Origin of the sequence: Streptomyces sp. NRRL F-6492 (genome assembly GCF_001280125.1) — a bacterium.
Lineage (GTDB): Bacteria > Actinomycetota > Actinomycetes > Streptomycetales > Streptomycetaceae > Streptomyces.
Map to the genome: position 1 here is coordinate 108,172 of NZ_LGEG01000211.1, position 54,019 is coordinate 162,190.

At 73.1% G+C, this 54,019-nt stretch carries 57 protein-coding genes and 1 riboswitch (1 of these 58 cut by a window edge); of the genes, 29 read left to right on the top strand and 28 right to left on the bottom strand.

The genetic code is table 11. From position 1 onward, the window contains the following. Window positions 1-99: 99 nt before the first annotated feature. Entirely contained in the window at window positions 100-342 is a 243-nt protein-coding gene (locus ADL08_RS16560) for a DUF6193 family natural product biosynthesis protein (protein WP_267889573.1), read from the top strand. Window positions 343-391: 49 nt separating this feature from the next. On the opposite strand, the gene ADL08_RS37205 is transcribed toward ADL08_RS16560, so the two are convergent. Beyond that, a complete protein-coding gene (locus ADL08_RS37205) occupies window positions 392-511 on the bottom strand; it encodes an LPXTG cell wall anchor domain-containing protein (protein ID WP_159043004.1) in 120 nt (39 codons plus the stop codon). 193 nt (window positions 512-704) lie between these two features. Here ADL08_RS37205 and ADL08_RS16565 point away from each other — a divergent pair, with 193 nt between their 5' ends. Next, on the top strand, window positions 705-2,753 hold the full coding sequence (locus tag ADL08_RS16565) for a restriction endonuclease (protein WP_199837024.1): 2,049 nt from the start codon (window positions 705-707) through the stop codon (window positions 2,751-2,753). Between the two features lie 23 nt (window positions 2,754-2,776). Here the strand turns inward: ADL08_RS16565 and ADL08_RS16570 are convergent, their stop codons facing one another. Next, window positions 2,777-4,165, bottom strand: a complete 1,389-nt coding sequence (locus ADL08_RS16570) for an NAD(P)/FAD-dependent oxidoreductase (RefSeq protein WP_053643570.1) — start codon at window positions 4,163-4,165, stop codon at window positions 2,777-2,779. A gap of 143 nt (window positions 4,166-4,308) precedes the next feature. On the opposite strand from ADL08_RS16570, the gene ADL08_RS16575 reads away from it, so the two are divergent. From ADL08_RS16575 to ADL08_RS16585, 3 genes are all read left to right on the top strand, one after another. Beyond that, window positions 4,309-5,202, top strand: a complete 894-nt coding sequence (locus ADL08_RS16575; protein WP_053643572.1) for an aminoglycoside phosphotransferase family protein — start codon at window positions 4,309-4,311, stop codon at window positions 5,200-5,202. A gap of 99 nt (window positions 5,203-5,301) precedes the next feature. Beyond that, the gene (locus tag ADL08_RS16580; protein WP_053643574.1) at window positions 5,302-5,784 is read left to right on the top strand and encodes a GNAT family N-acetyltransferase; all 483 of its coding nucleotides are present in this window, start codon (window positions 5,302-5,304) and stop codon (window positions 5,782-5,784) included. Between the two features lie 9 nt (window positions 5,785-5,793). Then, complete coding sequence (locus ADL08_RS16585) at window positions 5,794-6,141, top strand: hypothetical protein (protein ID WP_053643576.1); 348 nt, start codon at window positions 5,794-5,796, stop codon at window positions 6,139-6,141. An 8-nt stretch (window positions 6,142-6,149) separates the two neighbouring features. Here ADL08_RS16585 and ADL08_RS16590 read toward each other — a convergent pair whose 3' ends face one another. Next, window positions 6,150-7,160: a zinc-binding dehydrogenase gene (locus ADL08_RS16590; RefSeq protein ID WP_053643578.1), complete on the bottom strand. Its 1,011-nt coding sequence runs from the start codon at window positions 7,158-7,160 to the stop codon at window positions 6,150-6,152. Window positions 7,161-7,336: 176 nt separating this feature from the next. Next, on the bottom strand, window positions 7,337-8,500 hold the full coding sequence (locus ADL08_RS16595; RefSeq protein ID WP_053643580.1) for an FAD-dependent oxidoreductase: 1,164 nt from the start codon (window positions 8,498-8,500) through the stop codon (window positions 7,337-7,339). A gap of 99 nt (window positions 8,501-8,599) precedes the next feature. Between ADL08_RS16595 and ADL08_RS16600 the strand changes: the two genes are divergently transcribed. Next, window positions 8,600-9,289 (top strand): pentapeptide repeat-containing protein, encoded by a 690-nt coding sequence (locus ADL08_RS16600; RefSeq protein WP_053643582.1) that lies wholly within the window; start codon window positions 8,600-8,602, stop codon window positions 9,287-9,289. Here the strand turns inward: ADL08_RS16600 and ADL08_RS16605 are convergent. The 4 genes from ADL08_RS16605 to ADL08_RS16620 form a co-directional block, all read right to left on the bottom strand. Further along, entirely contained in the window at window positions 9,286-9,786 is a 501-nt protein-coding gene (locus ADL08_RS16605) for a hypothetical protein (RefSeq protein WP_053643584.1), read from the bottom strand. The two genes, ADL08_RS16600 and ADL08_RS16605, sit on opposite strands and share 4 nt — an antisense overlap. 104 nt (window positions 9,787-9,890) lie before the next feature. Next, complete coding sequence (locus ADL08_RS16610) at window positions 9,891-11,102, bottom strand: FAD-dependent monooxygenase (RefSeq protein ID WP_053643585.1); 1,212 nt, start codon at window positions 11,100-11,102, stop codon at window positions 9,891-9,893. 114 nt (window positions 11,103-11,216) lie between these two features. Continuing rightward, window positions 11,217-11,840 (bottom strand): response regulator, encoded by a 624-nt coding sequence (locus tag ADL08_RS16615; RefSeq protein WP_053643588.1) that lies wholly within the window; start codon window positions 11,838-11,840, stop codon window positions 11,217-11,219. Between the two features lie 61 nt (window positions 11,841-11,901). After that, window positions 11,902-13,065 carry a sensor histidine kinase gene (locus ADL08_RS16620; RefSeq protein WP_053643702.1) on the bottom strand — a complete coding sequence of 388 codons (1,164 nt, stop codon included), beginning with the start codon at window positions 13,063-13,065 and terminating at the stop codon, window positions 11,902-11,904. Between the two features lie 263 nt (window positions 13,066-13,328). On the opposite strand from ADL08_RS16620, the gene ADL08_RS16625 reads away from it, so the two are divergent. Both ADL08_RS16625 and ADL08_RS16630 read left to right on the top strand, forming a co-directional pair. Then, entirely contained in the window at window positions 13,329-13,868 is a 540-nt protein-coding gene (locus tag ADL08_RS16625) for a GlcG/HbpS family heme-binding protein (RefSeq protein ID WP_053643590.1), read from the top strand. A 135-nt stretch (window positions 13,869-14,003) separates the two neighbouring features. Next, complete coding sequence (locus ADL08_RS16630) at window positions 14,004-15,407, top strand: M1 family metallopeptidase (protein ID WP_053643592.1); 1,404 nt, start codon at window positions 14,004-14,006, stop codon at window positions 15,405-15,407. Between the two features lie 110 nt (window positions 15,408-15,517). Here the strand turns inward: ADL08_RS16630 and ADL08_RS16635 are convergent, their stop codons facing one another. Further along, window positions 15,518-16,093, bottom strand: coding sequence for a TerD family protein (locus ADL08_RS16635; RefSeq protein WP_030221799.1), 576 nt, complete (start codon window positions 16,091-16,093; stop codon window positions 15,518-15,520). Between the two features lie 116 nt (window positions 16,094-16,209). Here ADL08_RS16635 and arfB point away from each other — a divergent pair, with 116 nt between their 5' ends. Then, window positions 16,210-16,647 (top strand): alternative ribosome rescue aminoacyl-tRNA hydrolase ArfB, encoded by a 438-nt coding sequence (arfB, locus tag ADL08_RS16640; RefSeq protein ID WP_053643594.1) that lies wholly within the window; start codon window positions 16,210-16,212, stop codon window positions 16,645-16,647. 25 nt (window positions 16,648-16,672) lie between these two features. Here arfB and ADL08_RS16645 read toward each other — a convergent pair whose 3' ends face one another. Then, a complete protein-coding gene (locus ADL08_RS16645) occupies window positions 16,673-17,239 on the bottom strand; it encodes a flavin reductase family protein (RefSeq protein WP_053643596.1) in 567 nt (188 codons plus the stop codon). 288 nt (window positions 17,240-17,527) lie between these two features. On the opposite strand from ADL08_RS16645, the gene cdgB reads away from it, so the two are divergent. Both cdgB and ADL08_RS16655 read left to right on the top strand, forming a co-directional pair. Continuing rightward, complete coding sequence (cdgB, locus tag ADL08_RS16650) at window positions 17,528-19,195, top strand: diguanylate cyclase CdgB (protein WP_053643598.1); 1,668 nt, start codon at window positions 17,528-17,530, stop codon at window positions 19,193-19,195. A gap of 108 nt (window positions 19,196-19,303) precedes the next feature. Next, window positions 19,304-20,281 (top strand): CBM35 domain-containing protein, encoded by a 978-nt coding sequence (locus ADL08_RS16655; protein WP_053643600.1) that lies wholly within the window; start codon window positions 19,304-19,306, stop codon window positions 20,279-20,281. A 7-nt stretch (window positions 20,282-20,288) separates the two neighbouring features. Here the strand turns inward: ADL08_RS16655 and ADL08_RS16660 are convergent, their stop codons facing one another. From ADL08_RS16660 to ADL08_RS16670, 3 genes are all read right to left on the bottom strand, one after another. Beyond that, window positions 20,289-21,209, bottom strand: coding sequence for a 1-phosphofructokinase family hexose kinase (locus ADL08_RS16660; RefSeq protein WP_053643602.1), 921 nt, complete (start codon window positions 21,207-21,209; stop codon window positions 20,289-20,291). Between the two features lie 122 nt (window positions 21,210-21,331). Further along, complete coding sequence (gene nagA, locus ADL08_RS16665) at window positions 21,332-22,486, bottom strand: N-acetylglucosamine-6-phosphate deacetylase (RefSeq protein ID WP_053643603.1); 1,155 nt, start codon at window positions 22,484-22,486, stop codon at window positions 21,332-21,334. Beyond that, window positions 22,486-23,436 carry an ROK family protein gene (locus ADL08_RS16670; RefSeq protein WP_078968037.1) on the bottom strand — a complete coding sequence of 317 codons (951 nt, stop codon included), beginning with the start codon at window positions 23,434-23,436 and terminating at the stop codon, window positions 22,486-22,488. Before ADL08_RS16670 ends, nagA begins: the two co-directional genes overlap by 1 nt. A 304-nt stretch (window positions 23,437-23,740) precedes the next feature. Here ADL08_RS16670 and ADL08_RS16675 point away from each other — a divergent pair, with 304 nt between their 5' ends. Genes ADL08_RS16675 through otsB form a run of 3 tightly spaced genes read left to right on the top strand, consistent with a single transcriptional unit; the run spans window position 23,741 to window position 26,195 of the window. Next, a complete protein-coding gene (locus ADL08_RS16675) occupies window positions 23,741-25,021 on the top strand; it encodes an extracellular solute-binding protein (protein WP_053643607.1) in 1,281 nt (426 codons plus the stop codon). A gap of 12 nt (window positions 25,022-25,033) precedes the next feature. Further along, window positions 25,034-25,306, top strand: a complete 273-nt coding sequence (locus ADL08_RS16680) for a DUF3263 domain-containing protein (protein ID WP_053643609.1) — start codon at window positions 25,034-25,036, stop codon at window positions 25,304-25,306. A gap of 46 nt (window positions 25,307-25,352) precedes the next feature. Next, window positions 25,353-26,195 carry a trehalose-phosphatase gene (gene otsB, locus ADL08_RS16685; RefSeq protein WP_053643612.1) on the top strand — a complete coding sequence of 281 codons (843 nt, stop codon included), beginning with the start codon at window positions 25,353-25,355 and terminating at the stop codon, window positions 26,193-26,195. A gap of 62 nt (window positions 26,196-26,257) precedes the next feature. On the opposite strand, the gene ADL08_RS16690 is transcribed toward otsB, so the two are convergent. After that, complete coding sequence (locus ADL08_RS16690) at window positions 26,258-27,148, bottom strand: NAD(P)-dependent oxidoreductase (RefSeq protein ID WP_053643614.1); 891 nt, start codon at window positions 27,146-27,148, stop codon at window positions 26,258-26,260. Between the two features lie 99 nt (window positions 27,149-27,247). On the opposite strand from ADL08_RS16690, the gene ADL08_RS16695 reads away from it, so the two are divergent. Beyond that, complete coding sequence (locus ADL08_RS16695; RefSeq protein WP_053643616.1) at window positions 27,248-27,610, top strand: winged helix-turn-helix transcriptional regulator; 363 nt, start codon at window positions 27,248-27,250, stop codon at window positions 27,608-27,610. Between the two features lie 87 nt (window positions 27,611-27,697). On the opposite strand, the gene ADL08_RS16700 is transcribed toward ADL08_RS16695, so the two are convergent. Together ADL08_RS16700 and ADL08_RS16705 are read right to left on the bottom strand one after the other, a co-directional pair. Continuing rightward, window positions 27,698-28,246: a hypothetical protein gene (locus ADL08_RS16700; RefSeq protein WP_053643618.1), complete on the bottom strand. Its 549-nt coding sequence runs from the start codon at window positions 28,244-28,246 to the stop codon at window positions 27,698-27,700. Beyond that, window positions 28,243-29,502 (bottom strand): helix-turn-helix domain-containing protein, encoded by a 1,260-nt coding sequence (locus tag ADL08_RS16705; RefSeq protein WP_234352157.1) that lies wholly within the window; start codon window positions 29,500-29,502, stop codon window positions 28,243-28,245. The genes ADL08_RS16700 and ADL08_RS16705 overlap by 4 nt, the downstream gene beginning before the upstream one ends. Window positions 29,503-29,908: 406 nt before the next feature. On the opposite strand from ADL08_RS16705, the gene ADL08_RS16710 reads away from it, so the two are divergent. The 5 genes from ADL08_RS16710 (at window position 29,909) to ADL08_RS16725 (ending at window position 33,461) form a co-directional block, all read left to right on the top strand. After that, complete coding sequence (locus ADL08_RS16710) at window positions 29,909-30,115, top strand: hypothetical protein (protein ID WP_053643620.1); 207 nt, start codon at window positions 29,909-29,911, stop codon at window positions 30,113-30,115. Window positions 30,116-30,289: 174 nt separating this feature from the next. Continuing rightward, window positions 30,290-30,424, top strand: coding sequence for an albusnodin family lasso peptide (locus ADL08_RS36665; RefSeq protein WP_107091980.1), 135 nt, complete (start codon window positions 30,290-30,292; stop codon window positions 30,422-30,424). 19 nt (window positions 30,425-30,443) lie between these two features. Beyond that, window positions 30,444-32,330, top strand: coding sequence for an albusnodin/ikarugamycin family macrolactam cyclase (locus ADL08_RS16715; RefSeq protein ID WP_078968038.1), 1,887 nt, complete (start codon window positions 30,444-30,446; stop codon window positions 32,328-32,330). Then, on the top strand, window positions 32,330-32,893 hold the full coding sequence (locus ADL08_RS16720) for a lasso peptide biosynthesis B2 protein (protein WP_053643625.1): 564 nt from the start codon (window positions 32,330-32,332) through the stop codon (window positions 32,891-32,893). The genes ADL08_RS16715 and ADL08_RS16720 overlap by 1 nt, the downstream gene beginning before the upstream one ends. 25 nt (window positions 32,894-32,918) lie before the next feature. Then, window positions 32,919-33,461, top strand: coding sequence for a GNAT family N-acetyltransferase (locus ADL08_RS16725; protein ID WP_267889574.1), 543 nt, complete (start codon window positions 32,919-32,921; stop codon window positions 33,459-33,461). Window positions 33,462-33,926: 465 nt separating this feature from the next. On the opposite strand, the gene ADL08_RS16730 is transcribed toward ADL08_RS16725, so the two are convergent. The 3 genes from ADL08_RS16730 to ADL08_RS16740 form a co-directional block, all read right to left on the bottom strand. Then, complete coding sequence (locus ADL08_RS16730) at window positions 33,927-35,288, bottom strand: alpha,alpha-trehalose-phosphate synthase (UDP-forming) (RefSeq protein WP_053643627.1); 1,362 nt, start codon at window positions 35,286-35,288, stop codon at window positions 33,927-33,929. Window positions 35,289-35,382: 94 nt separating this feature from the next. Further along, window positions 35,383-35,649: a hypothetical protein gene (locus tag ADL08_RS16735; protein ID WP_159043005.1), complete on the bottom strand. Its 267-nt coding sequence runs from the start codon at window positions 35,647-35,649 to the stop codon at window positions 35,383-35,385. 38 nt (window positions 35,650-35,687) lie between these two features. Continuing rightward, window positions 35,688-36,629 carry a glucosyl-3-phosphoglycerate synthase gene (locus tag ADL08_RS16740; RefSeq protein ID WP_053643632.1) on the bottom strand — a complete coding sequence of 314 codons (942 nt, stop codon included), beginning with the start codon at window positions 36,627-36,629 and terminating at the stop codon, window positions 35,688-35,690. Between the two features lie 150 nt (window positions 36,630-36,779). Beyond that, window positions 36,780-36,924, top strand: a riboswitch (SAM riboswitch). On the opposite strand from ADL08_RS16740, the gene thrC reads away from it, so the two are divergent. The 5 genes from thrC to ADL08_RS16765 all read left to right on the top strand — a co-directional run bounded on the left by thrC (window position 36,918) and on the right by ADL08_RS16765 (window position 44,798). Then, window positions 36,918-38,228, top strand: coding sequence for a threonine synthase (gene thrC, locus ADL08_RS16745; protein WP_078968040.1), 1,311 nt, complete (start codon window positions 36,918-36,920; stop codon window positions 38,226-38,228). (Overlaps the previous riboswitch by 7 nt.) Window positions 38,229-38,269: 41 nt before the next feature. After that, entirely contained in the window at window positions 38,270-38,548 is a 279-nt protein-coding gene (locus tag ADL08_RS16750) for a MoaD/ThiS family protein (RefSeq protein WP_053643634.1), read from the top strand. A gap of 411 nt (window positions 38,549-38,959) precedes the next feature. Continuing rightward, on the top strand, window positions 38,960-39,163 hold the full coding sequence (locus ADL08_RS16755; RefSeq protein WP_015035246.1) for a cold-shock protein: 204 nt from the start codon (window positions 38,960-38,962) through the stop codon (window positions 39,161-39,163). 384 nt (window positions 39,164-39,547) lie between these two features. Then, on the top strand, window positions 39,548-41,176 hold the full coding sequence (gene groL / locus ADL08_RS16760; protein ID WP_015035247.1) for a chaperonin GroEL: 1,629 nt from the start codon (window positions 39,548-39,550) through the stop codon (window positions 41,174-41,176). A 418-nt stretch (window positions 41,177-41,594) separates the two neighbouring features. After that, window positions 41,595-44,798: an FG-GAP-like repeat-containing protein gene (locus ADL08_RS16765; RefSeq protein WP_234352158.1), complete on the top strand. Its 3,204-nt coding sequence runs from the start codon at window positions 41,595-41,597 to the stop codon at window positions 44,796-44,798. Window positions 44,799-44,852: 54 nt separating this feature from the next. On the opposite strand, the gene ADL08_RS16770 is transcribed toward ADL08_RS16765, so the two are convergent. The 4 genes from ADL08_RS16770 to ADL08_RS16785 are packed head-to-tail and all read right to left on the bottom strand — an operon-like array spanning window position 44,853 to window position 49,125. Then, window positions 44,853-45,572, bottom strand: coding sequence for a transporter substrate-binding domain-containing protein (locus tag ADL08_RS16770; protein WP_053643636.1), 720 nt, complete (start codon window positions 45,570-45,572; stop codon window positions 44,853-44,855). A gap of 45 nt (window positions 45,573-45,617) precedes the next feature. Then, window positions 45,618-47,153 (bottom strand): PTS transporter subunit EIIC, encoded by a 1,536-nt coding sequence (locus ADL08_RS16775; RefSeq protein ID WP_053643638.1) that lies wholly within the window; start codon window positions 47,151-47,153, stop codon window positions 45,618-45,620. Window positions 47,154-47,194: 41 nt separating this feature from the next. Then, window positions 47,195-48,139 (bottom strand): N-acetylmuramic acid 6-phosphate etherase, encoded by a 945-nt coding sequence (murQ, locus tag ADL08_RS16780; protein ID WP_053643640.1) that lies wholly within the window; start codon window positions 48,137-48,139, stop codon window positions 47,195-47,197. A 59-nt stretch (window positions 48,140-48,198) separates the two neighbouring features. Next, complete coding sequence (locus ADL08_RS16785; protein ID WP_053643642.1) at window positions 48,199-49,125, bottom strand: MurR/RpiR family transcriptional regulator; 927 nt, start codon at window positions 49,123-49,125, stop codon at window positions 48,199-48,201. A 110-nt stretch (window positions 49,126-49,235) separates the two neighbouring features. Between ADL08_RS16785 and ADL08_RS16790 the strand changes: the two genes are divergently transcribed. Both ADL08_RS16790 and ADL08_RS16795 read left to right on the top strand, forming a co-directional pair. Continuing rightward, complete coding sequence (locus ADL08_RS16790; RefSeq protein WP_053643644.1) at window positions 49,236-49,592, top strand: hypothetical protein; 357 nt, start codon at window positions 49,236-49,238, stop codon at window positions 49,590-49,592. Further along, window positions 49,589-49,858, top strand: a complete 270-nt coding sequence (locus ADL08_RS16795; RefSeq protein ID WP_053643646.1) for a DUF4031 domain-containing protein — start codon at window positions 49,589-49,591, stop codon at window positions 49,856-49,858. The genes ADL08_RS16790 and ADL08_RS16795 overlap by 4 nt, the downstream gene beginning before the upstream one ends. A gap of 109 nt (window positions 49,859-49,967) precedes the next feature. On the opposite strand, the gene ADL08_RS16800 is transcribed toward ADL08_RS16795, so the two are convergent. Further along, window positions 49,968-51,194, bottom strand: a complete 1,227-nt coding sequence (locus ADL08_RS16800) for a Cmx/CmrA family chloramphenicol efflux MFS transporter (protein WP_053643648.1) — start codon at window positions 51,192-51,194, stop codon at window positions 49,968-49,970. A gap of 280 nt (window positions 51,195-51,474) precedes the next feature. Here ADL08_RS16800 and ADL08_RS16810 point away from each other — a divergent pair, with 280 nt between their 5' ends. Beyond that, window positions 51,475-51,741: a hypothetical protein gene (locus tag ADL08_RS16810; RefSeq protein WP_159043006.1), complete on the top strand. Its 267-nt coding sequence runs from the start codon at window positions 51,475-51,477 to the stop codon at window positions 51,739-51,741. A 33-nt stretch (window positions 51,742-51,774) separates the two neighbouring features. Here ADL08_RS16810 and ADL08_RS38225 read toward each other — a convergent pair whose 3' ends face one another. Beyond that, entirely contained in the window at window positions 51,775-51,912 is a 138-nt protein-coding gene (locus ADL08_RS38225) for a hypothetical protein (protein WP_234352159.1), read from the bottom strand. Here ADL08_RS38225 and ADL08_RS38765 point away from each other — a divergent pair. Then, the gene (locus ADL08_RS38765) at window positions 51,904-52,038 is read left to right on the top strand and encodes a hypothetical protein (RefSeq protein WP_267889572.1); all 135 of its coding nucleotides are present in this window, start codon (window positions 51,904-51,906) and stop codon (window positions 52,036-52,038) included. The two genes, ADL08_RS38225 and ADL08_RS38765, sit on opposite strands and share 9 nt — an antisense overlap. 38 nt (window positions 52,039-52,076) lie before the next feature. On the opposite strand, the gene ADL08_RS16815 is transcribed toward ADL08_RS38765, so the two are convergent. The 3 genes in view from ADL08_RS16815 to ADL08_RS16825 are tightly spaced (at most 37 nt apart) and all read right to left on the bottom strand, a layout consistent with a single transcriptional unit that may run on beyond the window. Further along, entirely contained in the window at window positions 52,077-52,742 is a 666-nt protein-coding gene (locus ADL08_RS16815) for a hypothetical protein (protein ID WP_053643655.1), read from the bottom strand. A gap of 37 nt (window positions 52,743-52,779) precedes the next feature. Then, window positions 52,780-53,331: a cytochrome b gene (locus ADL08_RS16820; protein ID WP_053643657.1), complete on the bottom strand. Its 552-nt coding sequence runs from the start codon at window positions 53,329-53,331 to the stop codon at window positions 52,780-52,782. Continuing rightward, a protein-coding gene (locus ADL08_RS16825; protein WP_053643659.1) for a hypothetical protein crosses the window boundary here: on the bottom strand, window positions 53,328-54,019 show its 3' portion. The gene runs 283 nt beyond the window's last position; 692 of the gene's 975 nt are visible here — the last part of the coding sequence; its start codon lies beyond the right edge, outside the window; it ends in the stop codon at window positions 53,328-53,330. Before ADL08_RS16825 ends, ADL08_RS16820 begins: the two co-directional genes overlap by 4 nt.

Consider the following 54,019-nt stretch of genomic DNA (forward strand, 5'->3'; position numbering starts at 1 on the left):
CCGTGGAGCCGGCCGGGGCCCACGAACGCGGCGAGGCCGTGCCGGTGCGGTGGCGCCGACTGCGCGAAACCGCCGTACGCAGCGGGGGGGGGCACCGCCCTGGGGGAGCTCGTCGAGCCGCGCCTCCGGGCCTTGTCGCCGGGGCAGGCCATGCACCGGCTCACCTTCAGCCGCCGGGCCGCACCACCGATCTGCCGCGACCTGCCGGCGGTCGGGCCGCTCCGGGACGGCCGCTACCGGGTGCGGTTCCCCGACCGCACGTCGCGGGAGGCGGACGGGGCCGCGGAGGCCGTCGCGATGCTCCTGGACGGCCTTCCCGACGACGCCGTCCCTCTGCTCTGAAGGCCGTGGGCCGCGTTCGCCCACCGGCCTCCACCGGGCGGCGGCAGGGTCAGCGTCTCCGCCGGTAGGCCAGGACGATTCCGATCGTGGCCAGCACCGCGACCAGGACGACGAACCACGGCGGCATCGAGTCGAGCCCCTTGTAGGAGAGGGGGACGTGCACGGGCATCGGGCCTCCTTGGACGAGAGTCCTCCTCGCGTGCCCGTCGCCGGGGGGAAGATGCGCGGCCCGCGTCCGGAGGGCGGCCGGTCCTCCCGAACGAGTGTGGAGTTTCTGTGTGCAAGCGCTCCGCCGTCCGGGACAATCTGACGTTGCGGGGGTGTTCACGTCACACGGGGTGTTTTCGGGGAGGGGTGCGCGCATGGGGCGGCGTTCCGGGGGGCTGATCGGGATCTGGGCCGAACAGCAGAGGATGGCGCAGCGGCAGCGGGAGGGTCAGCAGCAGGCCCTGTTGCGGCAGCAGCGGGAGACCGAGCGGCAGCAGCGGGCGTACGAGCGGGACGTGTCCCGGATGCAGCGGGAGCAGCGGGCCGCCTATCGGCGGCACCGGGACGCCGACGCGCTGCGGAAGACCCGCGAGATCGACGAGCGCGTCGCCGCGCTCGAAGGGCTGCTCGCCGCCGGGTGCCGCGCGCCCGCCTTCCGGGTGGAGTCGCTGCGGCGGGCCGAGGACGTCGAGCCGTTCGCGCCCGGCGCCCTCGCGCAGCCCGTGCCCATGCCCGACCAGCGGCACTACTCCGGGCGCGACGGACGGGCGCGGTTCGAGCGGGACTGGTACGCGGCGCAGGCCGCCGAGGCGCGGCGCCTGGAGTCGCTCGCCGCGTACCGGAGGGAGTACGACGCCTGGGCCGCCGCCCGGATCACCGAGATCCGCGAGTACAACAGGGGGGTCGCCGGGACCGGCGAGGCCCTGGCCGGCGGTGACGCCGAGACCGTCGTCGACTACTTCTCCGCCGTGCTCTTCTCCTCCACCGGCTGGCCCGACGGGTTTCCGCGCGAGGTGTCCGCCGCGTACGACCGGGGCGGGCGCGGGTTCGTCCTCGACTGGGACCTGCCCGGGTACGAGGTCGTTCCCGAGACCAAGGGCGTCAAGTACCTGCCCAGTACCGACCAGGAGAAGGAGGTCGCGCGGCCCGTCACGCAGCGGCGGGCCCTCTACCGGAGCGTGCTCGCCCAGAGCGTGCTGCTCGCCGTGCGGGAGCTGTTCGCCGCCGACCGGTTCGGGGCCCTGGAGTCCGTCGCCCTCAACGGGTACGTGGGCGGGGTCGACCCGGCCACCGGGCTCGCCTCCCGGGTGTGCGTGGCCTCCGTCGTCGTCGGTCGGCAGGACTTCGACCGGCTCAACCTGGAGCTCGTCGCCGCCGTGGACTGCCTGACCGGCGCGCTCGCCGGGCGGCTCTCCGGGAAGCCGGAGGAGCGGGTCGCCGTCGCGCCCCTGAGGACGCCCGACCAGGTCGGGGGCGACGTCGTCGTGCAGGGGGACGGGGAGGAGCCCGACCTCCTCTCCATGGACCCCGTCGCCTTCGAGGGGCTCGTCGCCGAGCTCTTCCGGGCCCGTGGCCTCCAGGCCGTCACCACCCGCCGCTCCAACGACGGCGGCGTCGACGTCGACGCCCTCGATCCCGACCCCATCAGCGGCGGCTCGATCGTCGTCCAGGTCAAGCGCTACCGGAACACCGTGCCGCCGTCCGCCGTGCGCGACCTCTTCGGGACCGTGCAGGGCGCCGGCGCCAACAAGGGCGTCCTCGTCACCACGTCGAAGTTCGGGCCCGGCTCCTACACCTTCGCCAACGGCAAGTCGCTGACGCTGATCTCCGGGACCGAGCTCGTCGACCTGCTGCGGCAGCACGGGCTGCGGGGGAGGCTGGGCGGCGCCCCTGAGACGGAGGTCCGGCCCGCCCCGGAGGGCCCGGCCGTCCCCTCCGACGACCACAACCTGCTCGGGATGGTGTGGCGGGGCTCCGTCGCCCTCGACGTCTGCGCGCTCGTCTGCGAAGGCGGCCGGGTCCTCGGGGACGAGTGGTTCGTCTTCTACAACAACCCCTCCACGCCCGACGGTTCCGTCGCCATGGTGCCCGCCGCCCCCGGCGACCGCGCCGCCGTGCGCGTCGGGTTCGACGCCCTTCCCGCCCGGGCCGACCGGCTCGTCCTCGTCGCCGCCGTCGACCCCGAGGTCAATCCGGACGCCGACCTCCGCGGCTTCACGGAGGCCGGGATACGGCTCAGGGACGGATCCGGTGGTGAACTCGACCGGCTCGACGTGTCCGACGGGCGGGGCGGCGAGACCGCCCTCGTCCTCGGGTCGTTCCGCCGGCGCGCCGGGGGCGACTGGGACTTCGTGATCGGGGGGAAGGGGTACGCCGGCGGGCTCGGGGAGCTGGTCGGGGACTTCGGCATCGAGGCGAGCTGAGACCCGTCCCGCCCGTCGCCCGCCTACCTCCCGCTCAGCCTGTTCGCAAGGACCGCCACCCGGTCCGTCCGGGCCGACAGCCCCAGGGACTCGCGCCGGTCCGCGCCGCGGAACGCCGCGTACATGGTCTGGACGCCGAGCCAGCGCAGCGGCTCCGGTTCCCACTTGCGGACCTTGTGGTCGACCCAGGGGAGGGTCGTGAGGTCGGTCGGGCCCGACTGGCCGGAGTCCTGCTGGATCAGGTCGCGCAGGGTGCGGGCGGCGAGGTTGGCGGTGGCGACGCCCGAGCCGACGTAGCCGCCCGCCCAGCCCAGGCCCGTGGAGCGGTCGAGGGTGACCGTCGCGCACCAGTCGCGCGGGACGCCGAGCACGCCGGACCAGGCGTGTTCCACCCGTACCCCCGCCAGCTGCGGGAAGAGGCGGACCAGGATCTCGCGCAGGGCCTCGATCGTCCGCGGCTGGGTGCGGCCGTCGTTGTCGGTCTTCGAGCCGAAGCGGTACGGGACGCCCCGGCCGCCGAGCGCGATGCGGCCGTCGGCGGTGCGCTGGGCGTACATGTACGCGTGCGCCATGTCGCCGAGGGTCTCGCGGCCCTCCCAGCCGACGGTCTCCCACTGCGCGTCGGTGAGCGGCTCGGTGGCGATCATCGAGGAGTTCATGGGGAGCCAGGCGCGGCGCTGGCCGGCGAGGGAGGCGGTGAAGCCCTCGGTGCAGCGCAGCACGTACGGGGCGCGGACCGTGCCGTACGGGGTGACCGCGTGCTTCGGCCTGATCTCCGTGACCGGCGTCGACTCGTGGATCGTGACCCCGAGCGCCTCGACCGCCGCCGCGAGCCCCTTCACCAGCTTCACCGGGTGGAGGCGGGCGCCGTGCGGGGTCCAGGAGGAGCCGACGGCGCCGGTCACGCGGACGCGCGCGGCGGTCTCGCGGGCCCCGTGCAGCACGCGGTCGGTCTCGCCGAAGGCGGTCTCCACCGCGTGGAAGTCCCGGAGGCGGGTGAGCTGGGCGGGGGAGAGGGCGACTTCGAGGACGCCGCCGCGGTGCACGTCGGCGTCGATCCTCTCCCGCTCGCAGACGTCGACGACCTCGGCGACGGTCGCGTTCATGGCCTGCTGGAGGCGGACGGCCGCCTCGTGGCCGTGGAGCTTCGCGTAGCGGTCGCGGCCGGCGATGCCGTTGTAGAGCCAGCCGCCGTTGCGCCCGGAGGCGCCGTACCCGCAGAACTTCGCCTCCAGGACGGTGATGTTGAGGAAGGGCACGGCCTTCTTCAGGTAGTAGGCGGTCCACAGGCCGGTGTAGCCGCCGCCCACGATGCAGACGTCGGCGGCGGTGTCGCCGGGGAGCGGCTCGCGGGGGGCGGGGGCGCCCTCCTGGGCGTACCAGAACGAGATGCCGCCGTTGACCGTGCTCATGTCCACCCCTGCAACTGTGTACCCCTGGACGCGGAATGCGTGGGCGGGACGTTACCCCGGCCCTCCGGCCCGTGGATACGGCTGACGTGGCGAGGGATTCCGCGCCGGGCCCGGCACCGTGTACGCCGTCTAGGCTCGGCGGCATGATCCACGTACCGGAGGAACTCGCGCGGTCGCAGGCGAAGTACAACGGTGCGGCGGGGCGGGCGTTCGTCGCCGGACTGCCGCGTACGGCCGGGGAGTTCCTCGACCGGTGGGGGCTGCGGGTCACCGGGCCCTCGATGTACGGGACGGCCTCGCTGGTCCTTCCGGTGGAGCGGCGCGCGGACGGCGTGCCCGCCGCCCTCAAGATGCAGATCCTCGACGAGGAGACCGGGGGCGAGCCGGTCGGGCTGCGCGCCTGGGACGGGGCGGGTGCCGTACGGCTCCTCGACCACGACCCCGCGACCGGCACCATGCTCCTGGAGCGCCTCGACGGGGCCCGGCCGCTGTCGTCCCTCGCGGACACCCGGGAGGCGATGCGGACCGTCGCGGGCCTCCTCGCCCGGCTCACGGCCGTCCCCGCGCCGCCCGGCCTGCGGACGCTCGGCGACGTCGCGGCCGGGATGCTCGCGGAGGTGCCCGGGGCCGCCGCCCGGCTCGGCCCGGAGGACGCGGCGGTCCTGCGGGACTGCGCGGCGGCGGTACGGGAGGTGGCGGGCGAACCGGGCGACCGGCTGCTCCACTGGGACCTGCACCTCGGGAACGTCCTGGCCGCCCGGCGGGAGCCCTGGCTGTCGATCGACCCCAAGCCGCTCGCGGGCGATCCCGGCTTCGACCTCCTCCCGGCGCTCGTGGACCGCTTCGACCCGGACCCGGACGAGGTGCTGTGGCGGTTCGACCTGCTCGCCGAGGTCGTCGGGGACCGGCGGCGCGCGGTGGCGTGGACGCTGGGACGGGTGCTCCAGAACGGGCTGTGGGACGTGGAGGACGGCGAACCGTCCCTGGACGCCGAGCAGGTCGCGGTCGCGCGGATCCTGCGGGAGCGGCGGGCCTGACACCGGTGGGCCCGACGTCAGCGCGCCCGACCCCCGCCGACCGTTCCAGGACGTGGAACCCGCTGGTCACGGACGCCCCTCGCGGGGCACCCTGGCCCCATGATCCGTCACGCCACCCCCGCCGACGTCCCCGTCGTCCACGCCATGGTCCGCGACCTCGCGGAGTACGAGAAGGCCCTCGACGAGGTCCGTACGACCCCCGGGCAGCTTCACGAGGCCCTCTTCGGCGAGCGGCCCGCCGCCTTCGCGCTCGTCGCGGAGGACGCGGCCGGCGAGCCGGTGGGCTTCGCGCTCTGGTTCCTCAACTTCTCGACCTGGCGCGGCGTCCACGGCATCTACCTGGAGGACCTGTACGTCCGCCCGGAGGCACGCGGCGGCGGCCACGGCAAGGCCCTGCTGCGCGAGCTGGCCCGGATCTGCGTCGAGCGCGGCTACGAGCGCCTGGAGTGGTCCGTCCTGAACTGGAACAAGCCCTCGATCGACTTCTACGAGTCCCTGGGCGCCCGCCCGCAGGACGAGTGGACGGTCTACCGGCTGACGGACGGGGCCCTGGCGGAGCTCGGCGGTGCGGCGGGAGTGTAGGAAAGGGGCATGGACAACGACGACAACGACATCGAGCAGCGGTTCCGGCGGATCACCGGTTTCATCGAGGACCGGCTGACCCCGCTCTTCGACCCCGTGAACGGCAGCGACCACGGCTTCGGCATGGACGACACCTCCCGGGCGCTGCGGGCCGCCCGCTACACCGTGCAGGCCGCGTCGGCCGTCTCCGGCCTCGTGGAGAAGCGGGCGACGGCGCCGGAGCTGCGGCAGGTCGTGGACCAGGCCCTCGAACACAACTGGGACGTGCTGCGGTCCGTCGCCCGGATGTGGGAGGACCACCCCGACTTCCTGAAGGAGTTCAAGGCGCACTCCTGGGACGTCGTCGGGGCCGTCTGACACACGGCCTAGGGCACCAGGACCACCTTGCCCGTCGTGCCCCGGTTCTCCAGGGCGCGGTGGGCCTGCGCCGCCTCCGCGAGCGGGAAGCGGTGGACCGCCGGGCGGAGGGTGCCGGCGGCCGCCTCCGCGAGGGCGGCGAGTTCGAGGTTGCGGACGTCGCCGCCCGCCTTCCGGATCATCACCGGGCCGAGGACGGACTCCGAGGTGATGCCGCGCTCCGCCAGCTCCTCCGGCGTGAAGGTGAGCGGTTCGCCGTCGTGGAGGCCGGCCCCGGACCAGCCGAAGACGACGTGCTGCCCGCCCTTGCCGAGGAGGTCCACGGCGGCCCGGCCGGTGTCGCCGCCGACCGAGTCGAAGACGACCGTGGCCGTACGTCCGCCGAGGGGCCCGTCCAGGTACGCGCGGACCCGCTCCGGCCAGTCGTGCTCCAGGTAGTCGACGGCCAGGTCGGCGCCGTTCTCCCGGACCAGGGCGGTCTTCGCGGGCCCGCCCGCGAGGCCGACGACGGTGGCGCCGGCGTTCTTGGCGTACTGGACGAGCAGGGTGCCGATGCCGCCCGCCGCCGCCGGGACGATCGCGATCGACTCGGGTCCGAGTTCCGTGAACCGGAGGATGCCCAGGGTCGTGCGGCCGGTGCCGATCATGGCGACGGCCTCCGCCTCGCCGAGGTGGTCGGGCAGGGCGTGCAGCCGGGAGGCGTCGGTGACGGCGAGTTCCGCGTACCCCCCGGGGACCATGCCGAGGTGGGCGACGACCCGCTCGCCGAGCCAGGACGGGTCGGTGCCCTCCCCGAGGGCGTCGACCGTGCCGGCGACCTCGCGGCCGGGGACCGTGGGCAGCTCGGCGGGGGCCGGGAAGGGGCCCGTAGCGCCCTGCCGGAGCGCCGTGTCGAGGAGGTGGACCCCGGCCGCCGCGACCCGGACGCGGACCTGGCCGGGGCCCGGGACGGGGTCGGGGACCTCCTCGTACGTGAGGTTCTCGGCGGGCCCGAAGGCGTGGAGGTGGACGGCGTGCATGGCGGTTCCCCTGTCGTCGTACGGATCACGAATGTCGTCGTGCGGATCACGAATGTCGTCGTGCGGATCACGAAGGTGTCGTGCGGATCACGAATGTCGTCGTACGGATCACGAAGGTGTCGTGACGGGGAAAGCCTCCGACCTCGAGCGCGCTTGAGGTCAAGGCCCGCGAGGGATCAGCGCGTCCCGTACGCGAGCCGTTCCGCGCGCAGCGCCAGCGACACCGCCTCGACCGCGCTCGTGAACGACACCTCCGAGAGGACGCCCGGCGCCGCGACCTGGTCGCCCACCAGGTACACCCCGTCGCCCCGGTCGACGGCCGGCCGGTCGCGCCAGGTGGCGCCGGGGCGGTCCACCGCCCCCGTACGCCCCCGGGACAGCGACTCGCGCCGCCACACCGTCCGCTCGCGCCAGCCGGGGAAGCCGAGGTCGAGGAGCCGTTCCGCGTGGGCGATCCCGTCCGCCTTCGACGCGTCCGGGCCGACGGGCAGCTGGGCCTGGAGGAGCTGCTGCCCGGCCGGGGCCAGCGAGGGGTCCGGCCCGGTGAACCGCTCGATCCAGCCGGGCGCGTCCAGGTCGGAGACGACGAACGGGTCCCCCTTCCGGGCCCGCAGCGCCAGGTCGACCAGGACCGTGCGGCCGCTCTCCCAGGTCAGCGACGGGTCGTCGAGGAGCCGGGCGGCGGCGGGCAGGGCGGTGGCGACGATCACCGGGCCCCCGCCGGCCGGCAGCGCGTCGACCCGGGACGAGGTCTCGATCCGTACGCCGAGCTCCCGCGCCCGGTCCGCCATCCGTCCGATCAGCTCGCCCCAGCCGCCCCGGACGTAGTGCGCCTCGGGCGGCAGGGCGGTGGCCCGGCGCAGCCGTTCCTGCACGAAGCGGGCGGAGAGCGCGCCGGGGTCGTGGTGGAAGAGCGCGACCCCGCTGTACGCGGCGGCGGCGCGGGCGGTCCGCGCGCCCGCGAGCCCGGTGGCCCAGGTGCGGAAGTCGACGTCGACGGGGGCCTGCCGGGCGGCGCGGAGGGACAGGCGGAGCAGGCCGGGCGGCGGGACGCGGCGGAGGGCGCCGTCGCGGTGGAAGCGCAGCCGGAGGACCTCGGCGGGCGGCAGCGGCGCGAGCGGGCCGAGGAGCGCGCGCTGCTTCAGCCAGGTCCAGTGCGGGCCGCCGCTGTAGAGGGCGTGCGGGCCGTCGTTCGTGCGGTACGGGCCCCCGGCGGTGCGCGCCCGGCCGCCGAGGTCCTCGTGGGCCTCGTACAGGGTCACGGCGGTGCCGGCCTCGGCGGCGGTGAGGGCCGCTGTCAGTCCGGCGAAGCCGCCGCCGACGATCGTGAGCTTCCGCATGTCGGTCTCCCTCGTTCTCGGGTTCCGTACCGGGACGGGGCGCGGGCCCGTGTGCGTGACACGGGGGGCGTTGTCAGTGTCGTACATCACCATGGGGGGATGGCGAACCACGGTGCGGGGACGACGGCGCGGAAGAGGAAGGTGCCGGGGGCGCGGCGGCCGGAGGTGCGGCTGCCTCCCCTGGAGCCGTACGGGGGCGGTCTGGAGGCGGACGGGGACTACGACGGCCTGGAGCTGTCCGGGCTCGACCTGTCCGGGCAGCCGGGGGAGGGGGCCCGGTTCCTGGACTGCGCGCTGCGGGAGTGCGGCCTCGACGGGGCGCGGCTGACGAACGCGCGGTTCCTGGACTCGGTGCTGAGCGGGGTGCGGGGCGTGGGGACGGACCTGGCGGGGGCGCAGCTGCGGGACGTGGAGGTCGTGGAGGCGCGGCTCGGCGGGACGCAGCTGCACGGGGCCGTCCTGGAGCGGGTCGTGGTGCGGGGCGGGAAGATCGACTACCTGAACCTGCGGTCCGCGAAGCTGAGGGACGTCGTCTTCGAGGGGTGCGTGCTCGGCGAGCCGGACTTCGGGGGCGCGGTCCTCGAACGGGTCGAGTTCGTGGACTGCGTCCTGACCGGGGCCGACTTCTCGGGCGCGCGGCTGCGGGACGCGGACCTGAGGGGGGCCCGCCGCCTGGAGATCGCGCGCGGCGTGGAGTCCCTGGCGGGGGCCGTGATCTCGACGGCCCAGCTCTTCGACCTGGCGCCGGTGCTCGCGGCGCAGCTGGGGGTGCGGGTGGAAGAGGGCTAGGGCAGCCGGGGGAAGCGGGCCTGGAGCGACCAGACGGCCGGGTTGTCGGCGAGGCCCTCGTGCATGTCGGTGAGGTCCGCGATCAGGTCGTGCAGGAAGTCGCGGGCCTCGCGGCGCAGTTCGGCGTGGTTGAAGGTCACCGGCGGCTCGTCGCCCGGCATCCAGTCGGCCTCGACGTCCACCCAGCCGAAGCGGCGCTCGAACAGCATCCGGTCCGTGGACTCGGTGAAGTCGAGCTCCGCGTACTGCGGCTGCGCGGCCCGGCTCCCGCGCGGGTCCCGGTCGAGCCGCTCCACGATGTCGCAGAGCGCCCACGCGAAGTCGAGCACCGGCACCCATCCCCAGGCCGTGGACACCTCCCGGTCCGCCTCGGTGTCCGCGAGGTACACGTCCCCGCAGAACAGGTCGTGCCGCAGCGCGTGGACGTCCGCGCGGCGGTAGTCGGTCTGCGGGGGGTCGGGGAAGCGACGCGAGAGGGAGTAGCCGATGTCGAGCACGGGGTCGATGGTGTCACGGCCCAGGCCCGTACGGCTCCGGGCCCAGGCCCGTACGGCTCCGGGCCCAGGCCCGTACGGCTCCGGCTCCGGCCAGTACGCGGGGATCAGCCGCTCCGGCCGTGCACCGCCCTCGCCACCCGGGGTCCCAGCCAGCGCTTGAGGCGGCGGAGGGGTTCCAGGCTGCCGGCGGCGCGGTCGAGGCGGTAGTAGAGCTGGGGCGGGACGTGCGGGAGGAGGGGGGAGTGGCGCTGGCCGAGGAGGGCGAACATGCGGGCCGGCTCCAGGTGCATGTAACGGGGCAGGTTCTCGTACCAGCGGGCGCTGTAGCGGGCGGCGCTCCGGGCCGAGACGAGTTCGGCGCGGCGCCGCTTCCCGTACAGCGTCAGGGCCGTGTCCAGGTCCCGGCCGGGGGCGCCCAGGGCGTCCGCGAGGGCGAGCGCGTCCTCCAGGGCCAGGGTGGTGCCCGCGCCGATCGAGTAGTGCGTGGTGTGGGCGGCGTCCCCGAGGAGGACCAGGTTGCCCCGGTGCCAGACGCGGTTGGTGAGGGTGCGGAAGGTGAGCCACCGGGCCGGCTCCTCGGCCCGGTCCCGGCCGATCAGCTCGTGCCCGTCGAGCAGGTCGTGGAAGAGCTTCTCCAGGAGGCGCAGGCCGTCGGCCTCGCCGAGCGCGTCCAGGCCCAGGCCGGTCCAGGTCTCCGGGGAGCACTCGACGACGCAGGTGGAGCGCTCGCCGCTGAAGCCGTACGCGTAGCACCAGATCCAGCCGTGCTCCGTCTCCTTGAAGGCGAAGCTGAACGAGTCGAAGACCTTGGTCGTGCCGAGCCAGACGTACCGGTTGCGGCCGCTCGCCACCTCGCTGCCGAAGTGGTCCGCGTACGCCTCGCGGAGCGCGCTGTTCACCCCGTCGGCGGCGACGACCAGGTCCGCGTCCGCCAGTTCGGGCGCGTCCGGGCCGCTCACGCCGTGCTCGAACTCGATCCGCACGCCCAGCTCGCGGGCGCGGTCCGCGAGCAGCGCCAGCATCCGCCGGCGCCCGATGCCGAAGCCCGCGTCGCCCCGGTGGACGGTCCGCTCGTCGCGGACGATCGCGACCCCGTCGGTCCAGGTCACGGAGGCGTCCGCGACGGCCCGCGCGGACTCCGGGTCGCCCGCGCGCAGCTTGTCGAGGAGCCCGGCCCAGTACGTGACGCCCCAGCCGTACGTGGAACCCTCCGGGTTCCGCTCGTACACCGTGACGTCGTGCGACGGGTCCCGCCGCTTCAGCAGGACCGAGAGGTAGAGGCCGGCGGGACCGCCGCCGACGATCGCGAGCTTCACGTGCGCTCCACTGGGACTGAGGCGTGACGCCTTGGGTTGGGGAGGTGACGCACGGTAGCAGTGGAAGGGGGTGTGGAGGCTCAAACGGTGCGAAGGCGCACGGAAGGGAAGTCGTCACGGCAGCAGCCGCCGCTCCTTCGCCACCGCCACCGCGCCCGCCCGCGTGTCCACGCCGAGCTTGGCGTAGATCCGGCCCAGGTGGGTCTTCACCGTCGCCTCGCTGATGAACAGGGCCCGCGCGATCTCCCGGTTGCCGAGGCCGCGCCCCAGCTGCCCGAGGATGTCCCGCTCCCGGTCGGTGAGGCTCGGGCCCGCCGCGCCCCGCATCCGGTCCATGACCCGGGTGGCGACCGGCGGCGAGAGGGCCGTGCGGCCCTGCGCGGCCGCGTGGATGGCCGCGAACAGCTCCTCCGGCCGCTCGGCCTTCAGGAGGTAGCCGGTGGCGCCCGCCCCGATCGCCCGGGTGATGTCGGCGTCCGTGTCGTACGTGGTGAGGACGAGGACGTGGACGCCGGTCGGCGCGATCCGGCGGGTCGCCTCCACGCCGTCGATCCCGGCCCCCAGCTGGAGGTCCATGAGGACGACGTCCGGCTTCAGCTTCGCCGCCAGGGCGACCGCCTCCTCGCCGCTGCCCGCCTCGCCCACGACGTCGATGTCGGGGGTGCTGCCGAGGAGGGCGAGCAGCCCGGCGCGGACCACCACGTGGTCGTCGCAGAGCAGGATCCGTACGGAGGACATCACGACTCCAGGGAGGGCGGCGGGGCGAACGGGAGCGGGGACGTCACGGGTTCCCGGGACGTCACGCGTCCGGGGAGAGCGGGAGCACGGCGGAGAGCACCGTGCCCTCGCCCGGGGCGGACTCGACGGTCAGGGTGCCACCGAGCTGCTCCGCCCGCACCCGCATCGCGGGCAGCCCGTGGCCGCGCACCCCGCCCGGCCGGTCCGCCGGGTCGAAGCCGCGCCCGTCGTCGGCGACGTCCAGGACCACCTGGTCGTCGAGGTACGTCAGGGTCACGGCGGCCGAGTCCGCGCCCGCGTGCTCGCGGATGTTGGCCAGGGCGCCCTGCGCGATCCGCAGCAGCGCCGACTGGGCCCGGTCGGGCAGCGGCACCGGCGTCCCGTCGACCCGGAACGCCGCCGACTCGCGGGCGGCCACGCCCCGCAGCGCCTCCTCCAGGCCGCCGCCCCCGGCCAGGTCGGCCGGTGCGAGGTCGTGGACGAAGCGGCGGGCCTCCGCGAGGTTGCGCTCGGCGATGGACTCGGCGGTACGGACGTGCCGGCGGGCGGTCTCCGGGTCGCCGTCCCAGGTGCGGTCCGCCGCCTGGAGCAGCATCTGCTGGCTGGACAGGCCCTGCGCCAGGGTGTCGTGGATCTCCATGGAGAGCCGCTGCCGCTCGGCCAGCGTCCCCTCGCGGCGCTCGATCGCGGCGAGTTCGCGCCGGGTGCGGATCAGGTCGTCGATCAGGGCCCGCTGGCGCGCCGCCTGCCGGTCGGAGTACACGAACACCCCGGTGGCCAGGGCGGCGACGGCCGGCGGGGCGACGATCAGGTTCGGGTCCCAGCCGCCGTGCGCGAGCCGGACCTGCGCGAAGACCACGAAGGCGGTGAGCAGGGCGACCAGGCCGAGCGCGGCGCGCGGCGGGAGGGTGCGCAGGCCCGTGTAGAAGAGCGGCACCGCGCACCAGGCGAAGCTGGGCGCGAGGACGACGAGGAGCACCCAGACGGCGACGACCGTGCCCAGCCAGGCGATCCGGCGCGGGGTGGCGCGGGTGCCGAGGACGGGGCCGAGGAGGTAGAGGGAGGCGAGCGCCCCGGTGAGGGCGACGATCCAGGGGCTGCGGGCCTCCCAGTCGTGCCGCAGCAGGAAGCGGGCGAGCGAGGCGCCGAGCAGGAGGAAGAACGCGGTGTGCATGATCCGCGCCAGCCGGCGGGCGTCCGGGTCCCGCTCCGTGCCCTCCTCCATGTCCTCCTCCACGTCCTCGCCCTCCTCGTCCGCCGCCGCTCGGCGGCCCGACCTGCGCACACCTCTTCATCCTGGCCCGACGGGACCGGTCCGGCATCAGCCGATCGGCTGACCCGGCCGTCCACCGGTGCGCTCCCGGAGGGCAGCCGGACCGTGGACCGGGAGGCCCCGGGAGCGGCCACAGGATGGAGGGCGGAGCGAGACGGACGAACGGATCGCTCGGCCCCACGCCCCCCATCCCACGGAATCCCACGGAGTCCTCCATGAAGAAGATCCTCTTCGGTGCCACCGCCGCCGCCGTCATCGCCGCCGGCACCTTCGGCGTCGTCTCCGCGAACGCCTCGGCCCCGGCCGCCGCCGCCCCCGCCGCCGTCCGCGCCGACGCCTCGAACGGCAACCTCCAGCAGTCGACGCACCTGACGGTCGAGGCGGCGACGAAGGCCGCGCAGGCGACCCTGAAGGCCGCCGAGAAGGAGAACCAGCGCGTCTCGGTCGCGGTCGTCGACCGCAACGGCAACACGATCGTCACCCTGCGCGGCGACGGCGCGGGCCCGCAGTCCTACGAGTCGGCCGTGAAGAAGGCGTACACCGCCGTGTCCTGGAACGCCCCGACCTCCGAGCTGGCCAAGCGCCTGACCAACGCGCCCACCCTCAAGGACATCCCGAACACCCTCTTCCTGGCCGGCGGCGCCCCCGTCACCGCCAAGGGCGCGCCCGTCGCCGGCATCGGCGTCGCCGGCGCCCCCTCCGGGGACCTCGACGAGAAGTTCGCCCAGGCCGGCGTCGCCTCCCTCGGCCGCTGACGGCCCCCTCGAACGGCCGTGGCGCCCGGACCCCCGCCGGGCGCCACGGCCGTCCCCGCGCGTCCGGGCCCCCGGGCCGGGCGCCACGGCCCTCTCCGTACGCCCCGACCCGCCCCGGCTGCTTACGATCGGTCCGTGAAGCACCGTTACCGGACCCGGACCGGAGCCGCCGCCCTCGCCGTCCTCGCGGTGCTCGCGGGCGGCTGCACCGGCGCCACCGGCGGGGTCCGGGGCACCCCCGGTGCCGCCGGGCTCCGCGACCCGTACTTCCCGAAGCTCGGGAACGGCGGCTACGACGTGCGGCACTACGCCCTCTCCCTCGCCTACGACCCGGACACCGGGCGGCTCGACGGCACCGCCGAGATCACCGCCCGCGCCACCCAGGACCTCAGCGCCTTCAACCTCGACCTGTCCGGGCTCACGGTCGGCTCCGCGCGCGTGGACGGCGTCCCCGCCGCGCACAACCGGGCCGGGGACGAGCTGACGCTCCGCCCGCGCGAGGAGATCCGCGAGGGCGCCGAGTTCCGCGCCACCGTCACGTACGCGGGCGTGCCCGAGCCGGTCACGGACGCGGACGGCTCCGAGGAGGGCTGGCTGCGCGACGCCGACGGCGGCGGGGTCGTCGCGGTCGGCGAACCGGCCGGCTCCGCGACCTGGTTCCCCGGCAACCACCACCCCTCCGACAAGGCCGCGTACGACGTCGCCCTCACCGTCCCCGCCGGGACCGACGCCTTCTCCAACGGCGTGCGGACCGAGCGGCGGACGGGGGCGGACGGGCGCGTCACCACCGTCTGGCACACGCCCGAGCCGATGGCGAGCTACCTCGCGACGGTCATGATCGGGCGGTACGAGACGGGGACGGCGACCGCCCTCGGGACCGTGCCCGTGCTGACCGCCGCCGAGCCGGAGGTCGCGGCGGAGAGCGCCGCGCTGCGGGCCGAGGTCCCCGCGCTCCTCGCCCGGCAGGTGCGGCGCTTCGGCCCGTACCCCTTCTCGGCCGCCGGGGCGGTCGTCACGGAGGACGGGACCCTCGGCTACGCCCTGGAGACCCAGACCCGGCCCGTCTTCCCGGCCTCCTCCTTCGACCGGACGACCCTCGTCCACGAGCTGGCCCACCAGTGGTTCGGCAACTCGGTGACCCCCGCCACCTGGCGGGACCTGTGGCTGAACGAGGGCTTCGCGACGTACGCGGAGTGGCTGTACGCGGAGGAGTACGAGGGCGTCCCCGCCCGCACCGCCTTCGAGCGGGCCTTCGCGGAGGAGGCCAACTGGGCCTTCCCGCCGGCCGCCCCGCCCGCCGCCGGGAACCTCTTCGACCCGCCCGTCTACCAACGGGGCGCGATGGTCCTGCACAAGCTGCGCGAGACGGTCGGGGACGAGGTCTTCGACGGGATCCTGCGCGGCTGGCCCGAGGAGCGCCGCCACGCCAACGCCTCCACCGCCGACTTCACCGCCTACGCGGAGGAGGCCGCGGGGAAGGACCTCGACGGGCTGTGGGACGTCTGGCTGTACGGGAAGGGGAAGCCGGACGCTCCCTAGGGAGCGTCCGCCCTCGATCACGCGCCGGAGCCCCGGCGGGGAATCCCCGCCGGGGCTCCGGCGCGCTGCCGTCGGGCCTTCGCGTCCGTCAGAGGTTGGTCAGAGGTTGGTCAGAGGTTGACGCCGAAGTCGCGGGCGATGCCCTCCAGGCCCGAGGCGTAGCCCTGGCCGACGGCGCGGAACTTCCACTCGGCGCCGTTGCGGTACAGCTCGCCGAAGACCATGGCGGTCTCGGTGGCGGCGTCCTCGGAGAGGTCGTAGCGGGCGAGCTCGGCGCCGCCGGCCTGGTTCACGATGCGGATGTACGCGTTGCGGACCTGGCCGAAGTTCTGCGAGCGGGACACCGCGTCGTAGATGGAGACCGGGAAGACGATCTTGTCGACGTTCGGCGGGAGGGCCGCGAGGTTGACGTTGATCTGCTCGTCGTCGCCGCCGCCCTCGCCGGTGCGGTTGTCACCGGTGTGCACGATGGTCTGGTCCGGCGTCGACTTGTTGTTGAAGAAGACGAAGTGGGCGTCGGAGGCGACCTTCCCGGCGGCGTCCACGCCGATCGCGGAGGCGTCGAGGTCGAAGTCGGTGCCGGTGGTGGTGCGGACGTCCCAGCCGAGGCCCACGGTGACGGCGGCGAGGCCGGGGGCCTCCTTGGTCAGGGAGACGTTGCCGCCCTTGGACAGGCTCACAGCCATGGAAAGTCCCTTTCATCGTGGTGTCGTCGCCTGGAGAAACGCGCGTGACCCCCCGACGGTTCCCGTTCCGTCCCCGGCGGAAATCAGGATGACTCCGACGGCCCAGTACGGGGAACATGGGGGGCATGTCCGGTCCCTATCCGATCCGCGGCTCCGTCTCGCTCCCCGAGGCCGAGCTCCAGTGGCGTTTCTCGCGTTCGTCGGGCCCGGGCGGACAGCACGTCAACACCAGCGACTCGCGGGTGGAGCTCCGCTTCGACCTCGCGGCCACCGACGCGCTCCCCGAGGTGTGGAAGGCCCGCGCCCTGGAGCGCCTCGCCTCCCGCCTGGTCGACGGCGTCGTGACCGTACGGGCCTCGGAGCACCGCTCGCAGTGGCGCAACCGCGAGACGGCGGCGGTCCGCCTGGCCGCCCTCCTCGCCGAGGCGACGGCCCCGCCGCCGAAGCCCCGCCGGCCCACGAAGATCCCGCGCGGCATCAACGAGCGGCGGCTGCGGGAGAAGAAGCAGCGCTCGGAGACCAAGCGCACCCGGCAGTCCCGCGACTGGGGCTGATCCGCCGGCGGGCCGTGTCCGGCCGTCAGCCCAGCTGCCGGTACCTCCCCTGGAAGTACGTCAGGGGCCCGCTGCCGTCCGCCGGGGACACGCCCGCCGTCAGGACCCGGCCCACCACGAGCGTGTGGTCGCCGGCCACGACGCGGTTCTCGGTGCGGCACTCCAGGACCGAGAGCGCGCCGCCGATGAGCGGGGCGCCGCTCGCCCCGCCGCGGGTGTGGGGCACGTCGGCGAAGAGGAGCCGGTCGCTGACGCGGTTCTTCATCGAGAAGCGCCCGGCGACGTGCCGCTGGTTCTCGGAGAGGACCGACACCGCCCAGACGGGGACCTCGGTGAGCAGGTCGTCCATGCGGGAGCCGTTGCGGAGGCCGATCAGGACCAGGGGCGGATCGAGGGAGACCGACGTGAAGGCGGTGGCCGTCATGCCGACGTCCTCGCCGCGCGGGCCGTCGTCGGGGTCGTGCGCGGTCACCAGGACCACGCCCGACGCGAGGCGGGACATCGCCGCCCGGAACTCTTCGTTGCTCACCCCCTCAGCATGGGGGATCGCCAGATCGGTCACGGGGGGCGGGGAGAGGGTCTTCCGGAGCACGCTCCCGACGCTAGGGCGGCTTCCCCGGGGCCGCATCGGGCGCGGGGACCAGGACCGCACCCCCCGCCGGTCCTAGGACCCCGGGCGGAAACCCCGCGGGGACGTCCCCGACCCGCCATGACCTGCTGTGACTTGAGTCACAGCGGCCAGTATTTGTTGACCCTGTGTACCGGCTGCGCAGCTCACTGTGATTCAGTGGCAATCGCAGTACACAGCGAAATGCCAACGTGCAACAGGAAGCCGATCAGAACCCTGGAGTTGCTGTCGAGGTCTCGGGGAGGGCGAGCGATGGAGACCGAGTCGGAGCCGTACGTCCGTCTCTCGACCCTGCGGCAGCTGCATCAGGTCGTGGCGGACCTCAACACCGCCCGCAGCCTGGCGGACACCCTGCAGACCGTCGCGGACGGCGTGGTCGCCGGTCTCAACTACGAGCTCGCCTGCGTCAACCTCGTGCGCCCCGACGGTGACCTCGTCGTCGCCGCCTTCGCCGGAAGCTCCGCCGCCGAGGCCCTGATCACCGGCCGGGTCGGCTCCCGCGCCTCCTGGGAGCGCCGCCTGTCCATGGGGAGGAGCTGGGGCGACCTGCGGTTCATACCGCACACCGAGGGCTGGGTCCTCATGGAGGACGACGTCCCCCAGTGGCACACCGACGGCCCGGCGCCCCGCTTCGAGGACGAGTGGCACCCCCACGACCGGCTCTACGCCCCGATGTACGCCTCCGGCTCCGGCCGCGAGCTCCTCGGCGTCATATCCGTCGACCGCCCGCGCAACGGCCGGCACCCCGGCCCCTGGGGCCAGGAGGCGCTCCAGATGTACGCCTCGCAGTCGGCCATCGCCATCAGCAACGCCCGCCTCCGCTCCAACATGCAGCGGGCCCTGGTCCGGCTCGAACGGGAGCAGCAGGCCCTGCGCGCCAGCGAGGAGTCCTTCCGCCAGGCCTTCGAGTACGCCCCCTCAGGGATGGCCATCGCCGAGATGGGCGGCGACCAGCACGGCCGGCTCCTGCGCACCAACGACGCCCTGTGCCGGCTCCTGGGCCGCCCCGCCTCCGTCATGCGCCGCTACTCCTTCGCCGACCTCGTCCACCCCGAGGACATCGGCACCCTGCTGCGGACCTCCGCCGAGGGCGGCCGGGCCGAGCTGCGGCTCGCCCGCCGCGACGGCACCTACGTGTGGGTCTCCCTGCGGAACTCCGTGGTCGCCGACACCGCCGACGGCCCCCGCTTCCTCCTCACCCACGTCGAGGACATCGAGGAGCGCAAGCGCCACGAGCTCCAGCTCGCCCACCGCGCCTCCCACGACGCCCTCACCGGCCTGCCCAACAGCGCCGAGCTGCGCTCCCGGCTCTCCGCCCGCCTCTGCGAGCGCCCGGCGGACGCCCCGGGCGCGTACGGCGGCGGTTACGGCCCGGTCCCCGGCACCGGTCCCGGATCCGGCTACGAGCCGTACGAGCACGAACACGAGCACGGCTTCGGCTTCGAGCCGGCGGGCGGCGCGGGGCCGTACGACCACCACGTCCACATGGTGGCCCCCTCGGGGGGCGAGGCCGACGACGGCACCAAGGGGCTCGCGGTGCTCTTCTGCGACCTCGACGGCTTCAAGTCGATCAACGACCGCTTCGGGCACCACACCGGCGACGCCGTCCTCATCGAGGTGGCCCGGCGGCTCACCACCGGCGTGCGGGACGGGGACACCGTCGCCCGGCTCGGCGGCGACGAGTTCGTCGTCCTCGCCGACGGCCTCGGCGCGGCCGACGCCGCCGACCTGGCCGTACGCCTCCGCAACGCGATCATCCCGCCGATCCGGGTGGACGGGCGGGCGGTCCGCGTCGGGGCCAGTTTCGGCATCGGCTGGGCCGAGTGCGGGATGTCCGTGGAGGAGGTCCTGAACTCCGCCGACCAGCGGATGTACGTGGAGAAGCGCTCCCGGGCCAAGGTCCAGCGCCGGGCCGGCTGACGTGCACGCGGACCCCTACCAGGTCAAGGGTCCGAATCGGGGAATGGTCCGTTCGGGGTAGGCTCGCCGGGTCGGCGACGGCTGGCGAGCATGGAGAGGATGACCCGGATGGCTGCCGGTAACGACGGCTCGAACAAGCCCGAGGACGACGATCCGTTCGGCTACCTGTACGAGGACGGACAGGCGGCGGGCGCCCAGCCCCCGCAGGGCGGCGGCTACGGCTACCCCGGCCCCGGTCCCGCTCAGCCGGGCGTGCCCCGGACCTCGTACAACCAGGTCAGAACGGTCGGCGACCGCCGCCAGTACGGCGGCCAGCAGCACGCGCAGCCGTACGTGCCGCCGCAGCAGCAGACGCCGTACGGGCAGCCGCACGCGCAGTACGCCGCGCCCGAGACCTACGGCGGCCAGCAGCCGCCCCGCCAGACCCCGCCGCCCCCGCAGCGCGGCGGCTCCGGCCGGGGCCCCAACACCCGGGGCCTGCTGATCGGCGCGGTCGCGGTCGTCGCGGTCGTGGTGCTCGGCATCGCGGCGGCGGTGATCACCAACAAGAACAAGGACACCGGGGACGACGAGGCCGGCGGCACCGCACCCACGCCGACGGCGTCCTCCCAGCCGTCCGACACCCCGAGCGGCGGGCCGAGTTCCGCCTCGCCGACCCCCACCGAGCTGCCGAGGCAGGACGCGGCCACGCTCCAGCTGGGCGGCCCGGCGAAGCTCGACACGGCCGTGAAGGGCGCGAAGGGCCCGGGCGGCGCCTACGTGTCCTTCAACGGCGAGGGCGGTTCCGCCAGCTGGTCCGTGGACGTGCCGAGCACCGGGGACTACACCCTCCGGATCGTGTACAGCGTGCCCGGCAAGGACGCGAAGACCTCCCTGACGGTCAACGGCGAGAAGCCGCGCGGGATCAACATGAAGAACTACGCCAAGGCTCCCGAGGGCGACTGGGAGAAGGGGTGGACCTACACCTACTCCTACGTGAAGCTCAACGAGGGGGCGAACTCGCTCAAGATCTCCTGCGAGTCGGGCGACTCCTGTGACACCGCCCTCGACCAGGTCTACCTGGAGGCCGGGCACACCGGCCGGTGACCACCCCCTAGGGGGTCTCCTCCGTCACCTTCACCCGCCCCAGCAGCTCCTCGTACGCCGCCGCGTCGAACTCCCCGGCCACCGGGGAGAGGACCGTCGCCGCCGAGAGGGCGACCGCGCGGGTGAGGCGGTCCGGCCAGGGGGCGTCGTCGACCAGGCCGGAGAGCAGGCCGGCGACGGCCGAGTCGCCCGCGCCCGTGGGGTTGCCCCGGACGGGAGCCGGCGGGGCCGCGCGCCAGAGGCCCTCCGGGGTGGCGGCGAGCAGGCCCTCGGGGCCGAGCGAGGAGACCACCGCGTGGGCGCCCCGGCGGCGTGCGTCGAGGGTGGCCCGGCGGGGTTCCCGGGCGCCGGTGAGCCGGGCGAGTTCGTCCGCGTTGGGCTTGACCAGGTCCGGGCGGGCGGCGATGCCCCGCCGCAGGGGTTCGCCGCTGGTGTCGAGGAGGACGGGCACGGCGGCGGCCCGGGCGAGCCGGACGAGTTCCGCGTACGCGCCGACGTGGATGCCCGGCGGGAGGCTGCCGCAGAGGGCGACGGCGGCGGCGCCGTCGAGGAGCGCGGCGAAGCGGGTGCGGAAGGCGTCCCACTCGGCGGCGGTGACGGTCGGGCCCGGCTCGTTGAGCTGGGTGGTGTCGCCGGTGGCGGCGTCGACGACCGCGACGGTGCGGCGGGTGGCCCCCGCCGTCCCGACCAGCTCGTCCCGGACCGGGGTCGCCGCGAGCCCCTCCCGCAGGACGGCCCCGGTGGCGCCGCCCGCGAAGCCGGTGGCGACGGTCTCGTACCCGAGGGCGGCGAGGACCCGGGCCACGTTGAGCCCCTTGCCGCCGGGGCGCTCGATCACCTGGGTGATCCGGTGGGAGGCGTGCGGGGTGAGGGCGGGGACCCGGTAGGTCAGGTCCAGCGCCGTGTTGAGGGTGACCGTCACGATCACCTGCCCACCCCCGTACATCCTGTGAAGACCTCTGGAACGTACGTTCCGACGGCCCCTGATCATGCCAAAGGAAAGGCGGCAGGCCCAGACCCCGGCCCGCCGCCCTTTGGCATGACTCCTGATCAGACGGCCGCGGCGATCGCCGGTTCGACGATCCAGGCGCCCTTGCGCATGACGCCCCGGAGGTTGAACCCGGCGTCGAGGACGACGATGTCGGCGTCCTTGCCGGGCTCCAGGGAGCCCACGCGGTCGTACGCGCCGAGGAGGCGGGCCGGGTTGGCGGAGATGGCCTGGACGACCGACTCGACGGGCAGGCCGTCGACGGTGACGGAGCGCTTGAAGGCGCGGTCCAGGGTGAGGGTGGAGCCGGCGATGGAGCCGCCCTCGACGAGCCGGGCGACGCTGTCCTTCACCTCGACCTCCAGCGGGCCGAGCATGTAGCGGCCGTCGCCGAAGCCCGCGGCGTCCATGGCGTCGGTGATGAGGGCGACGCGTCCGGCGCCCGCGTGGCGGAAGGCCAGCTCCAGGGCGGCGGGGTGCAGATGGGTGCCGTCGTTGATGAGCTCGACGGTGATCCGCTCGTCCTCCAGGAGGGCGGCGATCGGGCCGGGCGCGCGGTGGCCGAGGGCGGGCATCGCGTTGTAGAGGTGGGTGGCGACGGTCGCGCCCGCGTCGATGGCGGCGGCGGTCTGCTCGTACGTGGCGTCGGTGTGGCCGATGGCGGCGATCACGCCGTGCTCGGCGAGCAGCCGTACGGAGTCGAGGCCGCCGGGCAGCTCGGTGGCGAGGGTGACCATCTTGGCCCGGCCGCGGGCGGCGTCGACCAGCTTGCGGACCTCGGCCGGGTCCGGGTAGCGCAGCAGCGTCTCGTCGTGGGCGCCCTTGCGGCAGGGGGAGATGAACGGGCCCTCGAAGTGGACGCCGGCGATCTCGCCCTGTTCGGCCAGCTCGGAGAGCAGTCCGGCCCGCTCGGTGAGGAAGTCCATCTCGCCGGTGACGAGGGAGGCCACGGTGGTGGTGGTGCCGTGCAGGCGGTGGGTGTGGACGCCCTTGAGGACCTCCTCGGCGGTGCCGGAGGTGAAGGACGCGCCGCCGCCGCCGTGGTTGTGGGTGTCCACGAAGCCGGGGACGAGCCAGTGGCCTGCCAGGTCGATGGTCTCCGCGCCCTCCGGGGCGCTGCCCACGATGCGCTCGCCGTCGACGATCACGCGTCCGTTCTCGACGATCCCGGTGGGCAGCACGACGTGTGCGCCGGCGAGAACCTTGTGATCGGCCATCAGGCGGAAACCTCCGAGTCGGTGGGGCGCTGGGCGGCGAGCAGGTCCCAGGCGAGGAGGCCCGCGCCCAGGCAACCGGCGGTGTCCCCGAGGGCCGCCGGGACGATGGCGGGCAGCTTCTGGAACGTGACTCGCTCCTCCACCGCGGCCCGAAGTGGTGTGAACAAGGTTTCCCCGGCCTCGGCGAGACCGCCACCGATGATGAGCGTGCGGGGGTCCAGCAGGGTGAGCGCGGTGACCAGACCGTCCGCGAGCGCGTCGACGGCGTCCTGCCAGATCCGTACGGCCGTGGGGTCGCCGGACTCGACGGCCTTCGCGCAGTCGGCGGCGTCCGCCTCCGGGTCGTCGCCGGCCTCGGCCCAGGCGAGGGAGACGGCGGAGGCGGAGGCGTACCGCTCCAGGCAGCCGCGCTGGCCGCAGCCGCAGGCGGTGCCGCCGGGGCGGACGACGATGTGGCCGATCTCGCCGGCGTAGCCGTGGGCGCCGGCCTCGATGCGGTCGCCGATGCCGATGGCGCCGGCGATGCCGGTGCCGAGGGGCACGAAGAGGAAGCGGTCGGCGCCGTTGCCCGCGCCGATGCGCCCCTCGGCGAGGCCGCCGGTGCGCACGTCGTGGCCGAGCGCGACGGGGATGCCGTCGAGGCGGCGGCTGAGGAGTTCGCGCATGGGAACGTCGCGCCAGCCGAGGTTGGCGGCGTAGACGGCGATGCCGTTCTCGGCGTCGACGATTCCGGGGACGGCGACTCCGGCGGCCGCGGCGGGCTCTCCGTACCGCTCCTGGCCGAGGGTGCGGAGGTCCTCGGCGAAGCCGAGGATCGTCTCGACCACGGCCTCGGGGCCCCGGTCGCGCCCGGTGGCGCGGCGGGCCTCGTGGAGCAGGGTGCCGTCCGCCCCGACGAGGGCGGCCTTCATACCGGTGCCGCCCACATCCAGGGCGATGACGTGTTTCACGTGGAACAGTCTGGCGCGCGGAGGCCCTAAAGGTCTAGTCCACTGCTGAGGATTGTTGCGAACGGATACAAATTCGATTCCCGCTCCGCCCCCTCCCGGGCGGCGCGCGCCCCGGACGCGCCCGACCTTCGCGCCGCGCACGCCCCCTCGTCCGCTCCCGCGTCCGTTCCGCGGCTTTTCGGAAGGGTGTTGCGGAAGTGATACCCGAGTGGTGTAGACCTCACGTACGCGCGCGAGGCAGACTTGCGGCCCTGACGAGAGCAAACGTGCAGCTCAGCGCAGCTCAACGACGAGCAAAAGGTGGATGAAGCCCGTGCAGCGGCGACGATTTCTTGGACTGACCGCGGCCGCCGCGGCCCTCGGCCTGACCGCCACGGTCTCCGGCTGCGGATCCCTGGGCGGTGACTCCGGCGACGTGACCCTGAAGCTGGTCGCCGCCGAGTACGACCTGACCGGCGGCGACTCCACCAAGAAGTACTGGACCGACCTCGCCGCCGCCTTCGAGGCGGAGCACCCCGGGATCAAGGTCCAGGTCCAGGTCGAGTCCTGGGACGACGTCGACCGCAAGGTCGCCGAGATGGTCAAGGCCGGCGAGGCCCCCGACATCGCGCAGATCGGCGCCTACGCCGACTACGCGGCCGCCGACCAGCTCTACGCCGCCGACGAGCTGCTCTCCATACCCGTCCAGGCCAACTTCCTCGCCCCGCTCGCCGCCGCCGGCGAGCACAAGCAGATCCAGTACGGCCTGCCCTTCGTCGCCTCCACGCGCCCCCTCTTCTACAACAAGGCCCTCTTCGAGAAGGCCGGCGCCGAGCCGCCCACCACCTGGGACGAGCTGGCCGCCGCCGCCGGGAAGCTCAAGAAGGAGGGCGTCCGCACCCCCTTCGCGCTGCCGCTGGGCCCCGAGGAGGCCCAGGCCGAGGCCATGATGTGGCTGCTCGCGGGCGAGGGCGGCTGGACCGACGCCACCGACCACTACGCGGTCGACTCCGAGGCCAACGTGCGCACCTTCGACTGGCTCCGGAAGAACCTCGTCGGCAAGGACCTCACCGGCCCCGTCGCCCCCGGCAAGCTCAACCGCAAGGCCGCCTTCGCCGCCTTCGCCAACGGCGAGGTCGGCATGCTCAACGGCCACCCCTCGCTCCTCAAGGAGGCCGCGAAGAAGGGCGTCGAGGTCGGGCAGGTGCCCCTCCCCGGCGTCGACGGGCCGTCCAGGACCTCCATGGGCGTCGCCGACTGGATCATGGGCTTCAAGCAGAACGGTCACCGCAAGGAGATCGGCGACTTCCTCAACTTCGCCTTCAACGACGACAACGTCCTGAAGTTCGCCGGGGACAACGACCTGCTGCCCGTCACCGTCAGCGCCTCCACCCGCATGGAGACCGACCCCGAACACGCCAACCTGCGCGTCTTCCTCAAGGTCCTCCCCGACGCGCAGCTCCCCCCGGTCGGCAAGACCTCGTGGGCCAAGGTCAGCGAGAACGTCAAGCAGGACATCGGCAAGGCCGTCACCCCGAACGGACGCCCCGCCGAGGTCCTGGCCTCGATCGGCCGCGTGGCCACGGCGGCGGAGGCCGACGAGTAATAGGTTGGTCACATGACCGACGACCGGGAGACGACGCACGGGGGGAGCGGTGGGGGTCCGGCCGGCCTCACCGAGCAGGAGCGGGCCCTCCTCGCCGTCGAGCGCCGGTCCTGGCCGGGCCCCGGGGCCAAGGAGCGGGCCGTCCGCGAGGGGCTCGGCCTCTCCCCGACCCGCTACTACCAGCTCCTCAACGCCCTCCTCGACGACCCGCGCGCCCTCGCGCACGACCCGGTGACCGTCAACCGGCTGCGCCGGATCCGCGAGGAGCGGCAGCGCAGGAGGTAGCGGAGAGGGAAGGTAGGGAACGCCCCGCGTGGGTAGGGTCGGAAGCATGGTCACCAGCCTTCCGCACCCGACCACGTCCGCCGGCCGTGACGGCCTGGCCGCGATCCTCGCGCGGCCGGAGGAGACCGTCGTCGCCCTCGACTTCGACGGCACCCTCGCCGACATCGTGCCCGACCCCGAATCGGCCCGCGCCCACGCCGGGGCCGTGCCCGCCCTCGCGGCCCTCGCGCCCGGCGTCGCCTCCGTGGTGGTCGTGACCGGCCGCCCCGCCGGGGTCGCCGTCCGCAACGGCGGCTTCGCCGGCGTCCCCGGCCTGGAGCACCTCGTCGTCCTCGGCCACTACGGCGCCGAACGCTGGGACGCCGCCACCGGCGCCGTCCACGCCGCCCCCGCGCACCCGGGCGTGGCCGCCGTCCGCGCCGAGCTGCCCGGCCTCCTCGACCGGGCCGGTGCCTGGCCGGGCGTCTGGATCGAGGAGAAGGGCCGCGCGGTCGCGGTCCACACCCGCAGGGCCACCGACCCGGAAGGCGCCTTCGAAGCGCTCAAGGGCCCCCTCGCCGACCTCGCCGCCGACCACGGGCTCGTCCTGGAGCCGGGCCGGATGGTCCTGGAGCTGCGGCCCCCGGGCGTGGACAAGGGCGTGGCACTCGCCGCGTACGTACGGGAGACCGGCGCCGGTTCCGTGCTCTACGCGGGCGACGACCTGGGCGACCTGCCCGCCTTCGCCGCCGTCGAGAAGCTCCGCTCCGACGGCACGCCCGGCCTCCTCGTCTGCAGCGGCTCCGGCGAGGTCCCGGAACTCTCCGACCGCGCCGACCTCTCGGTCCCGGGCCCGACGGGCGTGGTGGACTTCCTGACGGCTCTGGCGGAGGCGGTACGGGGGGCCTGAGCGGCGGCGGTACGGAGGGCCGGCCGGCGGCGGTACGGGAGGGCCGGCCGCGCCGGAACCCGTCAGCGTTCCCGTACCAGCAGATCGACCACGCCCGTCAGGTCCTCCTCGCCGCTGCCCATGTCCAGGCGCCGCCGCATCAGCGCGAAGTAGGGGGCGATCAGCTCCGGGCTGACGCCCTGCTGCTCGGCGGTGCGCAGGAAGGTCGGCGTGCCCGCCACCTGCATGGCCAGACCGGAAACGACCCCGTCGGTGTAGTCGCCGCTCACGAGCTGACGGGCGGTCTGCTCGACCGACGGACCGGCCATCGCCCGGATCCAGTCCCGGAGGAGCGGCGCGAACGCGACCGGGTCGACGTCCTCCCGGCGGATCAGGGCGAAGGCGTGCGCGGCTCCGGCGAACATGCCGTACATGGCGCTGAGCAGGGCCACGTCGTGGAGGGCCGCGAAGCCCGGGTCCTCGCCGACGTAGGTGGTGCCGGCCGGGACGGCGAGCGTGTCCCGATGCCGCTCGAACAGCTCGCGCGAGCCGCTGTAGAAGACGTAGCCGCCGGCCCCGGGGACGCCGATCATCGGCGGGACGGCCATGATCCCGCCGTCCAGGTAGCGGGCGCCGCGCTCCTCGGCCCACGCGGCGCGGGCGCGGGCCTCGGCGGGCGTCGTCGTGGTCAGGTTGACCAGGTCCTTCCCGGTCAGGTCGACGCCGTCGAGGGTCGCACCGACGGAGGCGTCGTCAAGGAGGCAGATGAGGACGAGGGAGCTCGCGGCGACGGCTTCGGCCGCGCTCCCGGCGGCCTTCGCCCCCTCGGCGGCGAGCGCCTCGGCGCGGGCCGGGGTGCGGTTCCAGACGGTGAGCGGACGGCCGGCGGCGAGCCAGGTGCGGGCCAGGGCGGTGCCCATGGCGCCGAGGCCGAGCAGGGTGGCGGGGGTTTCCTCGAAGGGGCTCTGTGTCATGCCCGTTAGGCTGCTTCCAGGGCCCGGAGGTGATCAAGTACGCACTTCGGAGTGGGTGGTTACCCCGGGGGAAGCGAGCAGGTCGGAGGGGCGGGGGACATGGCGACGCCGAACAGGCCCGGCACACCGGACGGGCACGTGTGCGGGATCGACACCGCGATGGAGGTCATCGGCGGCAAGTGGAAGGTGCTCCTCCTCTGGGCGCTCCACGAGCGGCCCTACCGCCGCTTCGGCGAACTGCGCCGCCTCGTCCCGGGCATCACCGAGAAGGTCCTCGCCTCGCACCTGCGCGAGATGGAGGCGGACGGCATCGTGGACCGCGTCTCCTACGACGAGGTCCCGCCCCGCGTCGAATACGCCCTCACCGAGGCCGGCGCCCGCCTCAACGACGCCCTCGAACCGCTGGCGGAGTGGGGGAGGGGGCGGCGGGCCGCCGCCTCCCCGGAGCAGCTCCGCACGTGAGGGGCCGACAGGACTTTCACGGAGCCCCGTCCTGACCGTCGTCGACGGTGGCGACGACGACGGCGACGAGTGAACTCCGGCCCCCCGTCAGGAACCGGCTCCGGTCGGCCGGATCATCATGGTGAGTACGGGGGACTCGGGGGAGGGACGGCTCGTGCCGATCACCCCGTACCCCCAGGACTCGTAGACCCGCCGGACCTTTCCGTCACCGGCCGACGCGTTGACCATCAGCGACACGTACGCCTCGCTGCGGCCGACGAGGAGTTCGTCGTGGATGCGCCGTGCCAGTCCGGTTCCCCGGTGGGGGACCGTGACGCCGATCTCCTTCAGGGCCAGGGCCGGGGCGCCGGTGAAGGCGGGGTCCACGTCGCCCATCCTCTGCCACCAACGGTCCCCGCTCTCCACCGTGTTGCCGTACGCGTAGCCCACCGGCCGCCCCTCGGTGTCGAACGCGAGCACCGCTTCGAAACCCGGCTCTCCGCCGTGACGCTCCAGGCGCTCGGCGAAAACCGGCACCGCGTAGTTCGGCAGGTGGAGCAGCGGCTCGCGGACCTTCGCGTATGCCGCGATCAGTGGAGTGGTGACCTGCTCGATGTCCTCGGGGGCGCTCGTGTAGCGGCGGAGTAGGGTGGTCATGCGGGGTGCCTCCAGGTCTCGCGAGCGTACTGGGCCCAAGTGTGGGTGAGGGGGCTGCCGGGAGCGATGATCTTCAGGCGCACACCGAAAGCATGAAGCATTCCCACGACACGGGGATGACGAGTGGCGGCATCGGCCGGGACGGACATCGCGCTCGCGACAGCGGGTTCCACATCGCCTTGTTCGAGCTGGGCTCGTGCGACGCGGGTCGTGGCGATTGCCTTGGACCGGTGCATGTGGGGTCGGAGAGCTGCCAGGCAACGGTGGCCGTGGGCCTCGGCCCGCTCGAAGTCGCCGAGAGCGAGGTACGCGGACAGCGCGAGGCTGTCGAGTTCGGCCTGGTCGTAGAAGGCGTTCATCCATACGGGGCGATGGTCGTCCGGATCGGCCCGCAGCATCGCGTTCTGCGCCTGCTCGAACGCCCGGCGGGTGGCGGTTCCGTCTCCGGCCACTCCGTGGATCGCTCCCTGCCTGGCCAGACCGAGAGAAGCGAACATGGGGTCCTGGCGAGTGATGCCCAGTTTGCGGGCAACCTCATTGGCCACGATGGCATCGGACGGCCGGCCCATGTGCCGGTACATCGTCCCGGCATGGGACCAGATACGGAATTTGATGTACGGATCGCCGGCCATCTCGGCAAGCTGCTGGGCGACGTGCATGTGCCGGGCGGCGTCGTCGAACCGGCGTCCGTCGATGGCAGCCCACATCGCGGAGGACCGGAAGGCTGCAGCCGAAGAGTAGATCTGCCTCCTGATGCGTTGGCCGACGCTGCCGGAGGCCTGCAGGGCCAGGGCTTCGTCCGCGAGAGATGCGGCCTTCTGCTCGATGACGAGCCGGCCACCGTGGCGATGGTCCTTGGCGACCACGTCCGCGAACCTGCGCTGGAGTCGTTCGACGTCACTGGCGCCGATGCGGCGGGGAGCGCTGACAGCGGCGGTGGCCGACGCGAGGACCAGGGTCGATCCGGCTGCGATGAACTGGCGTCGTTCCACTGGGGCCTCCGGTGTTGCTGTGGTGCTGGGAAGTTCGAACCCCAGCTCTCGTAAAGGACGGCCGAAAACCTCTTCCAGAGCCCTGCGCGTGCGGCCGATCGGTCGCCGGGTGGCGCCACTGAGGAGATTCCGCACGGTCCGGTCCGACACCTCGCCAGGACTGCCCGTGATCCTCAGCAGGGCGGCATTCATCTGCCCTGCCAACTCCTCTTGAGTGAGGCCCAGATCGAGCATCCGCTGCTTCAACACGGCGTTGACTGCCACGACGCAGAAAGTAGCTCCGTGCTCTCTTGGAGGGCCAGGGGAGTCGCAAAGCGCACGCAAAGTTTTCCGGTTACGAGTACCGGTGCGATCGGCGACCTTTCCTGTTCTCCGGTCGACAGGAGCCGTTGACTGATCACACGCCGTCCGGGCGCGGGGTGATCCGTGCAGGTTCCCTCCCACCAACCTGGACGGCCGTCGAAACACACCGACGGCAGGAGCAAGCGATGGACAGCCCTCTCCTCCCCCGCCGCACGCCCGGAGCAAGCGGACGCGAGTACGTCGTACCGAATCCGGAGCACGGCGTTCCGAGCCGGGAGTTACGTCTCAGAGCGGCTGGCGGATGGGAGCGGTTCATGCGCCGTTCCGCTGTAGAGCGGCCCGCTCGGACCGAGCAGGAGCACGGGGCGTGAACGCCGTCGACCACGCCGGGTACGAGCGGCACGAACTGCTCGGGCGCCGGGTACGCGACATCGCTTCCGGAGGTGAAGGAGAACTCGTGGCCGTCACCCACGAAGTTCACGACGACGGCCGAGTGGTGCGGGTCGCCCACATCAGGCCCGCGTCCGGTGTCGAGTGGTCGGCCGCCGTCGCCAACGTTCAGGTCGTTGCGTGAGCCGGCGTTTCACCGTCCTGCTCAGTACCGTCGTCGCCGGCCTTTTCGTGATCGTCCTGGCAGTCGCCGGGGCGCCGGGCAGGCAGGCCCACGGATCCCCGCTTCGCCTCTCTCGGCAGTCGGCGCGAAGCGGGTCGCACCACCACTTCATCCACCTGGAGAAAGGCAATCGTCATGAGCGAAACGCTTCGCAAGGAGGACATCACGGCGTCCGAGCCGGACACGGTCGACATCGGTGATGTCGCCGAGCTGACCGAGGGGCAGGGCGGAGGGCATTCCGAGGACAAGCGGCGCGCGTACAACTGCTGATCGTCCGTAGCCCTTCCGCATGACGTGCGGCTCCGGCTTCTGCCGGGGCCGCATTCCTGTAGCCCGCCCCGACACCGGAGGACTCGTGACCTTAGGCGGATTCAGTACGGCCTCGGACGGTTTTCCCCGTCCGCTCGGCGCTCAGAGCCCAGTTCCCTCCATCGCGCTGTGGCGGCTCGGGGGGACCCCGGTCCACCCGGTGCCCACCGGTGAGGGCCGACCTCGTGTCCTGGTGGTCGGCTGGTGCGGTGTGACGGCGGGGCAACTACGTGATCTCGCCGACAAGCCGGTGCCTGCCGACGTGGCATGGCGTTGGCCCGGCTCGTACGCGGTGATCGAGGAGCACGCGCAGCACGTGGTGGTGCACACCGACCCGGCCGGGTCCTTCCCCCTCTATGCCACACGGTGGGGCGGCGGCTGGGCATGGGCGACTTCCGCCAGGGTTCTCGCTTCGCTCACCCGCGCCGACGTGGATGTGCGCCGCGTCGCGTGTGCGGTCCTCGCCCCCTCGATTCCCAGCCTTGTCGGCAGGAGGACGTTCTTCACGGGAATCGAGCAACTACCGCCTGGTAGCCGGGCAGAACTGCCCCGGAACGGTGGCCCGGTGCGCTCCGTCACGAGGTGGGTACCTCTGGCCGATCCCCGCCGCCTGGCGCATCGCCGACTTCGCCGGGCTCTCACCGACGCCGTGGCGTTGCGCGCACAAGCGGATCCCGCCCTGTCCTCGGATCTGTCCGGAGGACTGGACTCCACCACTGTGGCCGTCCTCGCCGCGCTCTCCCTCAACGACTCGCACGTACTCGACGCGGTGACGATCCACCCCGAGGGGCAGACGGACGGGGCCGATCTGTACTACGCGCGGCTGACGGCCGCAGCCTTTCGGGGACGGATCTCCCACCACTTGCTCCCGCTGAGCACCGAGCACCTGCCGTACAGCGGGATCACCTCGTTGCCCGCCACCGACGAACCCGCCCCGTCGACCCTCACTCAGGCCCGTCTCCTCGGTCAGATCCGGTGGATGAGTCATGAACTGGGCACCAGAACCCATCTGACCGGAGACGGCGGAGACAGCATTCTGTTCCAGCCTCCGGCGCAGTTCTGCGACCTCGTACGTGCCGGTCGGTGGCGCCGAGTCGTGCGTGAGGCACACGGTTGGGCGCGTCTTCGCCGCACTCCCGTCCTACCCCTGCTGAGAGAGACGGCAAGGATGGCCTGCACCAGTCGGTCCGATGCCCTCGTGGACGTTGCCCGGTACTTCTCGGGCGATGCGGCGCCACACCGGGGCCGTGGAAACATCCGCTGGTTCGCTCCACCGCCGATTCCCGGATGGGTGAAGCCGACCGCCCTCGGACACGTCGCCGGAGCTGCCCATGAGGCTGCTGCGGCCTTCGATCCCCTTCGCGTTCTGGACGCCTCCACACGCACGCTCGTGGACGAGATCCGGGAAGTCGCTCGTACCGCGCGGGCAGACGCGGAACTCGTGGCCGGCTGCGGAGTCGACCTCCACAACCCCTTCCTGGACGCGTCCGTGATCGACGCAGTGCTGCGCAATCCACTGGATCGACGGCCGTCCGTCCACGGCTACAAGCCCCTGCTCGTACGCGCCGTCGGTGACCTGCTGCCCACCGCGGTGGCCACGCGTACGACGAAGGGGAGCTTCGAAGTCGATCACTACACCGGGATGCGCGCCAACCTGGACGATCTCCGGACCCTCGCCGACGGCCACCTCGCCTCTTTCGGTCTTCTCGACCCCGTCCGTTTCGATCGCCGTCTTCAGCATGCCGCCGCCGGTGTCCCTATGTCGCTCGCCACCATCGAGCAGGTTCTTACCGTGGAGGCCTGGCTCCACGCACATCACCGCGACTCCGCCCCGGCTTGGGCCGTCCATGTCTCAGGGAGGACGTGATGGAGAAGTCCGTGGACTTCGGACATGTGCTGGTCGTCATCGACTACCGCACAGGGCGCGTCCGCTGCCAGACGCCCGGCCGAAGCCAGAACCCCGTCGCCGCGCCCCGCGCCAGTTGGGGCAGCACCGAGCACCCTGCTGGTCTCGAACGCCCTTCGGCCCCTTGGACAGCCTCGGCCACTGCCGCCCTGGCAACCGTCTTCGCCGTCAAGAACGCGGGCCCCGGAGCGACCGCGATGCATCGCGTGACGACCGTGGTGCGAGCTGCCGCGTCAACGTGCCGCCGTCCGGCGACACCCGGGCAGGCCAGGGCGGCCGTGCTCGCCGTACGCCGTGCTGCGTGGTTGTCACCCGGTCGTACGGCCTGCCTGGAGGAATCCGCCGCCACCGTGCTGTTGCTCGCCATGAGACGCCTGTCCGTCATCTGGTGTCATGGCGTGGCACCGGACCCTGTCCGCCTGCACGCCTGGGTCCAGACTGTGGATGGTGTCCTCGCGGCCGAGCCCGACTCGACCCGTTCCTACACCCCCGTTCTCGTGATCGGAGACCGCCGTGACCACTGACCCCATCTTGTGGATCAAGGACGACATCTGTGGTCTCGGCCCGTTCCGGTCCGACCTCGTGGAGACCTACTGGCGGTGGGAACAGGACCCGGCCCTCCTCGTGGGTTACGGGCGCCAGGCCCCGGAATCGCTGGAAGCGCGAGCCGAAGGCATGGCACATCAATTGCGCGGCGAAAACGTCCGATTCACCGTCTACGACCTCAGTGGTGCCGTTCCCGTTCCCGCCGGAGTCGCGACACTCCTCCCCGACCATCAGGTGCGCACCGCAGAGTACGTCGTCATGCTCGCTCCGGAGGCACGGGGGCGCGGGCTGGGGAGCGCGGCCACCCGCCTCGTGCTCGACTACGCGTTCCATGTCGTCAACCTGCGCATGGTCTGGCTGAAGGTGCTGGCGCCCAACGTTGGAGGTGTGAAGGCGTACGAGAAGGCGGGGTTCCAGACCGTGGGCACGTTGCGCGAGGCGGGGTACTGGCTCGGCCAGGTGTGCGACGAGCTGGTCATGGACGCTCTCGCCCGCGACTTCACCGGCCCTTCGGCCGTACGCGCCCTGGTCGATCCGGAGCGGTAGTAGCGATCGGCGCCGACGAGAACGGGATCCATGTCGCCCGTCCTGCTCCAGGGTGGGGAGCCGGGCTTCGTACGAGTGCGCGGCGGGCACCCGTGGAGTGTCCGCCGCGCCTCCTCGGGGGCCGGGGCGCGGATCCGAGTCAGTTCGTGGACCGCCACCACGACGGCGACACGGACAGAGACCAGACGTCGCCGGCTCGGGTGCCGGGCGTCTCCGGATCGGGTTCGCCCTATCCGTAGAGGTCGGGGTCGGTGACGACGAAGATCCTCGCTCCCGTCTCCGCCACCCAGTACCGGCGGAGGTCCGTCGTCGTCGGGCTCGATCGAGCAGCCCAGGCCGGTGGCGGCGGCGCTCAGCTCGTTGAACTCCACCCGGGGGGGGCGAAGCGTCCGTACGTGTTCCGGAGCGGCGGTGAGGTCGCCGGGGGCCTTCCGCGTTTTCGGTTCTCCGCCGGGCCGCCAGGCCCTACGTGGGGTTACCGAGCGCCTCCAACTGGTTCAGGAACCACCTCTGGGGCGGCAGGGCCGTGGACGCCGTCGCCAGGCGTTTGGTGCGGTCGGCGCGTTCGGACGGGGGCATCGTCAGGGCGGTGTGGAGGGCCTCGGCGGTCTGGGAGACGTCGAAGGGGTTCACCGTGAGGGCGTCCTCGCCCAGTTCCTCGTACGCGCCCGCCTCGCGGGAGAGGACCAGGGCGCAGCCCTGCTCCGAGACCACCGGTATCTCCTTGGCCACCAGGTTCATGCCGTCGCGCACCGGGTTCACCAGGGCCACGTCCGCGAGGCGGTAGGCCGCGAGCGAGCGGGTGAAGTCGTCCTTCACCGAGACCAGGACCGGCGTCCAGTCCTCCGTGCCGAACTCGGCGTTGATCTCCTCCGCCAGCGCCGCGACCGCGGTCGTGTACGCGCGGTAGACCTCCAGGTCCTGGCGGGAGGGGTACGCCGACGCCAGGTGGACCACGCGGCCGCGCCACTCGGGGCGGGTGGTCAGGAGCTCGCGGTAGGCCAGCAGGCCGCGCAGGATGTTCTTCGACAGCTCGGTGCGGTCCACGCGGACGATGGTCTTCCGGTCGCCGACCTCGGCCCGCAGCTCCGCCAGCCGCTCGTCCACCGCCGGCCGGTACGCCAGCGCCCGCAGCTCCTCGGCGTCGACGCCCAGCGGGTGCACCGCGACCCGCGTCCCGGTGCCCTCCACGTTCGCGCCGGCCGCGAAGGCCCCGGCCCAGGCCGACGTGTGGAAGCCCAGCTCGTCCGCGCCGAGCATCCCCCACAGCAGCTCCTCGCGGATGTCGTCCGGCAGCATCCGCAGGTACTCCGGGGACGCCCACGGGGTGTGGGTGAAGTGCGCGATCCGCAGGTCGGGGCGGAGCTCCCGGAGCTGCCCGGGGACCAGGGCCAGGTGGTAGTCCTGGACCAGGACCGCCGCCCCCTCGTCCGCCGCCGCGGCCAGCGCCTGCGCGAAGGCGCGGTTGTACGCGCGGTACGACTCCCAGCGGCGCCGGAACTCCGCGTCGTACACGGGCTCGCGCGGCACGTCGTACAGGTGGTGGTGGAGGAACCACAGCACCGAGTTCGCGATGCCGTTGTACGCGTCGGCGTACACGTCCGGATCGATGTCCAGCATCCGGACCCCGGGCTCGCCGACCCCGCGCCGGACCGCCTCCCGGTCGCCCTCGCCGAGGGCCGCGCACACCCACACGCTGTCCTGCGAGGAGACGGCGCTCAGGCCGGAGACCAGACCGCCGCCGCCCCTGCGGGTGTCGAGCGAGCCGTCCTCGCCGAGCACGTACGAGACGGGACCGCGGTTGGATGCCACGAGCACAGTAGCCATGTGGCGAACCTAGCCCGTCCTGTAAACGCTCAAACGTACGTATACAAGACGGGGGGTTCCGGCCACGGAGGGTCAGCGAGAACCGCGCGGGCGCTCACAGGTCGGTGCGCTCGCGCAGCGCCGCCCTCGCCACCAGGCCCGTCGCCGCCAGCGCCGTCACCAGGCCGCCGAGCAGCCAGAGCCGTTCCTCGCCGCCCCGGGCCGGTGCCGGGGCGACCGTCCTCCCCGGCGCGCCCGGCGCCGGGGAGACGTGGACCGGACCCGGCGGCACGGGGGCGGCGCCCGCCGGGACGGCCAGGAGCGAGGCCGTCGCCATGCTCGTCGCCGCCAGCATCCTGCTCGCACCTCGCTTGAAGCTCATGGAAGGTGAATGTATGCAAAACGGATCATAAGGTGGCGTTACGCCACGCGGCGGCGCGCGTACTCCGCGATCTCCGCCATCGGCGGCCGCTCCTCCGTGTCCACCGCGTACGTCCGCGGCTCGAAGCCCCGCTCGCCCCGCTCGAACTGGGTCAGCCACGGCCGCACCAGGTGCCCCCGCGACAGCCTCAGCTGCGCCGTCCGGTAGATCGCCGCCGCCATCCGGCCGAGCGCGTGCCCGTCCTGGTGCCGGTGCTTGCGGACCCCCACGTCCACCTGCGCGAGCCCGTCCAGGCCCACCGTGTGCAGCGCGTCCACCAGCAGCCCCAGCTCCACTCCGTAACCGACCGGGAAGGGCAGCCGCTCCAGGAGCGAGCGGCGGGCCGCGTACTCGCCGCCGAGCGGCTGCACGAAGCCGGCCAGCTGCGGCCAGTGCAGATTGAGCAGCGGGCGCGCCACCAGCTCCGTCACCCGGCCGCCCTGACCGGGGGCGCCGTCCAGCGGCCGGTCGTACATCGCCTTGACGAGGTCCACGTCCGGGTCGGTCAGGAGCGGGCCCACGATCCCCGTCACGAAGTCCGCGGAGAAGTCCCGCAGGTCCGCGTCCACGAAGCACACCACGTCCCCGGTCGTCACCATCAGTGACCGCCACAGGACCTCGCCCTTGCCGGGCACGGCCGGTATCCGGGGGAGTATCCCGTCGCGCGCGACCACCCGCGCCCCGGCCGCCGCCGCGACCTCCGCCGTGCGGTCCGTGGAGCCCGAGTCGAGCACCACCAGCTCGTCGACGAGCGGCACCGCCTCCGACATCAGCTCGCGCCGGATCACGGCCACGATGTCCCCGACGGTCGCCTCCTCGTTCAGCGCGGGCAGCACCACGCTGACCGTCGTCGCACGCTTGGCGGCGAGGATCCGCTCCAGCGGCCGGTCCGCCACGGACCAGGACCGCCGGGACAGCCAGCGCTCCACCTCTTCCAGCACGTGATCTCCATCTCGCGGTTCGGACGGGCCGTCCAAGCACCCGGGCCTTCGGTTACAGTCTTGAACAACGCAGCGACCCCGTGCACGTCGGGGTGGCAACCGCGTCGGAGTGCGGGAACGAAAGTCCCGGCGCTCCCCACAATCGAATACCGCTCATCCAGAGGGGCAGAGGGAAACGGCCCGTTGAAGCCCCGGCAACCCTCCAGTCGGTCACTCGTCATCCAGCGAGGTCCCCGGCTAGGGAAGGTGCCAAATCCGTCTCATGGCGAAAAATTCGTCATGGGAAAGATGAGGAGAAAGGGCCTCGCCTCCATGGCTGCACAGACCGTCGCACCCGCCACCACCGTCGACCTCGGTCCCGCTTCAGGGCTCTCCTGTCGCGAATGCGGTGAAGTCTTCGCACTCGGCCCGATCTTCGCCTGCGAGCTCTGTTTCGGACCGCTCGAAGTCGCGTACGACCTCCCCGCCGGCGACCCCGAGGAACTGCGGAAGCGCATCGAGGCCGGCCCCGCCAGCATCTGGCGCTACGCCCCCCTCCTGCCCGTCCCGGCCGACGTCGCCGAGAAGCCGAACCTGAACCCCGGCTGGACCCCGCTCGTCAAGGCCGACAACCTCGCCCGCGAGATCGGCGTCGCCCCCGGCAAGCTCTTCGTCAAGGACGACTCGGGCAACCCGACCCACTCCTTCAAGGACCGGGTCGTCGCCCAGGCCATCGAGGCCGCCCGCGCCTTCGGCTTCACCACCCTCTCCTGCTCCTCCACCGGCAACCTGGCCGGCGCCGTCGGCGCCGCCGCCGCCCGCGCCGGCTTCCGCTCCTGCGTGTTCATCCCGCACGACCTGGAAGAGGGCAAGGTCGTCATGGCCGGCGTCTACGGCGGTGACCTCGTCGCCGTCGAGGGCAACTACGACGACGTCAACCGCTTCTGCTCGGAGCTCATCGGCGACCCGATCGGCGAGGGCTGGGGCTTCGTGAACGTCAACCTGCGCCCGTACTACGGCGAGGGCTCCAAGACGCTCGCGTACGAGATCTGCGAGCAGCTCGGCTGGGTCGTCCCCGACCAGATCGTCATCCCGATCGCCTCCGGCTCCCAGCTCACCAAGATCGACAAGGGCATCCAGGAACTCATCAGGCTGGGCCTCGTCGAGGACAGGCCGTACAAGATCTTCGGCGCCCAGGCCGAGGGCTGCTCCCCGGTGTCGGTCGCCTTCAAGGAGGGCCACGACGTCGTACGGCCCCAGAAGCCGAACACGATCGCCAAGTCGCTCGCCATCGGCAACCCGGCCGACGGCCCGTACGTCCTCGACATCGCCCGCCGCACCGGCGGCGCCGTGGAGGACGTGAACGACGAGCAGGTCGTCGACGCGATCAAGCTGCTCGCGCGGACCGAGGGCATCTTCGCCGAGACCGCGGGCGGCGTGACCGTCGGCGTCGCGCGCAAGCTGGTGGAGAACGGCCTCATCGACCCGGAGCTCACCACCGTCGTCATCAACACCGGCGACGGGCTCAAGACCCTGGACGCGGTGGCCGACACCTCTCGGGAGACCGTCACCATCCGCCCCAGCCTGGACGCCTTCCGCGACGCCGGCCTGGCGCACTGAAGCCCTCCGGCACCCCGGCTCTCCGAAAGGTTACGCACGTCATGGCCGTGAACGTCCGCATCCCCACCATCCTCCGCACCTACACCGGCGGGCAGTCCGAGGTCCAGGCCGAGGGCGCGACCCTCGCCGAGGTCATCGCGGACCTGGACAAGAACCACACGGGCATCGCCGCCCGCGTCCTGGACGACCAGGGCAAGCTGCGCCGCTTCGTCAACGTCTACGTGAACGACGACGACGTGCGCTTCGAGCAGGGCCTGGAGACGGCCACCCCGGCCGGCTCGGGCGTCTCGATCATCCCGGCGGTCGCCGGCGGCTGCTGAGCCGCGGGGGAGCTCCGCTCTTTCCGTCCCGTCTTTCTTGAATTGCCCCTTCCGCGTCCATAAGCGGAGGGGGCAATTCTGCATGGTTGAGCGCGGTAGAGTTGGGGAAGTCCCCTCCGCTGCTCATGCCGGGCGCATATGAAAACGCGCCTCGACCTGACAAGAAGCAGCCAAACCGTGTGCGCGTTGTGCACCTTCTGCGCGCTTTGCCGGGCCCGACTTGCCCCGCGATTCAGGGGAATCTCCCCAATTCTCCTTTCTCTGCTGCCCAGAATTCTCGCCCGAATGGCCTGTTGCAGAGGGCAGTTGGACAGATACATTCAGCGGCGGTCGACGCGTTCCGGCGCAGGGTCTGACCCGGGGTTCGTGAAGTGCGGCCCCGCGCAAGGGCCAGTAATAGGGGAGTTAGGCATGGCTCAGGGCACCGTCAAGTGGTTCAACGCGGAGAAGGGCTACGGCTTCATCGCGGTCGACGGTGGTGCGGATGTTTTCGTCCACTACAGCGCGATCCAGATGGATGGCTACCGCAGCCTCGAAGAAGGTCAGCGAGTCGAGTTCGAGATCTCGCAGGGCCAGAAGGGGCCGCAGGCCGACATGGTCAAGCTCGCCGTCTGAGCGCGGCGCGATCGGCCACCGACGCAACGCCGTCGAGGGGCCCGCATCCCCCAGGGGACGCGGGCCCCTCACGCGTTCCCGGGCGCCCTTCCCGGCCCCCGGAGCCCAGTGCCCCCTTCCCGGAACCCGAGAGTCGCTCGCACCCTCCCGTCGCCCGGCCGCCACCCCTCGTCGACGTTCCTTCGGAACGGCTTGCACTCTCATGGGGCGAGTGCTAATCATTGGCGTTAGCACTCGGCAGGTGAGAGTGCTACGAGGATCGGGCAGACGAGGCCGCCGGCCGGGTGGGGCAAGGAACCACGCGGAGATGCGGAGGCCGTCCGTCGCGGGCGTCGGCGCGGTCCTGGAGCGTTATCCACCCCATGTCCGGGAGGACCACTTCACATGGCCAAGATCATCGCGTTCGACGAGGAGGCCCGGCGCGGTCTCGAGCGCGGCATGAACCAGCTCGCTGACGCCGTCAAGGTCACCCTCGGCCCCAAGGGCCGCAACGTCGTCCTCGAGAAGAAGTGGGGCGCCCCCACGATCACCAACGATGGTGTCTCCATCGCCAAGGAGATCGAGCTCGAGGACCCGTACGAGAAGATCGGCGCCGAGCTGGTCAAGGAAGTCGCCAAGAAGACGGACGACGTCGCCGGCGACGGCACGACCACCGCCACCGTCCTCGCCCAGGCGCTCGTCCGCGAGGGCCTCCGCAACGTCGCCGCCGGTGCCAACCCGATGGCCCTCAAGCGCGGCATCGAGAAGGCCGTCGAGGCCGTCTCCGGCGCCCTCCTCGAGCAGGCGAAGGATGTCGAGACCAAGGAGCAGATCGCTTCCACGGCCTCCATCTCCGCCGCCGACACCCAGATCGGCGAGCTCATCGCCGAGGCGATGGACAAGGTCGGCAAGGAAGGCGTCATCACCGTCGAGGAGTCGCAGACCTTCGGTCTGGAGCTCGAGCTCACCGAGGGCATGCGCTTCGACAAGGGCTACATCTCGGCGTACTTCGCCACCGACATGGAGCGCATGGAGGCGTCGCTCGACGACCCCTACCTCCTGATCGTCAACTCCAAGATCTCCTCCGTGAAGGACCTGCTCCCGCTCCTGGAGAAGGTCATGCAGTCGGGCAAGCCCCTGCTGATCATCGCCGAGGACGTCGAGGGCGAGGCCCTGTCGACCCTGGTCGTCAACAAGATCCGCGGCACCTTCAAGTCCGTCGCGGTCAAGGCCCCGGGCTTCGGCGACCGCCGCAAGGCCATGCTGAACGACATCGCCATCCTCACCGGCGGCACGGTCATCTCCGAGGAGGTCGGCCTCAAGCTGGAGAACGCGGGCCTCGACCTGCTGGGCCGCGCCCGCAAGGTCGTCATCACCAAGGACGAGACCACCATCGTCGACGGTGCCGGTGACAGCGAGCAGGTCGCCGGTCGCGTGAACCAGATCCGCGCCGAGATCGAGAACAGCGACTCGGACTACGACCGCGAGAAGCTCCAGGAGCGCCTCGCGAAGCTGGCCGGCGGCGTGGCCGTCATCAAGGCCGGCGCCGCGACCGAGGTCGAGCTCAAGGAGCGCAAGCACCGCATCGAGGACGCCGTCCGCAACGCGAAGGCGGCCGTCGAGGAGGGCATCGTCGCCGGCGGCGGCGTGGCCCTGCTCCAGGCCTCCTCGGTCTTCGAGAAGCTCGAGGCCGACCTGGCGGGCGACGAGGCCACCGGCGCGAACATCGTGAAGCTGGCCCTCGAGGCCCCGCTGAAGCAGATCGCGGTCAACGCCGGCCTCGAGGGCGGCGTCGTGGCGGAGAAGGTCCGCAACCTGCCCGTCGGCCACGGCCTGAACGCCGCGACCAACGAGTACGTCGACCTCATCGCCGAGGGCATCATCGACCCGGCGAAGGTGACGCGCTCCGCGCTGCAGAACGCCGCGTCGATCGCCGCGCTGTTCCTCACCACCGAGGCCGTCATCGCCGACAAGCCGGAGAAGGCCGCCGCGCCGGCCGGCGGCGGCATGCCGGGCGGTGACATGGACTTCTGATCCTCGGGGATCTCCTGATCCCGGGATCGGCGGTTCGTCGCTGAACGCGAACGAGGGCGGCACCCCCTGGTGGGGGTGCCGCCCTCGGGCGTTGCGCCGGACCGGGCGGGCCGGGTCTCCCGGGCCGGGTCTCCCTTGCCGGTTCTCCCGTGCCGGGCGGGCCGGTTCTCCCGTGCCGGGCGGGCCGGGTCTCCCGGGCCGGGTCTCCCTTGCCGGTTCTCCCGTGCCGGGCGGGCCGGGTCCCCCGGGCCGGGCGGGCCGGTTCTCCCGCGGGCTCCGGAACAGGTGTTGAACGAGTTCGAAAATACTGATCCACTGGCGTCGGCCTCTGCTAGGGTCGCCCTGCTCGCGCGGGGGACGAGTGGCGAGACCATGTGGCCCCTTCCCCGCGCCGTATGCCCTGGGGAGGGACTTCTTCGTGAACAGCCCGTTGGAACGACGGTCGCGCCGGCGCGCGCTCGGCCGCGTCGCACTCGCCGTCAGCCTCGCGGTGACGATCGGCGCGGGGGCCGCCGCGGGGGCGGCGGCCGAGACGCCCGGAGCCTCCGGCGAACCCGTCGTCGTCAGCCCGGGCGCACGCTTCGTGCCCCGCGCCACCCTCGTCCTGAACGCCGGTGAGACCGGCTTCCTCACCGCGCGGGAGGGCGACGACCGACTGCGCTGGATCGACTACGCGACCGGACGGACCACCGTCCTCGACCACCGCCTGCCGAAACCGCTCTCGTACGACATCGACGAGTTCCGCTTCACCGAGTACCCGGCGGACTTCGGCCACGGCTCCGACACCGTGGCCGTCTTCTCGGCGGCGCCGACCCCGCACGTGACGCTCCGGCAGCGGGCCGGCGGCGGTGCGACGACCGTGGTCCCGATCCCGGAGGGCCAGACGTACGTCGGGACGTACGGCGACACCGTCCTCACCCGGACCGGCACCGAGAGCGCCGTGACGGGCCTGCACCTCCTGCACCCGCGGGACGGAGGGGTCCGGGACCAGAGGCTGGAGGGACTGCCCGAGGGCTGGAACCTCTCCGTCAGCGAGGGCGACGCCCGCTCGATCGCCGTCCGCGGCATCAAGTGGGAGAACACCACGATGTCCCAGGGGTGGTGGGTCGTCGACCTCGCGAGCGGGAGCGTGAAGGCGCTCTCCACGCACGGCGAGAGCGTCTCCTTCGACCGGGACACCGTCTTCCACCTCGGCGCCCCGTCCGGCAGCGAGGCCCAGGTGTACCGCCGCGACGACCTGGACGCGGCCCCGGCCACCCTCGACCTGCGGGACGTGGCCTCCTACAACGACGTCGTCCGGCGCCTCGGCGACGCCTTCGTCACCGTGACCCCGCCCAACCCCGGTGACAACGAGTACCGGGGCAACCACCTCGTCCTGCGGGACGCCACGGGGAGCTGGGACTCCCTGCTGGCCGTCGCCTCCCCCTCCGTGCACCGCACGCCCGACGGCTCGCTCCTGCTGGCCGGCGCGGAGGAGCGCACCGACCGCGGCCCCCTCGACTGGGGGTACTACCTCTTCACCCCGGCCGGGGACGGCACCGTCACGCGCAAGCGCCTCGCGGACATCGAGGACATGGAGGCCAGGCCCTTCGGCGTCTCCCTCGGCAGCGGCATCCTGACCACGGCCGACGAGTCGAACCTGTACCAGCCGGGCGGCATCCTCGGCGGCTACCGGAGCACCTGGCTGAAGACCTCCGGACGGCCCGAGGAGGTGCGCTCGACGGCCGACGGCCTGGTGAACGGCAGGGACGACGACTGCGGCCCCGCGTGGCGCGTCTACTGCGTCTCCATGTTCGCGAGCGGTGACGGCCACCACGGCCGCAAGGCCGGCACCGAGCAGGACCTGACCGTGCTCCACCGGAACGGTTCCGCCGAATGGGGCCCGCGGCTGACGACCGGGCTCGGCAGCCCTCGACTCGTCGACCTGTCCGGCCGGTTCGGCGTCGTGGACCAGGGCTGGGGAGGGCAGCAGGCGATCGTCGAGTTCCGCGGCACCGACTCCGGCGCGGTGCTCCAGAAGCGCGAGCCGGTCACGTCGGCCCTCTGGGGCAACACCCTGTGGAGTGCCACGGCGGACTCGAACGTCGTCACGTCCAAGACCCTTCCGGCGGGAACGGCCGGGGAGTCGTTCGCGACCACCAACCGCTGCACGCCCACCGACCTCCAGGCCGTGGGCCGCTGGGTGTACTGGAAGTGCCAGGACGAGTCGTGGGACGTCCGGGGCGGCGGCCTGTACGACCGGTCCACCAAGCGCTTCATGAGCCTCGGATCGGACGCCGTCCTGCTCGGCGACGGCTACTTCGTCTCCCGCTCGGACGACACGGGCCTCACCCTGGTCGACCTGCACAACGGGATCCCGGGCAGCGGGAAGGCCGCCGACCTGCCCCGGCGCGTGATCGCGACCCCGGCCGACCTCGGCGCGAACACCGGCCGCCGTTCCGGCTGGACCGTCGACCGTTTCGGCGGGCACGTCGCCTACACCGGCGACGACCGCCGGGTCCGTGTCGTCCCGTCCGGCGTCCCGGCCTCCCGGACCGCCGCCATCGACGCCGACGCGCCCGCGTCCGTCGACCTCCGGTCGGCGTCCTGGAAGCCCCGCTGGTGGCTGTCCAAGCCCGCCGCCTCCTGGACCCTGACGCTCAGGCACCAGGCCACCGGCAAGGTCGTCCGCACCCTGACCGGCGGCGAGGCGCGCGGCATCGTCGCCCCCGCCTGGGACGGCAAGGACACGGCGGGACGGCTCGTGGCGAACGGTGCCCACGCCTGGACCCTGACCGTGAGGCCCGCCGACGGGCAGGGCGCCGACCTGGCGCTGTCCGGCGCGGTGTCGGTGACCGGCGGCGCCGCGGCCTGGCGCGACCTGGCCGGGAACGACGGCTTCGGCGATCTGCTCGCGGTGGACCCGGCGGGCCTGGTGTCGATGTACCGGGGCACGGGCACGGGGGCGCTCTCGGCCCGGACCGCCGGTACGGGCGCGAAGTTCCCGACGGGCACGGTCCTCGTCCCGTCCGGCGACACCAACGGCGACCGCTGCAACGACGTGTACGCGCGCGTGGGCGACGAACTGCGGTCGTACCGGCCGGCCTGCGGGACGGTCGTGTCGGCCTCCTCGCCGTACGTCTCGGCGGGCAAGGGCTGGGGCCAGTACGACGTGCTGACCTCGCCGGGCGACGTGAACGGCGACGGACACGTCGACCTGATCGCGCGTCAGGCGTCCACCGGTGACGTGTACTTCTACGCCGGTACGGCCGACCAGCAGGTGAAGGCCCGGGTGCGGATCGGCGCGAACTGGAAGCTCTACAAGAAGATCGTCGGTGCCGGCGACCTGAACGGCGACGGGCGGGGCGACCTGCTCGGCGTCGACGCCTCGGGCGTGCTGTGGCGGTACTACGGCACGGCGACCGGCGCCGTCACGGCCCGGGTGAAGGTCGGCGGCGGCTGGGGCGGCTACTCGTCCCTGGTCGGTGTCGGCGACCTCTCCGGTGACGGGCGCGGGGAGCTGGTCGCGCGCGAGACGGCGACCGGAAAGCTGTGGCGCTACACCAACCTCGGCACCGGCCTCTACGCCGCCCGCGTCATGATCGGCAGCGGTGGCTGGAACGGGTTCGAGGAGCTCCACTGATCCACCGCCCCGAGGGCCCGGCCGTGCGCGGCCGGGCCCTCGGACGCCTTCCGGTCAGGCGGCCGGGGCCAGCAGGCCGGTGTCCTGGCCCGCGCGGCGCAGCGCATCCGTGACGAAGCCGTTCGCCTTCAGCTCCTCGACCGTGTCGCGGAGGAAGGCGAGGGTGTCCGGAGTGCGGGAGGGCGTCGTGCCGACCGCCTGGCGGATCTCCATGAAACGGCCCTCGATCAGCCGGACGTCGGGGTTCTCCCGTACGTACGCGGTCAGGGGCTGCCGGATGCCCGCGCCCGCCTCCAGGCCCTCGGAGCGGAAGACGTCGACGCCCTCGTCCCCGCGCACGACGGTGGCGCGGGTGAGGGTCCGGGTCAGGAACAGGTCGTAGGCGGACCCCTTCTTGACCCCGATCCGGACGCCGGGGGCGTCGACCTCCTCGACGGTGGTGAGCGCGGAGCCGCGCGGCACGGCGTACACCCCCTCGATGACGGCGTACGGCGCGGTGAACGCGACCTCCGTCTCGCGCGCCGGGTCCACGGCGAGGAAGCAGAGGTCGGCCCGCCCCTCCGCCATCGCCCCGAAGGACTTCCGCGCCGCGTCGAAGCAGAGCAGCTCGACCCCGACCCCGAGCCGCGCCCCGATCTCCCGGGCCAGGTCGACGGTGATCCCGGAGGGGTTCTCGGGGGTGCCCTGCGCGAGCACCGGGTTCCCGAGGTTGACGGAGGCGCGGAGGACTCCGGTGGGGGCGAGGTCGGCGGCGATGCGCTGCGTGGTCGTCATGGGCGCGGAGTCTAGGGAACGGCCGTGTCCCTCCGTACGGGGGTGTCAGACCTTGGCCGGTTCCCGGGCCGGGGGATCCGGCTTCGGGTCCGGGGACCCCGTCGCCCCCACCGTCTCCGCCGGTGCGTCCGTGTCCACGTCGAACTCCTCCAGGAGCCGGTCGCCGAAGCCCCAGAAGTACGTCGCCACGAAGCCGGTCAGGTAGCCGACGAGCAGACCGCCCGCGTAGATCGCGATCGTCTCGCCCAGGCCCTTGTCGCCGTCGAGGAGCGGGAAGAGCGCCCAGCCCGACGGGCCGATCGCGGTCGAGCCGACCTTGGTGCCCAGCATGCTGAAGAGGCCGACGAAGCCGCCGCCGAAGGCGCCGCCCACGCAGGCGGTGACGAAGGGGCGGCCCAGGGGGAGCGAGACGCCGTAGATCAGGGGCTCGCCGACGCCCAGGAAACCGGCCGGGAGGGCGGACTTGATGGTGCGGCGCAGGGAGCCGTTGCGGGGGAGCCTCAGGTAGACGGCCATGGCCGCGCCGACCTGGCCCGCGCCCGCCATCGCGAGGATGGGGAGCAGGACGGTGTAGCCCTGCTGCTCGATGAGCGTGGTGTGGATCGGGATGAGCGCCTGGTGCAGGCCCAGCATCACCAGCGGGAGGAACAGGCCGCCGAGGAGGAAGCCCGCGCCCGCGCCGGCGTGCGCGAGGAGCCAGTCGGCGAACTCGCCGATGGCGTTCGCGACCTCGCCCGCGACGAACATCAGGCCGAAGACCGTGACCAGGCCGGAGACCAGGACCGTGAGCGTCGGGGTGACCAGGACGTCCAGGGACTCCGGCACCCACCGGCGGCACCGCTTCTCCACGTACACCGCGAGGACCGCCGCGCCCAGCGCGCCGAGCACACCGCCCTGGCCGGGGGAGAGGGTCTGGCCGAAGGCGTCGACCTTGGCGACGCCGGGGAAGACGATGATCGCCGCGACCGCGCCGCCCAGGATGGGCGTGCCGCCGAACTCCTTCGCCGTGTTGAAGCCGACGAAGACCGCGATGAGGGCCATGAAGCCGCTCGCGATCGCGGCGAGGGCGGGGGTGACGCCGGGGAGCCAGCCGAGGTTGATCAGGAGGCCGTTGAGGCCGGCGATGATGCCGCAGCCGATGAGGGCGGGGATCAGCGGGACGAAGACGTTCGCGATCCGGCGGAGGAACAGCTTGAACGGGGTCTGGTTCTTCGCCTTGCGGGCCGCCCTGATCGACGCGCCCTGTGCCGCGAGGTCGTCCGCGGAGGGCGCGGGGGCACCGGCCGCCGGTGCTTCGGCGGCCGGTGCCCCGGTGGCCGGCGCCTCGGCCAGCAGGGCCTCGAACTCCGGGGTCACGCGGGCGACCGTGCCCGGCCCGAGGACGATCTGGTACGTGTCGTCCTCGACGACGCCCAGCACGGCCGGCAGGGCCTTGAGGGCGTCGTCCCGGACGAGCGAGCGGTCCCGCAGGCCGAGGCGGAGGCGGGTCATGCAGTGGGCGACGGAGGTGATGTTCCCGGCGCCGCCGACGAGGGGGAGGATCGCGGCGGCGACGGCGCGGTTCTTGTCGTCTGTGCTCATGGTGCGGTGGTGCCTCGCTGTGCGTGGGGGAGGGGGAGGGCTCAGGCGGTCTTCGCGTGCAGCGCCGCGCGCAGGTGGCCCCGGGAGCCGGTGAGGAGCGTGGCGGCGGTGGGGGCGTCGACGTCCGCCAGGATCATGAGGATGGCGTTCTTCACCTCGCCGTCGGCGGCGGCGAGGGCGGCCTCGATCCGCTCGTCGGGCGCGCCGGTGGCGAGGGCGACGATCCGCCGCGAGCGGGCCTGGAGCTTCTCGTTGGAGGCGCGGACGTCGACCATCAGGTTCCCGTAGGTCTTGCCGAGCCGGATCATCGTGATCGTCGAGATCATGTTGAGGACGAGCTTCTGGGCGGTGCCGGCCTTGAGCCGGGTGGAGCCGGTGATCAGCTCGGGCCCCGTGACGACCTCGATGCCGTGCTCGGCGGCGGCGGCGAGCGCGCTGTCGGCGTTGCAGGACAGGCCGACGGTGAGCGCGCCGAGGGCGCGGGCGTGCTCGACGGCGCCGATCGCGTACGGGGTGCGGCCGGAGGCGGAGACGCCGACGACGGTGTCGTCCGGGGTGAGGCCGAGCGCGGTGAGGTCCTCGACGGCGAGTTCCTTGGAGTCCTCGGCGCCCTCGACGGCCTTGACCATGGCGGAGGGGCCGCCCGCGATGAGACCGACGACCTCGGAGGGGTCGGTGTTGAAGGTGGGCGGGCACTCGCTGGCGTCGAGGACGCCGAGGCGGCCGGCGGTGCCGGCGCCCAGGTAGATCAGCCGGCCGCCGCGGGACATCCGCTCGGCGGTGGCGTCGATGGCGGCGGCGATGGCGGGCAGCTGCCGGGCGACGGCGGCGGGGACGGACTGGTCCTCGCCGTTCATGGTCCGGGCGATCTCCAGGGTCGGGAGCTGGTCGATCTCCGCGAGCTCGGGGCGGAAGGCCTCGGTGGTGAGGGTGGCGAGCTGGGCGCGGAGTTCGGAGTACGTGGAAGCGGAGGCGGAAGCGGACACGTGCGGCTCTTTCGGTACGGCGGCGTCGTCGGCGCCGGTGCTTTACGGGTGCGGGTGCTTCAGCGGGTCCGGGGCGAGTGCCGGTGGGCCAGGGCCTCGTAGGAGGCGGCGAGGGCCGGGGCGGCCGTCTCGTACGTCCGCTGGGTGACGCAGGTGAACAGGCAGTCCACGACCAGGAGTTGGCTGGTGCGGGACGACATGGCCGCCGGGCGCAGTTCGCTCTCGCGGGCGGTGGAGGTGGTGAGGACGTGGTCGGCGTACTGGGTGACGGGGCCGTCCGGGCGGCCGGTGATCGCGACGGTCGTCGCACCGTGGTCGAAGGCCACCCGGAGCGGTTCTATGACGTCGCCGGTCGAGCCGGAGTGGGTGATGGCGATGGCGACGTCGCCGGAGCGGAGCTGCACGGCGTTGGTGACGGCGAGGTGCGGGTCGCTGTGGGCGTGGGCGACCAGGCCGATGCGGAGCAGCTTCTGGCCGAGGTCCTGGGCGACGAGCCCGGAGGCGCCGACGCCGTAGATGTCGACGCGGCGGGCGGTGGCGAGGGCGGCGACGGCGGCGCCGAGCTGGACGGTGTCGAGTCCGGCGGCGGTGTCGGCGAGGGTCTGCTGCTCGTCGTAGGCCAGCTTGGCGACGACGTCGGCGATGGGGTCGTCGACGGCGATGTCGGCGGTGACGGCGGGCGCGCGGCCGGACTGCTGCTGGGCGGCGAGCCCGGCGAGGGCGAGGCGCAGGTCGCGGTAGCCGGGGTAGCCGAGGAGGCGGGCGGTGCGGACGACGGTCGCCTCGCTGGTGCCGGTGAGTTCGGCGAGGCCGGTGACCGTGAGGGCGGCGCAGCCGGCCGGGTCTCCGGCGACGGCCTCGGCGACCCGCTGCATGGAGCGGGTCATGGAGGGCGCGAGGGTCCGCACCTTGGCCGCGAGGGCGGCGGGGGCGGGGGGCGCGGGCGGCGCGTCGCTGGTGAAACTTTCCTTCACGTCATTGGTCACGCCTGAAAGATACTTTCGGAAGGGTGGGGCGACAAGCCCCTTCCGGTGGCCGGATCCGGAAGGGACCTTCGCCCTTCCCGCCTTCTCCCGGGCCGGGTGACAATGAGGGAATGGACGACATCGACGCGGTGGAACAGGCGCTGCACACCGCCCGCGCGCTGGTACTGGCGGACCTGGCGGCCCGGGAGGTCGCCGCCGCCGAGGTCGTCTCGATGGTGGAGGACTCGGTCACGCACCGGCGCTGGTGGGTCGAGCAGTGGCCGGAGGGAGTGGCGTACGTCGCGGGGCTCGTCGCCCAGGACGTGCAGGACGCCCTGCTCGAACGGTACGGCCGCTGGCCGATCTGCCCCGTCTGCGCCTCGGGCGACCCGCACGCCCTCGACGTGGAACCGGAACTGGGCCCGGACCCGCACTGGGTCTGCGGCGAGCAGGGCGTGGTGGTGGCGCCGGTGGGCGGGCTGACGTGACCCTCTACATCGACCCGCCGACCTGGCCGGGGCACGGCCGCATGTGGTCGCACCTGGTCAGCGACGTCTCCTTCGAGGAGCTGCACGCCTTCGCGGCCACGATCGGCGCCCCGCGCCGCGCCTTCGAGCGGGACCACTACGACATCCCGGCCGACCACTACGCGGCCGCGGTGACCGGCGGCGCGATCGAGGTCGGCTCGAAGGAACTCCTCCGCCGCCTCACCGCGGCGGGATTGCGGAGGCCGAAGGGGCGCACGGCGGACTGACCGGCCCCGCCGGACCGGGGGACGTGCGGCCGAGGGGTCCCGCCGGGCCGGAGGGCGTGCGGCCGAGGGGTCCCGCCGGGCCGGAGGGCGTACGCCGAGGGGCCCCGCCTCAGCCGGACAGGGACGACTCCCGGCCGTCCTTCGCGGGGGCGGCGACCCCGCTCCCGGTCACCACGTGGCCGCCGCCCGGGGTCCGGTGGGACAGCTTCAGGGCCACCGCCGCCGTTCCCAGGCCCACCAGCGTCATCGCCGCGCCCGCCCACGCCGTGGAGGCGAAGCCGAGGCCCGCGTCGATGACGGTGCCGCCGAGCCAGGGGCCGCCGGTGTTGCCGAGGTTGAAGGCGGCCGTGGTGGTGGCGCCGGCGAGGGTGGGGGCGGCGCCGGCCACGTTGAACATGCGGGCGTTGAGGGCCGGGGCGGTGTAGAAGGCGGAGACGCCGAGGAGGAAGGCCAGCAGGACCGTGACGACCGGGCTGGACGCGAAGAGCGCCAGGGCGGCCAGGAAGACGGTCGAGGCGGCGATGCCGCTGAGCATCACCCCGAAGAGGTGCGCGTCCGCGACCCGGCCGCCGATCGTCGTGCCGACCAGGGCGCCGATGCCGAAGAGCCCGAGGACGACCGAGACCCAGCTCTTGTCGAGGCCGGAGACGCCGGTGAGGAGCGGGCCGAGGTACGAGAAGGCGCAGAAGACGCCGCCCGCCGCGAGCGCGGTGACGACGACCGAGAGCAGGACCTGCCGGTCGCGGTAGATCGTCAGCTCCCGCTTGAGCCGGGGCCGGGTCTCGGGGACCGGGATGCGCGGGATGCGGGTGAGGACGCCGACGAGGGCGATCGCGGAGGCGAGGCCGACCGCCCAGAAGGCGGAGCGCCAGCCGAGGTGGTCGCCGAGGAAGGCGCCGGCGGGGACGCCGAGGACGTTGGCTATGGAGAGCCCGCCGATCATCACGGCCATGGCCCTGGCCCGCGCGCCCACCGGCACCATCGCGATGGCGACGGCCGCGCCGACCGCCCAGAACCCGGCGCAGGCGAGCGCGCTCACGACCCGGGAGGCGAAGAGCACCCCGTAGTTCGGCGCGAGGGCGCCCGCGACCTGTCCCAGGCCGAAGACGGTGATCAGGGCGACCAGGGTCGTCTTGCGGGGGAGCCTGAGCGTCGCCACGGCGAGGAGCGGGGCGCCCACCACCATGCCGATGGCGAAGGCCGAGATGAGCAGCCCGGCGCGCGGGATGGAGACGTTCATGTCCTCCGCGACGGCCTCCAGCAGTCCGGAGAGCATGAACTCGCTCGTCCCGAGCGCGAAGACGGAGAGGCCGAGGATGTAGACGGCGGTCGGCATGCGGGTGGACGCGGGGGCGTCGGTTCCGGTGGAGGCGGGCTCGGCTGAGGAAGGCGGCATGACATGCGTCAACCCGTACTTCGTGCCTGTCATTCCTGGGTGCCCGAAGGTCTCGGGATACGAGATGGTCGCTCTCCGTGATAGAGAGGCGCCCATGAGCTTCGACGTGTTCGTGCACAAGTTCGAGAACGGTGAGCTGGTACCGCTGGACACGCAGGCCGCGCGTGAGGTCCTGGCCCCCTAAGCGGTGGGCCGGGACTCCAGCCCGGACTTCCTCCAGGTGAACACGGGGGAGTACGAGTGGGCGGACGTGTACTTCAGCACGCCGACCAGCATCACCTTCACCCGCTTCGGGGGCGAAGGGATCATGGACCTCCTCGCCGCCGTGCTGGAGCGGCTCGACGCCACGCTCGTCGTCCCGGGCGGACCGACCGTCGTCCGGCGGGACGAGGACCGGGCGCACGTGCACCCCGCGCTCAGGGACGAGTGGCCCGTCGTCGTCGCCCGGACCGGCGCCGGGATCACGGCGGCGATCGAGTCCGCCTGAACGGGTACGGAACCCGCGCGCTCCCCACAGGCGCTACAGGTCTCCCGCCACACCCGTCCTGGCGAAGGCGGTGACGTGGCGGCGGACGTGGGAGAGGAACTCGGGCACGCTGTCGGCGTACTTGTCGAAGTCCTCGTCGTCGAGGGACGACGACCGGGACCGGTGGACCACGCCGCCCCGGCGGCCCGGACCTCGTTCCTGCCCGGCGCGCGGCCGTGGGTCTGCTCGAACGACGCCGTCACGGAGCGCACCGCGTCCGTGATCCCGTCCCGCCACCGCGCCAACCACGCGGCCTGAGTACCAGAGTCGTTCCACGTCCCGGTCCGTGCCCGGGATCATGCCACCGCCCTCAGCTCCTTCAGCTCCCGCTCCACGTTCTCCCGCGCCTTCTGCTCCCACACCGCCGCCCCGTACGGCGTGCGGAAGAGGCGGGGCAGGTCGAGGAGGTGGCGCAGGACAGCGGCGCGGCCCTCGCGGAAGGCGTCGTCGGGGACGAAGGCGTACTCCTCGCGGACCGCCGCCGCGTACCGCGCGTACGCGTCGGGGGCGGCCGCCAGGACCGCGAGGTCCGCGTCGCAGAGGGTCTCGCCGTTGAGGTCGCCGCCGTCCGGGTCGTGGGTGACGGTCAGCCGGACCAGGCGGGCGACCTCGGCCACCTCGTGCGGGGTCAGGCCCGCCTCGGTGAGGGCCTTCTCGGCCAGGAGCGCCGAGCGTTCCTCGTTCTCGGAGCGGTCGGGCCGGTAGACGGCGTCGTGGAACCAGGCGGCGAGCCGTACGAGCTCCAGCTCGCCGCCCTCGCCGCCCTGGTCGGTCAGTTCGTCGACGCGGTCGAGGACCGCCCGCAGGTGGTCGGCCGTGTGGTACCGGCGCTGCGGCTCGGCCCAGCGGGCGAGCAGGTTCCGGCCGTACGGCGCCGGGTCGGGGCCCTCGCGGCCGGCGCGGGCGGCGAGCAGGGTGGCGTTCCAGCGCCGGAGGAGCGCGGGGTCCTGGTCTGCTGTCATGGGGGCATTGTGCCCGCCGGGCGCGGGCGGTGCGTGTTCAGAGCATGCGGCGCAGGAGCCGGTCGCGGTCGACGAGCTGGTGCTTGAGGACCAGGCCGACGTGGCAGGCGAGCGCGGCGAGGAAGCCCACCTGCGCCGTCACGTGCACCCACAGCAGGCCGTCGTCGTCCGAGGCGAGCAGCAGCACCCCGGTCACGGGGACGACGAACGTCAGCGCGTAGAGCGCGACCTCCGTGCGGTGGGCGAAGCGGCGCTCGAACGGCGTGAGCGTCGGCGCCCAGGGCGGCAGCTCGGTGCGGCGCCGCCACAGCAGCCGCGCCACGCCCAGGACGACGATGCAGGCCCCGACGAGCACGTGGACGGTCAGCAGCGCGTCCTCCCCGAAGGGCTCGTACCCGTCGCCGCCGCGCCCCCGCCCGCGCCCGTGCCCGGACTCCTCGCCCCGGCCGCGGCCCCGGCCCCGGCCGCGCCCGGACTCCGAGGCGTCCAGCGCGTACCCGACGGCGAACTGGACGGCGAACGCGACCACGACGCTCCAGTGGAGGACCTTCGTGAGGGGCCGGTAGCCGGGGGCGGGAGCGGTGCTCATTCCCCCATCACAGACCATTCCGCCGCCTCCCGCACCGTGTCCCGGGCCCCGGCCCCGGCCCCGGGCGCGCACTCCCGGCAGTGCGTCTCGTCCGCGACGGGACGGAACAGCATCGGCTGTACGTGCTCCCCGGCGCACTCCCGCGCCCCTGCGAGCCGCGCGGACAGCCGGGGCCCGTCGGGCGCCGGGGCCGGTACGTCGCGGGGTGCCACCTCCCGCAGCAGGTACCGGACGAGCCCGCCCGGCCGGTGTACGGGCGTCCCGGCGCCGGGGAGGCCGCGCAGGACGTGCTCGTGGACGTCGGCCGAGGTGTGCCCGGCCTCCAGCCAGCGTGCGGCGAGCCGGGCGAGTTCGTCGCGCATGCCGGGCGGGATGTTCCGCAGGGCGGGGGAGAGCAGCGGGAGGGCGCCGACCAGGGCACGGGCCTCTTCGGGAGCGGGCGGGTTCTCCGCCCCCGCCTCCGTCTCCGGCTCCGGCTCCGTTTCCACCGACTCCGGTTCCTCCGGAAGGTCGGAGGTCTTCTCCCTGAGGTCTTTCTCTGGATGACCGCCGGTGGACCGGGTCCCCGGCGCACCGGCGGCCGGTTTCCGGGGACCCGGTACGACCTGCGGGTTCACGGGTTCCCGAAGGAGCAGCCTCGGGTCCCGGGCGAAGATCTTGACGGCCTTCTCGCGGCTCAACGGGATGC

What these genes read in the sequence shown, in the direction of transcription:
- ADL08_RS37205 (WP_159043004.1), bottom strand. Translation starts at nt 511, where the DNA reads ATGCCCGTGCACGTCCCCCTCTCCTACAAGGGGCTCGACTCGATGCCG.
- ADL08_RS16565 (WP_199837024.1), top strand. Translation starts at nt 705, where the DNA reads ATGGGGCGGCGTTCCGGGGGGCTGATCGGGATCTGGGCCGAACAGCAG.
- ADL08_RS16570 (WP_053643570.1), bottom strand. Translation starts at nt 4,165, where the DNA reads ATGAGCACGGTCAACGGCGGCATCTCGTTCTGGTACGCCCAGGAGGGC.
- ADL08_RS16575 (WP_053643572.1), top strand. Translation starts at nt 4,309, where the DNA reads ATGATCCACGTACCGGAGGAACTCGCGCGGTCGCAGGCGAAGTACAAC.
- ADL08_RS16580 (WP_053643574.1), top strand. Translation starts at nt 5,302, where the DNA reads ATGATCCGTCACGCCACCCCCGCCGACGTCCCCGTCGTCCACGCCATG.
- ADL08_RS16585 (WP_053643576.1), top strand. Translation starts at nt 5,794, where the DNA reads ATGGACAACGACGACAACGACATCGAGCAGCGGTTCCGGCGGATCACC.
- ADL08_RS16590 (WP_053643578.1), bottom strand. Translation starts at nt 7,160, where the DNA reads ATGCACGCCGTCCACCTCCACGCCTTCGGGCCCGCCGAGAACCTCACG.
- ADL08_RS16595 (WP_053643580.1), bottom strand. Translation starts at nt 8,500, where the DNA reads ATGCGGAAGCTCACGATCGTCGGCGGCGGCTTCGCCGGACTGACAGCG.
- ADL08_RS16600 (WP_053643582.1), top strand. Translation starts at nt 8,600, where the DNA reads ATGGCGAACCACGGTGCGGGGACGACGGCGCGGAAGAGGAAGGTGCCG.
- ADL08_RS16615 (WP_053643588.1), bottom strand. Translation starts at nt 11,840, where the DNA reads ATGTCCTCCGTACGGATCCTGCTCTGCGACGACCACGTGGTGGTCCGC.
- ADL08_RS16620 (WP_053643702.1), bottom strand. Translation starts at nt 13,065, where the DNA reads ATGGAGGAGGGCACGGAGCGGGACCCGGACGCCCGCCGGCTGGCGCGG.
- ADL08_RS16625 (WP_053643590.1), top strand. Translation starts at nt 13,329, where the DNA reads ATGAAGAAGATCCTCTTCGGTGCCACCGCCGCCGCCGTCATCGCCGCC.
- ADL08_RS16635 (WP_030221799.1), bottom strand. Translation starts at nt 16,093, where the DNA reads ATGGCTGTGAGCCTGTCCAAGGGCGGCAACGTCTCCCTGACCAAGGAG.
- arfB (WP_053643594.1), top strand. Translation starts at nt 16,210, where the DNA reads ATGGGGGGCATGTCCGGTCCCTATCCGATCCGCGGCTCCGTCTCGCTC.
- cdgB (WP_053643598.1), top strand. Translation starts at nt 17,528, where the DNA reads ATGGAGACCGAGTCGGAGCCGTACGTCCGTCTCTCGACCCTGCGGCAG.
- ADL08_RS16655 (WP_053643600.1), top strand. Translation starts at nt 19,304, where the DNA reads ATGGCTGCCGGTAACGACGGCTCGAACAAGCCCGAGGACGACGATCCG.
- nagA (WP_053643603.1), bottom strand. Translation starts at nt 22,486, where the DNA reads ATGGCCGATCACAAGGTTCTCGCCGGCGCACACGTCGTGCTGCCCACC.
- ADL08_RS16675 (WP_053643607.1), top strand. Translation starts at nt 23,741, where the DNA reads ATGAAGCCCGTGCAGCGGCGACGATTTCTTGGACTGACCGCGGCCGCC.
- ADL08_RS16680 (WP_053643609.1), top strand. Translation starts at nt 25,034, where the DNA reads ATGACCGACGACCGGGAGACGACGCACGGGGGGAGCGGTGGGGGTCCG.
- otsB (WP_053643612.1), top strand. Translation starts at nt 25,353, where the DNA reads ATGGTCACCAGCCTTCCGCACCCGACCACGTCCGCCGGCCGTGACGGC.
- ADL08_RS16690 (WP_053643614.1), bottom strand. Translation starts at nt 27,148, where the DNA reads ATGACACAGAGCCCCTTCGAGGAAACCCCCGCCACCCTGCTCGGCCTC.
- ADL08_RS16695 (WP_053643616.1), top strand. Translation starts at nt 27,248, where the DNA reads ATGGCGACGCCGAACAGGCCCGGCACACCGGACGGGCACGTGTGCGGG.
- ADL08_RS16700 (WP_053643618.1), bottom strand. Translation starts at nt 28,246, where the DNA reads ATGACCACCCTACTCCGCCGCTACACGAGCGCCCCCGAGGACATCGAG.
- ADL08_RS36665 (WP_107091980.1), top strand. Translation starts at nt 30,290, where the DNA reads ATGAGCGAAACGCTTCGCAAGGAGGACATCACGGCGTCCGAGCCGGAC.
- ADL08_RS16715 (WP_078968038.1), top strand. Translation starts at nt 30,444, where the DNA reads ATGACGTGCGGCTCCGGCTTCTGCCGGGGCCGCATTCCTGTAGCCCGC.
- ADL08_RS16720 (WP_053643625.1), top strand. Translation starts at nt 32,330, where the DNA reads ATGGAGAAGTCCGTGGACTTCGGACATGTGCTGGTCGTCATCGACTAC.
- ADL08_RS16730 (WP_053643627.1), bottom strand. Translation starts at nt 35,288, where the DNA reads ATGGCTACTGTGCTCGTGGCATCCAACCGCGGTCCCGTCTCGTACGTG.
- ADL08_RS16735 (WP_159043005.1), bottom strand. Translation starts at nt 35,649, where the DNA reads ATGAGCTTCAAGCGAGGTGCGAGCAGGATGCTGGCGGCGACGAGCATG.
- thrC (WP_078968040.1), top strand. Translation starts at nt 36,918, where the DNA reads ATGAGGAGAAAGGGCCTCGCCTCCATGGCTGCACAGACCGTCGCACCC.
- ADL08_RS16750 (WP_053643634.1), top strand. Translation starts at nt 38,270, where the DNA reads ATGGCCGTGAACGTCCGCATCCCCACCATCCTCCGCACCTACACCGGC.
- ADL08_RS16755 (WP_015035246.1), top strand. Translation starts at nt 38,960, where the DNA reads ATGGCTCAGGGCACCGTCAAGTGGTTCAACGCGGAGAAGGGCTACGGC.
- groL (WP_015035247.1), top strand. Translation starts at nt 39,548, where the DNA reads ATGGCCAAGATCATCGCGTTCGACGAGGAGGCCCGGCGCGGTCTCGAG.
- ADL08_RS16770 (WP_053643636.1), bottom strand. Translation starts at nt 45,572, where the DNA reads ATGACGACCACGCAGCGCATCGCCGCCGACCTCGCCCCCACCGGAGTC.
- ADL08_RS16775 (WP_053643638.1), bottom strand. Translation starts at nt 47,153, where the DNA reads ATGAGCACAGACGACAAGAACCGCGCCGTCGCCGCCGCGATCCTCCCC.
- ADL08_RS16790 (WP_053643644.1), top strand. Translation starts at nt 49,236, where the DNA reads ATGGACGACATCGACGCGGTGGAACAGGCGCTGCACACCGCCCGCGCG.
- ADL08_RS16800 (WP_053643648.1), bottom strand. Translation starts at nt 51,194, where the DNA reads ATGCCGACCGCCGTCTACATCCTCGGCCTCTCCGTCTTCGCGCTCGGG.
- ADL08_RS16815 (WP_053643655.1), bottom strand. Translation starts at nt 52,742, where the DNA reads ATGACAGCAGACCAGGACCCCGCGCTCCTCCGGCGCTGGAACGCCACC.
- ADL08_RS16820 (WP_053643657.1), bottom strand. Translation starts at nt 53,331, where the DNA reads ATGAGCACCGCTCCCGCCCCCGGCTACCGGCCCCTCACGAAGGTCCTC.